Raw genomic sequence first — 57,671 nt, forward strand, 5'->3', positions numbered from 1 at the left:
GAGGACGCGCAGCCCCTCAACCAGCAAGGCATCACCGTCTGCTTCGCGCTCTCCCACCACGAGGGCGAGGACCACACGATCGACCGGCCCGCCGACTACGACTTCTGGCGGGCGTACCGGCCCGCGTTCTGGCCCGGCCCGCTGCTCGGGTTCCAGGCACCCGATCCGCGCACCCTGGAACCCGTCGGACGCACCTTCCGGCCCAATCCCGACATCGACCCGCTGGCCGTCACCGCCGACCAGAGCGCCGACGCGGGCGACAAGGAACTGTGGGGATTCCGCCGCATCCTGGCCCGGGGACTGCACGCACCGGGCGCGTTCGCGTCGGACATCACCCTGGTGAACTGGCCGCTCAACGACTACTGGCTGAAGCCCTACATCGGCCAGGAGACCGAAGCCCTCGAAGGGGCACGGCAGTTGTCGCTGTCGCTGCTGTACTGGCTGCAGACCGAGGCACCCCGCCCCGACGGCGGCACCGGCTTTCCCGGTCTGCGGCCGCGCCCCGACGTCACCGGCACCACCGACGGCCTCGCCAAGGCCGCGTACGTGCGTGAGTCGCGGCGCATCAAGGCCGTCACCACCATCACCGAACACGACGTCGCCATCGACCTGGTCGGCCCGCGCGGGGGCACCCGCTACCGCGACTCCGTGGGCGTCGGCGGCTACCGCATCGACCTGCACCCCTCCACCGGCGGCGACTCCTACATCGACATCGGCTCCGTCCCCTTCGAGATCCCGCTCGGCGCGCTCCTGCCGCGCCGCATGCGCAACCTGCTGCCGGCCGGGAAGAACATCGGCACCACCCACATCACCAACGGCTGCTACCGGCTGCACCCGGTGGAGTGGAACGTCGGCGAGGTCGCCGGCGCCCTGGCCGGCTACTGCCTCGCCGAGAACGTCGAGCCGCAGCAAGTGCACTCCGAGGAGAAGCGGTTGGAGGACTTCGGCCGGCTGCTCGACCGCGCGGGCGTGCAACGTCACTGGCCCGACGTCAGGGGCTACTGAACCACCCCCGCGCGGCGCGGAGTCGGGCGGGGCAGCACCACCTGCCCCGCCCCGCCGCCCGCGTGGACCGACCCAGCACAAGGAGGTGCCCGGACATGACCACCCACCGCATCCGCGTCGGCATCGACGTGGGCGGAACCTTCACGGACGCCGTGGCCGTCGACGCCACGACGCTCCGACTCGTGGGCCAGGTGAAGGTGCCCACGAGCCACCACCACGAGGACGGCGTCGCCCACGGCATCGTCGAAGCGCTCGACCGGCTGCTACGACAGACCGGCCACGCACCCGCCGACGTCACCTTCCTCGCCCACGGCACGACCCAGGCTACCAACGCCCTGCTGGAGGGCGACGTCGCCACCGTGGGCCTGCTCGGCATCGGCACGGGACCGGCGGCCTTCCTCACCCGCCGCCTCGCCTCCCTCGCCAAGCTCGAACTCACCCCCGGCAAACGGCTTCCCCTGCTGTACGCGCACGTGCCCGACCCCGACGACGAACGCGCCGTACCGGCGGCGGTCCAGCAGTTGAAGGACGCCGGCGCACAAGCGCTCGTGGCCAGCGAGCCGTTCGGCGTCGACCGACCCGAAGGCGAGCAGGCCGTCGCCGCGGCCGGCCGCGCCGCCGGGCTGCCGACGACGGCCGCGCACGACATCACCTCCCTGTACGGGCTGCGCAAGCGCACCCGCACCGCCGTCGTCAACGCCGCGATCCTGCCGCGCATGCTGGCCACCGCCGATCTCGTCGACTCCTCCATCACCAAGGCGGGCGTCACCGCGCCGCTGATGGTGATGCGCTGCGACGGGGGAGTGATGTCGCTCGACGAGATGCGCCGCCGCCCCCTGCTGACCGTGCTGTCGGGGCCGGCCGCGGGCGTCGCGGGCGCCCTGATGCAAGAACGCGTCAGCGAGGGCGTCTTCTTGGAGACCGGCGGCACCTCGACCGACATCAGCGTCGTCCGCCGCGGCAAGGTCGCCGTACGGCACGCCACCATCCTCGGCCGCACCTCCTACCTCAACGCCCTGGACGTGCGCACCGTAGGCATCGGAGGCGGCTCCATGGTCCGCCTCGCAGGCGGCCGGATCACCGGTGTCGGCCCGCGCAGCGCCCATATCGCCGGCCTGCCGTACGCCTGCTTCGCCGCACCCGACGACCTGCGGGACGCCACGCTGGCCACGGTGCGCCCGATGCCCGGCGACGCCGCCGACCACGCGGTGCTCGACGCCGCGGGCGGACGGTTCGCGATCACCATGACCTGCGCCGCCAACGCCCTGGGACGGGTACCGGAAGGCGACTTCGCCCACGCCGACCCCGAGACGGCGCGCGCCGCCCTCGCCCCGCTCGCCGCCGCGCTCGGCACCGACGTGGCCACCGCCGCCACCCGGATCCTGGACGCGGGCACCGCCCAGGTGAAGACCGTGGTGGACACCCTGATGCGCGAGTACCGACTGGACGCCGACGTCGCCGTCCTGGTCGGCGGCGGGGGCGGCGCGGCCTCCGTCACCCCGCACCTGGCCGCGGTCACCGGCATGCGCGGCCGGATCGCCGCGCACAGCGAGGTCATCAGCCCGATCGGCGTCGCCCTCGCCCTGGTCCGCGAACAGGTGGAGCGGATCGTGCCCGGGGCGACCCAGGAACAGATCCTCGCCGTACGCGCGGAAGCCGAGCAGGCCGTCATCGCCCAGGGCGCCGCCGCCGACGGCGTGGAGGTCGAGGTCACCGTGGACGCGCAGACCCATGCCGTGCGCGCCGTCGCCACCGGAGCCACCGAACTGCGCACCCAGGACCGCGCCCACCGGGCCGACGAGAGCGAACGGCTGCGCCTGGCCGCGGCCAGCCTCAAGACCGACCCCTCCCGCGTCCAGGTCCTCGCCGGCACGCCCGCGCACACCGTCTACGGCGCCGACACCCCCCGCCGCTTCCGCCCCGACCGGCATCCGGTACGGATCGTGGACGCCGACGGCGTCGTACGCCATCACGCCGCCGACGCCACGGTGGCCGCCACCACCGTCGGACAGGCACCCGAGGTCCTGGCCCGCCTGGTCGCCGAGTCCACCTCCTACGGCGACGGCGGAGTGCGCGCCCCCGCCGTCCGCCTGCTGCTGGGCTCGCGCATCGCCGACCTCTCCGGCGTGCTGGACCCGCAGCCGCTGCTCGCCCTCGCCCGCAGCGAACTGCGCTCCAGGGCCGCCGACGAACCCGTCGTCGCCGTCCTGGAGGCACGGACATGACCGCCCCCGCGGCAGGCCCGGACCTCGCGCGGACCGACGACATCGAGTGGGCCGTACGACTGCTGGCCGCCACCCCCACCCACGAGGGCCGCGACCCGCTGCTGCTGCGCCGATGGGCCCTGGCCGCCGACGCGTTCGGCGCCGCTCTCGCCCCCGTCGCCTCGACCGCCCGCGTCGTAGAACGCGACGGCGGGCTCGCGCAAGGGCTGCTCGCCCGCTACCGCTCACGACCGCCGACGGTCGAGCTGTACACCGACACCCTCGCCCTCGCGGAGCGCGTCGTCGACGCACACGGCTGGCGCGCCTGGTACCCACCGGGCTCGGTGCGGGCCGCCGCCCTCGCCCACGAGGCCGTGCACGCCCACCTCCACCACGGCCCGGCACGGGCCGCCCTCACCCGCACCCTCGGCCACACCGCGCTGCGGCTCGGCCGCTGGCGACTGCCCGGCCATGTCGCCGGCGCCGAGGAGGTCGCCGCGCACGCCTACGCCCGCACCGTGTGCGGCCTCGGCCGCAGCCCCCTGCTTCTGACCGCCGCGCTGGCCGCCGTGACCGGCGACGACCGTGCCCGCCCCGCAAGAAGAGAGAACTGACCCATGGGTGTCGTCATCCTCGTCGTCATGGCGGCCGGTGTCGCCGCGATGCTCACCCGCAGAATTCCCACGGCCTTCGCCCTGGTGATCCTCGCCGTGGCCATCGCCTTCCTGGCCGGCGCGCCGCTCACCGGCGAGCACAGCGTCCTGGACACGGTGCTCCAGGAGGGCGCACCGGCCCTGGCCGCGACCATGGTCGCGATCATCCTCGGCTCCTGGCTAGGCCGGCTCCTGGACGAGACCGGCATCGCCGGCACCCTCGTCCGCAAGATCGTGGAGTTCGGCGGCGACCGGCCCACCGTCGTCGCCCTCGGCGTCCTCGCCGTCTCCGCGCTCGTCGGCACCGTGACGGGCTCGGCGCCCGCGGCCATGCTCGCCGGCATCATCGGCATCCCCGCCATGATCGCCGTGGGCGTGCCCAAGGTGACGGCCGCGGGCACCGTGCTGATGGGCATCGCCGTCGGCGCCCCCTTCGAACTGCCCGTGTGGCAGTTCTTCTCCACCGCGCTGAACCTGCCGATCCCCACCGTGCGCGGCTTCATGGTGAAACTGTTCCCCTTCGCACTGGCCGCCGCCCTCGCCTATGTGGTGATCGAAACCCGTCGCCGCGGCACCGAGCACGCCTGGTCCCTGAAGTCGGTGCCGGCGCGCCCCCGTTCACGCCGGGAACAGCTCGGCGACGCACCCTGGTACGCGCTGCTCGCCCCTCTGGTGCCGCTGGTCCTCGCCCTCGGCCTGGAGGTGGCCATCGTCCCCTCACTGCTGGCGGGCGTCGGCTACGCCCTGGTGACCACGACGAAACCGCGGGAGATGAACAAGCGGCTGCTGCGCACCCTGTACGGCGGCTTCGAGGTGGCCGCGCCGCCGATCACCCTGTTCGTCGCCATCGGCATCCTGCTCGCCGCCGTCAAACTCCCCGGTGCCGTCGACGCACTGCAACCCCTGGTCAAGGCGGTCAGCCCGGACAACCCGGTGCTGTTCGTGCTCGTCTTCACCCTGCTGGTGCCGCTGTGCCTGTACCGCGGACCGCTCAACGTCTTCGGTCTCGGCGCGGGCATCGCCGGCGTCCTCATCGCCACCGGCATCTACCCGGCCGCCGCCGTGCTCGGCATGGCCACCAGCTACAACCAGGTCTTCGGCGTCGCCGATCCGACCAGCACCCAGACCGTGTGGAGCGCCCAGTACGCAGGCGTCACCCCGCAACAGGTCATGCTCCGCACCCTGCCCTACGTATGGGCGGTCGCCCTCGGCGGTCTGTGCGTCACCGCCGCGCTGTACCTGTGACCCGATCCCTTCCGCACCCGATGGAGCCGACATGCACGAGCCGCACCTCGACCGCCGTCTCTTCCTGAAGGGCACCGCCGCCACGGGCGCCGCCCTGGCCCTGGGCACCGCCGCCGCACCCGCGGCGACGGCGGCGCCGGCGGGCTTCCCCGACTACACCTATGTGCGCACCCTGCTGACGCCGTCGAGGCTCGCCTACAACCCCACCGGCGAGATCATCTTCCCCACCGTGCGCGGCGTCTACGACAAGCTGGCCACGCGGCTGGGCCGCTACTACCTCTACTACGCACCGCACGACGCCCCGGGCGGCATCTGCCTCGCCTACGGTGACTCCCTCGAAGGGCCGTTCACCGAGTACCCGGGCAACCCGATCGTCTCCCGCCAGTGGCAGCCGCACTACTCCGTCAGCCATGTCTCCTCACCCCATGTGCTGTGGAACGCCGACGCGAAGGAACTGTGGCTGTACTTCCACGGCGAGAACACCACCACCCGCCTCGCCCGCTCGACCGACGGCATCCACTTCACCTACGACAAGGTGGTCCTGACGACGTCGATGCTGCCCGCGGGCACCACGGAGACGTCGTACGCCCGTGTCTTCCGCCATGACCTGCCCTCGCGGGGCGCCCGCTACGTCATGGTCTTCATGCTCAACAACACCACCAACCACCGTGACATCCACTGGGGTTGGTCCGCCGACGGACGCAACTGGACCTTCGACCAGAAGCCGCTCATCCGGCACGGCGACGTCGGCGCGGTCAACGTCGGCGGCCCGCACCTGCTGCACCGCAACGACTCCACCTATGTCGTCTACAACAAGGACAAGGAGAGCGGCGGCGACATCATGATCACCGAGGTCGGCAACGACTTCACCCTCCGCAACCACCTCGGCGTCTTCTACAACTCCCGTTCCTCGGCCCCGGAGAACGGCCGCGCCGCCGCGCCCAGCTTCGGCACGGACCACGGGGTCCCCTACATGATCTACGAGGCGGGCGAACGCCTCGCCGGCTCCATCGCGGTGGCCCGCGGCTGACCAACCGGCCGGCCCGACGGCGGCGGCCCGCCAAGGGCCGCCGCCGGACGGAGGCTGCCGTCGTCATGTGGCGGGCGCACGGCGGGGCGCATACTCTCCTGCCCATGCACGAGTTGCAGTTGCTCCGCGCGGATCACGCCCCCGCGCTCCTTGCCTTCGAGCGGGAGAACCGGGCCTACTTCGCGGCATCCATCCCCGACCGGGGCGAGGACTACTTCGCCCGGTTCGACGAGCGGCACCGTGACCTGCTGGCCGAACAGGACGCCGGGGTCTGCCATTTCCATGTGCTGGTGGGCACTGCGGGCGAGGTGCTGGGCCGGGTCAACCTGGTGGACGTGGCGGACGGCGCCGCCGACCTCGGGTACCGGATCGCGGAGCGCGCCGCGGGCCGGGGGCTGGCCACCTCGGCGGTACGGGAGGTGTGCGGCCTCGCCGCCGGCAGATACGGACTGACCACCCTGCGAGCCGCCACCACCTACGACAACGCGGCGTCCCGAGCGGTGCTGGCCCGTACGGGATTCACGGTCACCGGCGAAACGCAGCTCTCGGGTCGCCCCGGCCTCACCTTCCGGCGCCACCTCCACAACTCCCCACCCACGCCTCACGACCTTTGACGCCGGCCACGTACCCGCGAGAACACGCCTTCCCCCTCGAACCCCAGGACGGTGCGGAGATACGTCTGCGTGGTGTCAACGAGTGCGGACATGCCGCGCGTCAGGCGGGGGTTTCAGCGGTGGCGGTCAGGACCGCGCGGCCGAGGATGTGGCCGGCCATGGTGAAGCCGAGGACGGCCGGGGTGGCGTCGGCCGCCACGCCGATGGACTCGACGTCGAGGGCGTGCACCACGACGAAGTACCGGTGCGGGCCGTGCCCGGCCGGCGGTGCGGCGCCGATGTAGCGGGCCGCGCGGGCGTCGTTGGGCAGTTGGAAGGCGCCCTCCGGCAGCCCCGAGCCGGTGTCGTCGCCTGCGCCCTCGGGCAGTTCGGTGACGGTGGCGGGGATGTCGGCGACCGCCCAGTGCCAGAACCCGGACCCGGTGGGTGCGTCGGGGTCGTACACGGTGACGGCATAGCTCTTGGTGCCTTCGGGGGCGCCGCTCCAGGACAGCTGCGGGGAGACGTCCTTGCCGCCCGGCACGCCGAAGATGCCGGAGAACTGCTCCGGCGACCAGGCGGCGCCGTCGGCGACGGTGGTGCTGGTGACGGTGAAGGAGGCCGCCTCGGGGAGGCGGGCGAAGGGGTCGTTGGCGCGCATGGCGTCGTTCCTTTCAAGCAGTGGGGTGGCGGTGGTCTTCGACCGCCACTGGATCGACGATAACACTAATAATCGATTTTCAAGGGAATCGTCTATGCTGGGCGCATGACCCAGACCGACCACACCCCGGCCCCGAAGGGGAAGCAGATGCTCTCCGAGCAGGTCTACGCGCACCTGCGCGACGCGATCATGCGCGGGGACTACGCCCCCGGTGACGCCCTCAAACCGCAGGACCTCGCCACGGAACAGGGCGTGAGCCTGGCCGTCGTACGCGAGGCGCTGGTCCGGGTGGTCGGCGAAGGGCTCGCCGACCGGCTGCCCAACCGCGGCTTCGCCGTACCGGCCTTCTCCGACCGCCGCTGGCAGGAGATCGCGGAGGCCCGCCGGACCATCGAACCGGTCGTGCTGCGCATGTCCGTCGAGCGCGGCGACGTCGACTGGGAGGCCCGCGTACGAGCCGCACACCACCGTCTGGCGCGCACCCCGGCGTATCTGCCGGGCGAGGGCGAGCACTACAGCGGCGCGTGGGCCGAGGCCCACCGGCTCTTCCACCGCACTCTGCTGGAGGGCTGCGGCAACCCCGTTCTGCTGGAGACCTTCGACCGGATGTGGACGGCGAGCGAGCTGGCCCGCCGCTGGTCGGCGCTCCGCGCCCCCGACCGCGACGGCACCGGTGAGCACCGCCGACTGGAGGAGGCGGCGCTGGCACGCGACGCCGACACCGCGGCGGAGGTGCTGACCCGGCACCTCACCCAGACCGCGGCCGTGCTGACCGACCGTTGAGCACCACCATGTAACTGGCCTTCTTTATAGGGTCCGCGCACATGCCGTGCCCCGCGTCCTTTGCCTAACGTGTGCGCTGCTCGGGGCCGGCCCGGCGGCAGCGTGAACACGGCGAACACGGCGAACACGGCGAACAAGGGGGTCCGGAACATGGCGCACGGACGAGGTCGTATCGGGCGATGGCGGCTGCTGTTCGCCCTGCTGCTGGCGGTGGTGGCCGCGGTACCGGCCGCCGCCGGAACCGCGGCCGCCGCCGCGCCGCCGCCGTACCTCACCCTTGAGGCGAGCTACGGGTCAGGCGTCGTCAAGGGCGGCTGGGAGAGCGTGGAGCGCTATCTCGACACCACCACCGGATTCCGCGCCGAGGGTTACCCGCCGGACGGCCGCGGTGACCAGGACGGCCGGCGCGTCACCTACTTCGGCGGCGTCTCCCGTCCCTACTCCGGCCGCTTCCTGCTCTACTCGGCGCCCGGCTGGAACACCGGCACCCGCAGCACGCCGGTCCTCCTCGTGCACGGCGCGAACGACACCGCGGACCGTGCCTGGGCCGACCCGGGCGAGGCGGGCGGGTACGGCTGCGGCGCCCTCTCCTGCCCGTCCACCGGGCTGATGCAGTACCTGTCCCAGCGCGGCCACCGCGTCTTCGCCGTCGGCTTCGCGCACAAGCAGGGCGACAACCTGACGCAGGCGCAGATCGTCGGCGACGCGATCGCCGTCATCAAGGCGAAGCTGGGCGTCGACAAGGTCGACCTCGTCGGCTGGAGCAAGGGCGAGATGTCGACCCGCGCTTATGTGTCGTCGGTGAAGCCGAGCTGGGGCCGCGGCTACGCCGGTGACGTACGCAAACTGATCACCGTAGGCGGTCCGAACGGCGGCTACGACTACCCGTACGCCCACGGCTGGGCGCACGACTTCTCCATCTGGCCCGAATGCGGCGGAAAGGTCAACGCCCCCTCCCCGCACTCCCACATGACGTGCTACGGCCTGTACACGGCGCACCCCGAATTCTCCATGACGCCCTCCGGCGGCTACGACAACTACCCCGGCCAGCGTCAGATGCTGGCTCGCTGGGACGGGGTTTACGGAGTGGACGGCGCCGCGCAGGACTGGTACACGACGTACTACGGCGGCCAGGGCTTCTACACGGCGGGCAGCGGAATCCAGGCCGCCATCGACGCCGGCTCACTGATCAAGCCGCTGCAGAACGCCGGCGTACCCGCCTCGGTCACGACCTACCTGCTGGCCGGCGGTTCCCCGGACGTCCTCGGCATCTTCAACGAGAACCGCGGCCCCAGCGACGGTGTCGTCTTCATCGCCAGCGCGCTAGACACCACGGGCATCCCCACGGTCGGCGGCACCGCCACCGTCGCCGGCGCCAACCACCTCGAACTGGGGTGGAACACCTCGGCCGCCGCCCAGATCGCCACCTGGCTGTCGTGACAAGGACGACGGACCAAGGAGCCCGAGCAGACCAAGGACCGCACATGACCACGAGCAGCATCCGCTCCCGCCGCGTACCCACCGAGCGGCTGACCGTCCGGATCGAGGAGATCCGGGACGAGGGGGAACCGGTCGTCTTCGTCCACGGCAACGTCTCCTCCGCCGCGTTCTGGCGCCCCGCCCTCGCCCGGCTCCCGGACCGCTACCGGCCCATCGCGCCGGACCTGCGCGGCTTCGGCGGCACCGACCCGCTGCCCATCGACGCGACACGCGGACTGCGCGACCACACCGACGACCTCGCCGCGCTGCTGACGGCCCTCGGGATCGACCGGGCGCACCTGGTGGGCTGGTCGATGGGCGGGGGCGTGGTGCTGCAGTATCTGCGCGACCACCCGGCCGCGGTGCGCTCGGTGACCCTGGTCAACCCGGTCTCCCCGTACGGCTTCGGCGGCACCCACGGGAAGGACGGAATCCTCAACTCCGAGGACGGTGCGGGCTCCGGCGCGGGCACGGCCAACCCCGAGTTCGTGGCGCGGCTCGCCAAGGGCGACCGCGGCGAGGAATCCCCGCTCTCACCCCGCTCGGTCCTGGCGAACTGCTATGTGCACCCGCCGTGGCGTCCCGAGCACGAGGAGGAGTACGTCACGTCCATGCTCACCACGCGGACCGGCGAGGACCACTATCCAGGCGACAGCACCGCGTCCCCCTGCTGGCCGGGTGTCGCACCGGGCACCCGCGGGGTGCTCAACTCCCTTTCGCCGCTTCGTTTCCGCCTCGACGACCTCCATGTGATCGAGCCCAAGCCGCCGGTGCTGTGGATCCGCGGCGAGAAGGACGTGATCGTCTCGGACACCTCGATGTTCGACCTGGCACACCTGGGCTCGATCGGCGCGGTGCCGGGCTGGGACGGGACCCCCGCCCAGCCGATGGTGACACAGACGCGCCACGTCCTGGACCGCTACGCGGCCGAGGGCGGCACGGTGCGCGAGGTCGCCGTGCCCGGCGCGGGGCACGCCGTGCATCTGGAACGGCCCGACGAGTTCGGCGCCGCGCTGCTGGACGTGCTCTCCGCATGACGGTGCGCGCGGCCTGTCCCTGCGGCGGCGGACCCACCCGGCGGTGGTGACGCCGCCGCGGCGGACGCGACACCTACTTGCTGTGCACGATCTGGATCAGATTGCCGCAGGTGTCGTCGAAGACCGCGGTGGTGACCGTGCCCGTTTCCAGCGGCTCCTGGGTGAAGCGCACCCCGAGTCCGCGCAGCCGGTCGAACTCCGCCCGTACGTCGTCCACGGCGAAGGAGGTGGCCGGGATGCCGTCCTGGACGAGAGCCGTCCGGTACGGCCGTACCGCGGGATGGCCGGAGGGCTCAAGCAGCAGTTCGGTCCCGGTGGGATCTTCCGGCGAGACCACGGTCAGCCACCGGTCCTCACCGAGCGGCACATCGTGCTTCTTCGCAAAGCCCAGCACGTCGGTATAGAAACGCAGGGCCGTCTCCTGGTCGTCGACGAAGACACTGGACAGGTGGATCTTCATGGGCTGCTCTCCGGTGTGTCGGGCCTGAGCCATCGGGTCACGATGCGCTCCAGCGGCTCGGTGTTCAGGTCGTGGAACTTGTAGCGGCCCTGGCGCCGCGACATGACCAGACCCGCGGATTCCAGTACGGCAAGATGCTGACTGATCGCTTGGCGGGACAGTCCCAAGCCGTGCTTGGCCGTCAGCCGATCGCATATCTCGAAGAGGGTCTGGCCGTCCCGTTCCATCAGTTCATCGAGGATGCGCCGACGGGTGGGGTCGGCCAGCGCCTTGAAGACATCGTCCGCCACGACCACGAGCATAGGCAAGTGGTGACTTGCCTATCAAGACCGCCGCCCGGAGACGGTTCATGCCACGGCCGTCGGCCGGCGCACGACGACACGGTGCGGATTAGCGTGCGGCTCATCGGCTCCGGGCGCGGCCTGCGTCGCTGACCGCGGGTTTCTGCGGCGTCGCCGCCGCGGTGCCGGAGCGGGCGAACCGGCCGCGGACGAGGCCGATCAGCGAGGGGCCGCCGCGCAGACACCACAGGGCGATGACGGGATCGCAGATCGCGCAGCCCAGGGAGGACGTGTGGGCGAACGGCACGATCGGGTTGCCCTTGAGGTGGTGCAGCACGTCCCAGGCGGTGTGCATCAGCCAGGCGATGCCGATGAACGTCCAGGACTCAAGACCGCGGTAGGCGACATACGTGGCGACGGCGGTGAACAGGAACTCGCAGCCGCCGAAGCCGCCACCGCTCAGATACGCGGCGCCCGCTCCCGCCACCATGATCGCGTTGAAGCGGCGTCGGTGCGGTTCACGGATCAGCGACATCAGCAGCGCGTACAGGAGGCCGATCAGGATCGGCATGACGTAGATCATGACTGGGTGGCCTCTTCCGGGTCCGTACGGGTGGCGCCGGAGCGGTCGAGCAGCCGCAGGGCGAGCAGACCGCCGACGCCGGGGATGACGGCGACGGCCTTGGCTGTGGTCGTGGCCCGGCTCAGGCGCCAGGTGGCGATCACGACGAACAGGTAGGCGCAGCCGTGGGTGGGGCCCATCAGGGAGGAGACGGGTTCGAGGTGGGCGGTGGCGATGTTGGCCAGCATGACGACCAGTGAGATCAGTTCTGTGTGTGCCGCGATGCGCAGGGGCCGCAGGTGCACGGTCATACTCCCGTGGTGGAGGCGGGCGTCAGGATCGGCGGTCCGCCGCGGGCGGGGCCGTGCGCCGCTCACCGCTGACCTTGGAGGCCGGAAGGCGCCCGGCCCTCGAGGTCCCCTTCATGGTGTCGCCGTCGACCGTCACGTCGAAGGCGAGGTTCAGCCTCAGGGGCCTGGTGATGGCCTGATGCCACGTCAGCCGGCTGCCGGCCAGGGCGACATCGCCGAGGGGGACCTCCTCGCCCTCCCCGCGGGCGACGCCGGTCAGCACGCCGGCCTCCCGCCAGAGATCGACCACGGCCTTGATCCTGCCGATGGGAGTGGAGATGGACAGGTCCCAGACGCCTTCGACGGACATGGTGCTGTTCTTCCTTACGGTGGGTGTGAACGAAGAGGGGAGCGGCGCTCTGTGCCGCGCCGGGTGTGCGTATGTGTGAGGTCAGAAACCGACGGGGGCCGGGCCCTGGTCGCGCCATACCGTGCCGCGGCGCTCGTAGGCGAACAACTCCTCCACGGCGTGCGCGATACGAGGCCCCAGCTCGCGCTCCAGCAGGTACAGCCCCAGGTCGAGCCCGGAGGTCACGCCGGCACCGGTCACGAGGTCGCCGTCGTCGACGACGCGTGCCCGCACCATGTGGGCGCCGGTGGCGTCGAGCATGTCCAGGCCCATGTGGTGCGTCGTGGCACGGCGTTCCTCCAGCAGGCCCGCCATGGCCAGGACGAGCGAGCCGCCGCACACGGTGGCGACCGTCACCTCGGGGTTGTCCATGGCCGCCTTCAGCAGTGCGGGCAGCTCGGTGTTCAGGGTGCGGGCCAGCAGGACCGGGATGAACTCGTCCTCGCGCCACTCCGCGTCGCCCGCGTCACGGTCGGGGACCTCATCGGGCTCCCCGACGCGGCCCGCCGCACCGGGGACCACGATCAGGCCCGGGCGCGAGGGGTCCAGGGCGGCGGTGGCGCGCAGGGTCAGGCCCCCGGTGCCGCTGACCACCTCGCGGGCGCCCTGCGCAGAGACCAGTTCCACGCTGAGCGCGCCCGCGGAGGCGATGCCGCCGGCGGACAGCACTTCGAAGGGAGCGACGACGTCGAGCGGATCGAAGCCGTCGAACAGGACGATCTGGGCGTGCATGGGGAGTTCCTTCGGACGAGGACGAACCGGCCCGCTGCCGGAGACGCCTTTCGAACGTATGCGGTCGCCCTCGGGCACCCCAGTGGCACGAGTGACACTCTTCAACGGGATACTGCCAAGCCCCACCACACCCCTCCGACCCGGCAATGCGGCCCACGGGGGCCTTGTCCTGTCACTCCGGCCCGCGGATAGACTTCACACGTGCGCTGATCTCCCCGCGGCGGCCAAGTACCGCCGCACACGGTGCCGGTGGTCCCACCCGCGGGGGCCGCCCGGCTGATGTGCCCGCCATCAACCCACCGGAGAGCCCGCCTTGACTGCGCACCAGCCCCTCGTCTACGACGCGTTCATTGAGCGCGCCGCCACCGATCCGGCCGTCGTCGGCCTCGTCCTGAAGGGCTCCTGGGCCCACGACGGCATGACCACCGAACACTCCGACCACGACCTGTACGTCGTCCTCGCCGACGGCGCCGCGACGGAACTCACCCGCTTCGCCGGGCACCGTTCCCCGGAACTCGACCTCGTCGTCGTCTCCCTCGACGAGTTCCGCGCGGCCGGCATGCCGGGCTTCGAACGGTACGCCCTCGCTCGGGCCCGGATCGTGCTCGACCGGCTCGACGGCGGCATCGCACACATCCTGGCCGACAAGGCACGGCTCACCACCGATGAGGCGTCCCGCACCGCACGCGCATGGCTCGACGCCTACGCCAACTCCCTCTACCGCTCGGTCAAGAACGACCGCGACGGCCATCCGCTCGCGGCCCGGCTCGACGCCGCCGACAGCATCCGGTACCTGCTGGAACTGCTGTTCGCCCTCGACCGCCGCCCCCGCCCCTACAACAAGTACCTGGAGTGGGAACTCGCCCGATTCCCACTGCCCGGCTGGGACACCGGCATGCTGCTGGCCGCGGTGGAACACATCGCGGCAACCGGCGACGTGCCCACGCAGCGACGGCTCTTCGCCCAGGTCGAACCGACAGCCCGACAAGCCGGCCACGGAACGGTACTGGACGCATGGGACAAGGACCTCAACCTGATGCGACCGCAGTAGCCCTCCACCTTCGCGCCAGAACCGCCCCGAAATCAGCCGGGTTCGATGGTCGGGCGGCGGCGGGGTGGGGGAGGGGTCAGGTGGTGTGGTGGTAGGTGGTTATCAGGCCTGCTGCGAGGACGGGGTCCACTACTGGGACGCCGAGGTGGTGTTCCAGGCGGGGGCGGATGCCTACGGACGTCAGGCCCGTGCAGGCCAGCAGGAGGGTGTCCGCGCCCTGCGCGACCAGGTCGGCCGCCGCCGCTTCGGCGGCTTCGGTGCCCTCCGGGGTTCGCAGTTCCGTGGTGCTGTGCACGCCCTGTGGGCGGATCGAGGCCGTCAAACGGGTGCCGAGCAGGGCGGCCACGGCCGGCGGAGTCTCGTCCCGGATGCCCAGGACACCGATCCGGCTGCCCAGGGACAGGGCCACGGCGGCCGCGGCCGAACCCGCGCCGATCACGGGAACGCGTACGGCGGCACGGGTTTCGGCCAGGGCCGGATCGGCCGCACAGCTGATGATGACGGTGTCCACGCCGTCCTCCTCCAACTCCCGGGCGAGGCGGACGATCTTCGGCTCGGCGCGGCGGTGCGTGGCGTCGTCGTGGATGCCGTGCGGCTGGTCGGGGATGCACCGGGACACCGTGTGCAGGCCGTAGCGCTCGTGGAGCAGACGACCGTGGTCCTCGACCACGGCGGGGTCTTCGCTGGTGAGGACGCGGATGATGCCGACGGTGGGAACGGACACGGGAGACCTCGCTTTCGCGTGGGGGAGTTCAGGGGTGGGCGGCCACGACCTCGGCCGCGGCGCGGACGGCCAGCGACCGGGCGAGCAGTACGGGCCGGCCGGCGGCCCGCGCCGCGGTGCGCCGCATCTGCTCCGTGTAGCCGATGCAGTCCAGCACCAGCCACGCCGCGCCGCCGTCGGCCAGTTTCCGGGCCGCCTCCGCGATCTGCCGGTGGGCCTCCTCGGCCGGGGCATACGGGTCGGCGCCGGCGGCCGTGACGGGTCCGGGGAGCAGTTCGCTCCAGCGCCGGGTGACGTCCGCGACCTGGTCCGGATGCGGGCACACGAGGCCGACCGGGGCCTCTCCCACGATCGCGGCCACCGCGCGCTGCACCAGTGGCTCGGCGAAGAGCACCGGTCGGGAGCCGTGGATGGCGGGGAACCGCCCGGTGCACAGCAGCAGGGTCGCCACCGCGCCCTGCGCCTCCGCGCGGGCCACGGCCCGTTGCATCCGGAGGATCAGGGCGCGGTGGCCCAGCAGCACCGAACCGCCGTCGCGCAGCCGGGAGACGAGCGGGGCCTCGCCGGGCTCGGGAGCCACCTCCCGGCGGGTGGCGGCCTCGCTGCCACCGGTGAAGTCGTCCTCGTCCAGGGCGCCGTGCTCGACGAGGCGTACGCCGGGTAGCAGCGGCTCGGCGTCGGGCCGCAGGTCCGAACGGGGGGCCTGGCCGATGGTGACCAGGCCGAGGGCGGGCAGGCCCGCGGACGGGGGGCCGGCCGGTGCGGCGGGGGCCGGGGGCTGGTTCGGGAACACGGTCACTCCAGCAGTTCGGGGCGCACGGGTGTCGGATGAGGGGCGCCCGAGCGCGGGGCGTTCGGGCGCGGTGGGTGTGGTGGTGGGCGGCATCGGTGACGCCGGGCCGGGCGTCACCGACCCGGCGCCGGCAGCCGCACGGGGTCAGAGCGCCTTCGTGAGCTTGCTGATGTCGTTGAGCGAGCTGCCCGCGATGAGCCCGGCGCCCACCAGCGACATGTCGTTGTCGGACTGCTCGTCCCGGCGGCGTCGCTCCTCGGCCGTGCGCACACCCCGGCGGCGCCACCGGGTGTAGCCGTAGCGGACGGCGAGGGCGCCCAGCACCATCCAGCCCGCGTTGGCGGTCGCCACCAGCAGACCCGTGGCGAGCAGGACACCGAGCTGGCGGGAGGAGCCGCCGATGAACTGGATCAGGGCGCCGGGGATGGCCCACAGCAGCAGGGTGGTCATGGTGTGCGGGTCCAGTCCGGACGTGATGGTGGTGACGTACACCTTGGAGACCGGGGGCACCTTGCCGTCGGTGAAGAAGGTGTGCCAGGCCAGGGCCACCACGCCGAGCGCGACGGCGAAGCCCATCACCTGCGCGATGTACTGCTCGCGGCGCCCGGACATCTCGTAGGGCTGCCACGGCACGGCGTCCCGGCGCAGCAGCCAGCCCGCCTTGAAGTCGTAGCCGAGGTCGGCGAAGGCAGGGCCGGTGGAGGCGGTGTAGCCGACGAGAAGGGCCAGCGGCACCGTCGGGATGCCGAGGAAGAGCCCCACGATCAGCACGATGAGGGTCACCGCGAAGGCCGGGAACCAGCCCGAGTGCATCGCGGCGAGTCCGACGATCAGCTGATGCACCAGCGCGGCGGCCCCGGCCAGCAGCATCCAGCCGATCAGCCCAGGCACACTCATCCGGCCGATCAGACCGCCGGTGAGGGCGACCACCACCGCTCCCGCGGTGAACAGGACCACGCCCTCCAGCAGGCCGCGCCGCAGCCGGGTCGCGCCGACCGTACGCTCGGGGGTGCCGTCGTCCTCCGCCCGCGCCGCCCCGGCCTTCCGTCCGCCGCCCCCGCGGCCGCGCATCAGCATCCCGGCCTGGCCCAGGGCGACGAGCCCCGCGCCGATCATCAGGCCGTGCGGGACGAAGGCGCCCGTCAGGTCGACATCCAGCAGGGTCGGCGCGTACTGCGCCACCAGCAGACCGATGCCGAACATCAGCAGCGCCCAGACGTTGCCCAGGAAGGCGACCCCGGCCGCGCTGGTCGGGATCTTCATCAGCGCGCCGAGCAGACCGACCACGGCACTGGCCCCCAGGACCACGGCCTTCTTGCCACCGCTGTCACCGGCCTTGATCGTCTCGGCCGCCGCGATGCCGGCGGGCCAGGCGTTGGTCGCCGGGAGCAGTGTGGAGTCGAAGACCCGGTACAGGACCCAGCTGTCGACCGCCAGGCCGATGGCGGCGCCGCCCAGCATCGGCCACACCAGGTCGGTGCGGCCCAGCGCGAAGGGCACGGCGATCGGCGTCATCAGCGAGTTGGCCGCGGCGAAGGTGGAGCCGGACACGGCCGACTGCACGAGGTTCTGGCGGTGCAGCGACCGCATCCTGACAAGGACACCGGCCGGGATGCGCCCGACGAGCATCGCGACCAGGGCGCCGATCACGGCGGTGTTCGGGGACACACCGAGCGAGGTGATCAGGACGACGCCGATCAGCGCGCCGAGCACGGACAGCAGCACGATGAGGATCGCGGTGACCGGTTCCAGCGCACGGGGGTGCCGTGCGGCGGCCGGTGCGGTCGTCGCAGCGGCGGTCGACGGGTCGGGTGGACCGGTGGCGGGCGTACGGTGCACGGAGACTCCTGGGGCCAGTTCTCGGGGCGGCGGGAGAGCGGGGACGGACGCCTCGGCTGCCGCAGGGGAGGGGGACGGACGGGGAAGGACCAACAGAGGACCGAAGAGGACCAAACAACAAGGGGAGGGGCGGTGGATCAGGCGGGCCGGCCCTGCAGGCGCGCCATGGGCCCGTACAGCTCGACCAGACGGTCGAACTCCGCGGGGTCGAAGAAGCGGGCTCCGCCCCGGCCGAACTCCTTGGCCGTCTCCAGGGCGAACCGCGCGGCGGCCGCGATGTCGGTCTCGTGACTGGCCCCCGTGGCGCACCCGGCGACCGCCGTACCCGCGGTGATGGCCAGCCCGACCACCGGGGCGCCGGTGGCGACGGCGGGTTGGAGCAGGGAGTTGATGTGGTGGACGCCGTTGCCGTACGGGGTGATGTCCTGGGTGGTCACGGGGATGACCCGGGCGGGCTCCCCGGTCACCGTCTCCAGGACCGACAGCAGATCCTCGCTGACCCGCAGCACCCAGCCCTGCCGGATGGTCGGGGAGAGGGCGATGCCACGGTGGTTGAGCAGCCGGTTCCCCTTGGTCGTGTCGATGGAGACGATCGCGTCCATCTCCTCGCGGACCTCCTCGCGGTTGCACAGCGCGATGTCCACCGGTGAGTCCATGAACGGTACCGGGTCGTGCGGGCGGGTCGGGGCCCAGCCGCAGACATGGGTGGAGAACATCACATCGCCGTCGAGCACATCACCGCGCGCGTGCATGTCGAGGAGCTTCGCGGCGGCCGCCAGCGCGGCGACGGCTCCGTCGGCGTCCGAGACCAGGCCGATCCGCTCCGGCCGGGCGCCCACTCCGCCGAGACGCCCCAGGATGCCCAGGGTCGGGGCGGTGCCGCCGGACAGCCGCCCGGACCGGCCGGGGACCGTCACGCTGACGAAGTCGGTGCTGCCCTTGTCGCCCGCGACGGTCCGCACCTCGATGGTGGGCCGGGGCGCTACGGCGTCGGCGTCGGCCGGTACGGCGGCCAGGACCCGCCGGAGGTGGTCGGCGAGCAGGTCGCCGCTGGTCTGCGGACGGTCGAGGAGTTCGATGACGTCGATCACGTGCTTGAGCAAGGGAGCGCCTCTCGGGGTGCCGGGCCGGGGCCGGGGGAACGGCGAACACAGCCGGCCGGATGGAACGGGTCGTGCGGATACGGGCCGGCCGCGCGGGACCCTCGGGTGAGCCGGGTCCGCACGGCCGCGGCGCCCTGTGCCGCGGGCCTCGCCGCGGGCGAGGTCCGGTGTCCTGCGCGCGGGCGGCCTCGGGCCGCCGACGGTGAGGGTGGCCGTCGGTCCTGCCCCAGAACGCGGGCGCCGGGTCGGGCGTCGCGGTACCGGTGGAGTTCCGGCGGTCACAGAGTTCTGCGGAAAGTCGCTGAGCGCAATCATTTCCCGATATCAGAGAAGCGTTACCCTGCGTCTCATGAACGAACATGTTCCGGCAACCTCGGCGGAGACCGCGCGCCCTCCGTTGCAGACCGCGGACCGGCTGCTCAGTGTGCTGCAGTCCTTCGACCGGGAGCATCCCGAGTGGGGTGTCTCCGACATCGCCAAGGAGTTCGGCCTGGACAAGTCGGTGGCCCAGCGGCTGCTGGCCGCCCTCGCCTACCGGGGATTCCTCGTCTCGGACCCGCGCTCCCGCCGCTACCGGCTCGGACCCGCGGTCTGGCACCTGGCCCATGGCTGGGAACGGGACGGCGGGCTGGCCCGGCTGGTGGGGCCGCCGCTGCAGGCGCTGGCCGCCGACACGGGAGTGTCCACCTTGTTCGCGGTGCCCGACGGCATCCACATGCGGTGCGTGGCCTCCGCGGAGGGCGCCGAAGGTCCTCTGCGGGTGGACGGCCTGGCCGGGGAGCTGTACCCCGCGCACGCCGGAGCCACCTCCCGCGCCTACTTCGGCATGCTGACCCCCAGGGACCGGGCCGCGCTGCTCTACACACGCCCGATGGCCCGCTTCAGCGAGCGGACCGTCGTCGAACCGGCCGCCCTGGAAGAGCGGTTCGCCGAAGTACGCCGCGACGGACACGCGTACTCGGAGGGGGAGTACGATCCTGACACCGCCGCGCTCGCCGTCCCGGTCGCGGTGGGCCGTCGCGCCGTCGGTACCCTCAGCCTCGTCGCTTCCACCGACGCACTGCGCTCCCGCCGTGCGGAACTCGTCGGCCCGCTGCTGCGCGGCGCCGTCGAACTGGGCAGGCTGCTCACCCCCCGCCGCCCCAGCCCGGCCGCCGGAGGCCGCTGACCGCCTCACCGGCGGTTCGACGTGCTGCCCGCGCCGCGCCCGGACCCGGCCGCACCACCACCCCCTCCCTCGGAAGGAACCACCGTGAAGCTGCTGCTCCTGTCCAACTCGACCGCCCCCGGCCGCGGTTACCTCGAGCATGCGCTGGACGAGATCCTCGACGTCCTCGGCACGGCCCGCCGGCTGGTCTTCGTGCCGTACGCGCTCGCGGACCACGACACCTACACCGCCAAGGTGGCCGCCGCCCTGGAACCCCGCGGGATCGAGGTGACGGGTGTGCACACCGCCGCGGACCCGGCGGCCGCCGTGCGCGGGGCCGAGGCCGTGTTCGTCGGCGGCGGAAACAGCTTCCGGCTGCTGACGGCACTGCACACGCGCGGCCTTGTGCCGGCGATCCGGGACCGGGTGGCGCAAGGGGCGGTGTATCTGGGCTCAAGCGCCGGGACGAACATGGCCTGCCCGACCGTGCGCACCACCAACGACATGCCGATCGTCCAGCCCCCGACCTTCGAGGCGCTGGGCCTGCTGCCCTTCCAGATCAACCCGCACTACCTGGACGCCTCGCCGGACTCGACACACATGGGCGAGACCCGTGCGGAGCGGCTGGAGCAGTTCCTGGAGGAGAACGACGTCCCCGTGGTCGGTCTGCGCGAGGGCACCTGGCTGCGCCGTGAGGACGACCGGCTCACCCTGGGTGGCACCTCGGCCGGCGCCGTCCTCTTCCGCCGCGGCGAAGACCCCGAGGAGCTGGCGGCGGGCCGCGACCTCAGCCGGCTGCTCACCCTCCCCGCCCGCTTCGACCGACGCTGACCGCTACGGGGGCACGGACCGCCGACAGGGGCGCGGGGAACCGCGCACAAACCACAACACCGCCGCAGACGGGCGCCGGCCGGGCAGAGAACCGGTCGAAGCGTCCGCCTGCGGTCGCGTGCGTGCGGCGAACAACGCGCCGGTTCCGGTCCATTGACACTCCGGAAGCCGCTCACTTACTGTCTACCAGGAATTCGAACGGCATTCGAAATATCGAACAGTCCGAAGAGTCGCCTTCCGTACGGCCCGCACGGGCGCGGCCCGCGCCGCGCCGGCACTGCTCGTCGCACCCACGCACGCACCCGCACCGCACGTATCTCCGGAATGTCATGGTCGCCTCCCCGGCCGGGACACCGGCGGACCGCCTCGCGCCAGTCCGCGGCGCCTGCGGCCGGAGCATCGTGGCTTCCGCTGTTGCCGAGGAGATGGTCATGTCCGAACTCCCGCGCCGCGATGCTCTGCGGCTGACCGCACTCGCCACCGCCATCCCGGCGTTCCAGGCCATGTTCCCGGCGGTGGCCGGGGCGGCGACACCCCCGAAAGCCACGACGGCGGCCGCACATTCCGCGGCCGGCGCGGCACGGGGCCCGCGCCTCCCCACGCCCTCCTCCTGGATCGTCAAGCCGTTCGACAACACACGCGTGACGCTCGCCCCGAGCCTGTTCACCGACAACCGCGACCGGGTGCTGAACTTCCTGCGGGCCTACTCGGCCGACCGCATGCTCGCCGTCTTCCGCACCAACGCGGGACTCGACACCCACGGCGCCCAGCCACCCGGCGGCTGGGAGACCGCGGACGGCAACCTCAGGGGCCACTTCGCCGGGCACTTCCTCAGCGCGCTCAGCCTCGCGTACGCCGGAACCGGCGAGCGGGTCTACAAGGACAAGGCCGACTACATGGTGGGCGCGCTCGGCGCGTGCCAGGACGCGCTCGCCGCACTGGTCGGCACGGACGACCCCGCGGCGCCCAGCCACGCCGGCTACCTGGCCGCGTACCCCGAGACGCAGTACGTCCTGCTGGAGCAGTACGCCACGTACCCGAGGATCTGGGCGCCCTGGTACACCTGCCACATGATCATGCGCGGCCTGCTCGACGCCTACCAGCACACGGGCAACGAGCAGGCGTTGCGGATCGTCCTGGGCATGGGCGACTGGGCCCACAGCAGGCTCGGCCACCTGCCCAGGACACAGCTGGACCGGATGTGGAAGATCTACATCGCGGGCGAGTACAACGCGATGCCGGTGGTCATGGCCGACCTGTACGCCCTCACCGGCGACGAGAAGTACCTGACGACCGCGAAGTGTTTCGACAACACCTACCTCTTCGAGGCCGCCGTGGCCGACGAGGACACCCTCGACGGGGAACACGCCAACCAGCACATCCCGCAGTACCAGGGGTACTTGGAGATCTACGAACAGACCGGCGAGCGGCAGTACCTCGCCGCGGCCAGGAACTTCTGGGACATGGTGGTGCCGCACCGCACCTACGTCGACGGCGGCATGGCCGGCTCGGGCGAGATCTTCGGCGCGCGGGACGTCATCGCCGCGACCATCCAGCAGGACAACGCCGAGACCTGCTGCGTCTACAACATGCTCAAACTGAGCCGGAGCCTGTTCTTCCACACCGCCGACCCGAAATACATGCAGTACTACGAGCGGACCCTGTACGGGCAGATCCTCGGCTCACGGCGCAACACATCGAGCGACACCAACCCGTTGCTCACCTACTTCGTGCCGGTGAATCCGGGCGCCCACCGGTCGTACGGCAACATCGGCACCTGTTGCGGCGGCACCGGACTCGAAACCCACGCCAAGTTCCAGGACTCCGTCTACTTCAGCTCCACGGACGGCTCGGCCCTCTATGTGAACCTCTATCTGCCGTCCGTCCTCGACTGGCCGGAGCGTGGGCTGACCCTCACCCAGTCCACCGACTATCCGACCGACCCGGCCGGTACCAGCACCCTGACCATCACGGGGAACGCACAACTCGACCTCAGGCTGCGCGTTCCGTACTGGGCCGAGCGCGGTTTCACCGTCCACGTCAACGGGGTCAGGCAGCGGGTGGCCGCCACGCCCGGCACCTATGTGTCCCTGAACCGGCGCTGGCGGACGGGCGACCGGGTGGACATCGCCGCGCCGTTCACCCTGCGCATCGAACGCGCCCTGGACGACCCGGCCACCCAGGCGGTCGCGTACGGTCCGGTGCCCCTCGTGATCCGGAGTTCCGCGACGGAGTACCAGAAGCTGACCCTGTACCGGGACTACCCGCTCAGCCGTGACCTGAGCCGGGTGATCCGCCCGACGGGGGAGCCGATGACCTTCACCGTCGGCGGCCTGACCCTGGCCCCCTTCTACATCAACACCACCGACGGCTATCACATGTACGTCAAGCGCGCCGAACCCGAGATCGTCTTCGGCGCCACCGGCACCGGCATCGAGAACCGCGCCGATGCCACCGGGCTGACGTTTCTCGACCAGGTCTGGGACCGGGGCCCGTTCCGCACCAGAGGCGGCCTGGTGCGGGCGGTCGCCGAGGTCGCCGAAGACCGCACGGCCACAGGTGACTTGACACCGCGTCAGCGCCAGATACTGATCGAGGCGGCTGCCCGAGCCCAACTCCCTTCCTGAGCCCCTGATTCCGGGCGGACGCTTCCCGGCGATCCGGCCGCCCGGCACGCACCGCTCACATACCCGGGACGGCGAGATGCGTTTCTTCCGGGTTCCGCCGGCGTCGTGTGCGGCGCCGGCGGAGCGGCCTCGGCGAGGCGTGAGGTGTCAGGCGTGAGGTGTCGGGTGTCAAGCGCCCGGCGTCAGGTGCCGGAGTTCGGCCGCAGGGCTCGTGCGAGCCAGGCCGTGCGGGTCCGGCGGGCCGTGGCCGAGACGGCTGCCTGGGGGTACAGCGCGTCGAAGCCGTGGAAGCCGCCCGCCCACACGTGGAGTTCGGCCTGACCGCCGGCCGCCCAGATACGGGTGGCGTAGTCGGTGACCTCGTCGCGGAAGACCTCGGCGGAGCCGGTGTCGAGGTAGGTGGTCGGCAGGCCGGAGAGGTCGTCGGCCAGGGCGGGCGAGACATACGCGGACACCTCGTCGTCGCTGAGGTCGCCGAGGACGGCGCCCCATCCGAACGCGTTCATCTCACGGGTCCACACGCCGGGCCCGCCGGAGTACTGGCGGCTGGAGGTGGTGGTGTTGCGGTGGTCGAGCATGGGGCAGACGAGCACCTGCGCGGCGATCGCCGGGGCGCCGAGGTCGCGGGCCAGCAGGGTGACGCCCGCGGCGAGCCCGCCGCCCGCGCTGGCGCCCGCGACGACGATCCGGGCGGGGTCGACGCCCAACTCGGCGGCGTGTTCGGCGATCCAGAGCAGCCCCTGGTAGCAGTCCTCGACCAGGGTGGTGCCGGTGACCTCGGGCGCGAGCCGGTAGTCGACGGAGACCACGACCGCGCCGAACTCGTCCAGCCACTCCAGGGGGATGTCGATCTGGGAGAAGCGGTCGCCCATGACCATCCCGCCGCCGTGCATCCAGTAGACGCAAGGGCCCGCGGTGGTACGGTCCTTGTCCGCCGGGCTGAAGACCGACAGGGGCAGGGGAGTGCCGTCCTTGGCGGGCACGAAGACCTCGCGCCGGTCGACCCGCCGGTGGGCGAGCAGGGTGTCGACGGGCGTGGGCGGGAGCCCGCGCAGTTGGGCGAGCACGTCCGGGCTGAGCTCGGACATGAGGGGCATGTCGGCCAGCAGCTCGTGCAGTTCGGGGTCGAGGGCGGGTCGCGGCGTGGTCATGGTGGCTGCCTTTCGCGGGGTGGTGCCGTGGGGCGGGGAAGGGGCCGCCTCGCCGGGGGCGAGGCGGCAGGGCGATGGGCGCGTTCGACGCGTCAGAAGGCGGCCTTGCCGCGGACCGGGACGTAGTCGGTGTACTCGGACTCCTTGGCCAGCAGCGGCTCGATCCGCGCCACGATGGCCTGGGCGGCCTCGCCGGCGAAGACCCGGTGGTGGTCCTCCTCGCTGGTCCAGCCCTCGGTGACGTGGACGACGTCCGGGTCGGAGGCCGAGCGCGAGACGAGGTAGACGAGGCAGTGTTCGCTCGCGCCGGGGCTGCCGTCGTCCAGACCGGTCAGTAGCAGGTCGACGAGCTGGTCGCCCATGGTCGGCCTGGCGGTCAGTCTGGCGTTGAAACCGTATGTGACGGTCATGGAATCCTTCTTCCCTGTGCTGGAGTGCGGTGATTCCATTGAATCGGCTTGACCTGCACAAACGTTAGAACGATGCTCGCTTGTACTTGCACGATCCTCGCGGTCACGGGAGCCGTGGCCTGGACCGGTGGTGCAATGGACGCATGAGCCTCGACGAGTTCCGCACCCTGCTGACCCGGCATGCCCGGCCAGACTGGACCACCGCCATCGACGGCGTCCTCATCTCCCGGGTCGACCGCCCCGATCCGCCGGCACCTTCCATGTCCGGGACGGTCCTGGCGGTCATCGCCCAGGGCGCCAAACGTCTCGCCCTGGGCGACCGGGTCTACGAGTACGGGCCCGGGCAGTACCTGGTCGCATCCGTCGACCTGCCCGTGACCGGACAGTTCACCCGGGCCGACGCCAAGGAGCCGGCGCTGGGATTCGGTCTCACGCTGGAACCGTCCGCCGTCGCCGAACTGCTGCTGCAGGCCGGTCCCGGCGACACCCCCCGGGCCGGCGGGGGCACACCCTCGGGGATCGCCGTCAGCGACGCCTCGCCCGCCCTGCTCGACGCGGTGGTCCGGCTGCTGCGCCTGCTCGACGAGCCCCGCGACCGCGCCGTACTCGCCCCCCTCGTCAAACGCGAGATCCTGTGGCGGCTGATCACCGGCGAGCAGGGTGCGACGGTGCGTCAGCTCGGCCTCGCCGACAGCAGCCTCAGCCATGTCTCCCGGGCCGTGCGCTGGATCCGCGAGCACTACGCGCAGCCCTTCCGGGTCGAGGACGTGGCGCGGCAGTCCGGTATGAGCGTCTCCGCCTTCTACCGCAACTTCCAGGCGGTGACTGCGATGAGCCCCATCCAGTTCCAGAAGCAGATCAGGCTCCAGGAGGCCCGGCTGCTGCTCGCCACCCACCCGGGCGATGTCACCGGGGTCGGCCATCGCGTCGGGTACGACAACCCGTCACAGTTCAGCCGCGAGTACCGCCGCCAGTTCGGCGCACCCCCGAGCCGGGACGCCGCCCGGCTGCGTCAGGCCGTACGCACCCCCGCGGGTGTGCTGCCCTGAACGACGGCTGGCTGACGCCACGATGCGCACACCGCGTACGGGCGTTCTGCCCGACTCGGACCGGACCGCGTCGTCGCGCTCGACGTGACCGATCCCGAGAGCATCGCCTCCGCCTTCGAGGCGGCGGGGCCCGTGGACGTCCTGGTCAACAACGCCGGCGTGCCGTCGATCGGTGTGTTCGAGGGCACCGCCATATGCCGCTCTCGGTCGTCTACAAGGCCGGCAAGATGGCCGTCGAGGGGTTCGCCGCTTCGCTCGCGCGCGAACTCGCGCTCTTCGGCGGGCGGGCCAAGACGGTCCAAGGACAGCGACGTCGCCAAGGCGGTGTGGCGAGCCGCGCACGACACGACCGGGCAGTTGCGGTTCCCGGCTGGCCGGCCGCGACGCGGTCTGGGTCGCCGAGGCGAAGTGTCCGACCGGCATCGGCCGCCCTCGTGGTGTTCATGTAGGTGAAGCGGAAAGCCGTGCTCCGAAACCGCCCAAAGCCTTGCCGCTGCACGGGCGTCTCCCTACACTCCCGGACGGCAAGCGCTTTCTGAATGCCTGGCGGCAAGGTAACGCCCAGTGCAACCAGTTCAGTTATCAGAACGATGACCATCAATCTGAACTATGACGAAAGGGCAGGGCGAGGATGAGACGAGCACGAGCGGCGCGGCTGTACGCGGCGCTGGCGACGACCGGCCTGGTGGCGGCCTGTGTGACCGGCGTGGTGGTGTCGATGCCCGAGGCGGCGGCCGCCACCGGGGGCGCCTCCGGCTACGCAAGCCAGAACGGCGGCACCACCGGCGGAGCGGGCGGGCAGACGGTAAGGGCCACCACGGGGACCGCGATCCATCAAGCCCTGTGCAGCCGCGCCAGCAGCAGCACGCCCCTCATCATCGAGGTCGAGGGCACCATCAACCACGGCAACACCAGCAAGGTCTCCGGCGGCAGTTGCAACACCGCCGCGGACAAGATCGAGCTCAAGGAGATCAGCAATGTCACCCTCGTCGGGGTCGGCAACGGTGCCGTCTTCGATCAACTCGGCATCCATGTCCGGGACTCCAGCAACATCATCATCCAGAACGTGACCGTACGGAACGTCAAGAAGTCGGGCTCGCCCACGTCCAACGGCGGTGACGCCATCGGCATGGAGAGCAACGTCCGCAACGTCTGGGTGGACCACACCACCCTGGAGGCATCGGGCGGGGAGTCGGAGGGCTTCGACGGCCTCTTCGACCTGAAGGACAACACCCAGTACGTGACCCTGTCCTACAGCATCCTGCGCAACTCCGGGCGCGGTGGCCTCGTCGGATCCAGCGAGAGCGACACCTCGAACGGGTACATCACCTACCACCACAACCGGTACGAGAACATCGACTCCCGTACGCCGCTGCTGCGCGGTGGCATCGCCCACATCTACGACAACCACTACGTCAGCCTCAACGAATCCGGCATCAACTCCCGCGCCGGTGCCCGGGCCAAGGTGGACAACAACTACTTCGAGGACTCCAAGGACGTCCTCGGCACCTTCTACACCGACGCGGCCGGCTACTGGCAGGTCAGCGGCAACATCTACGACAACGTCAGATGGTCGAGCCCCGGCAGCGAGAACCACCCGGCCGGCCCCGACCCCCAGTCCAACACCACCGTCAGCATCCCCTACGCCTACAGCCTCGACCCGGCCAGTTGCGTGCCGAGCGTCGTGAGCGTCACGGCCGGAGCCAACAAGGGGCTCAAGGTCTCCGACGGCAGTTGCTCCCCGCAGACCCCCTCGCCGACGCCGACCGGTCCCACGCCCACACCGACCGGCCCGACGCCGAGCCAGCCGAGCGGTACCAACCTCAGCCTCGGGGCGGGCTCGGACGGGTCGAGCAAGGCCACCGGCACGAGTTACGGCAACGTCCTGGACGGCGACCCGAGCACCTACTGGTCGCCGGCCGGCTCGACCGGCTCCGTCTCGGTCAAGTGGGGCTCCGCCACCTCGGTGTCCTCGATCAACATCCGTGAGACGGCGGGCAGCGCGGGCAGCATCGGCTCCTGGCGGGTCGTCAACCACGACACCGGAGCCGTCCTCACCTCCGGCAGCGGCGCGGGCGTCATCAGCCTCGCCCAGACCTCACTGCGCAAGATCACCTTCGAGATCACCGGTGCGACGGGCACCCCGCAGATCGCCGAGTTCGAAACCTACGCCTGATACACCACGGCAGGGCCCCCGCCGCCCGGCGGGACCGGCCACCCCGGTCCCGCCGGACAGCAGGGGCCCGATGGTGCCGCAGGCCGGGCTCACCGGTCTGCGGGGGGCAGAGCGTGGTCCGGTTCCGGCTTGGTGACGACCGTGGTCACTCCCCGGCCGCGCAGCTCCTCAAGGATGCGCGGGTCGGCGGTGTCGTCCGTGACCAGGGTCCAGCCCTCCGGGAGTGCGGTCCACGCGTGGAAGGGGCGCCGGCCCAGCTTGGCGGCGTGCGCGAGGACGTACACCTGGTCGGCCCGGCGGGCCATCAGCTCCTTGAGCCGGGTCTGGCGCAGATCGGCCTCGCAGATGCCGTGCCGCGGTGAGATGCCGTCCGTGCCGAGGAAGACACGGTCGAACGTCATGCGTTCCAGGGCCGCTTCGGTGAGCGGTCCGACGAAGCCCTGGCTGAGCGGGCGCAGGGTGCCGCCGAGGCATTCGACATGGATCGTCTCCACGTCGGAGAGCGCCTGAAGGGTGGTCAGCCCGGTCGTGGCGACCGTGATGTCCTTTGCGGTGCGCAGTTCATGGGCGAGCGCCCCTACCGTCGAGCCGGCGTCCAGCAGCAGCGTCTCGCCCGGCCGTACCTGCCCCGCCGCCCAGCGCGCGATGGCCTGCTTGGCCTCGAACGCCTCGCCCGTCCGCTGCCGCAGCGATGCCTCGGGGTGCGCGGACAGCGCCATCGCACCGCCGTAGGTGCGGGCGAGCCGCCCGTCCGTGGTGAGCTTCGCCAGGTCACGGCGGATGGTGGACGCCGTCACGCCGAACAGCTGGGAGAGTTCGTCGACGCTTGCCAGACCGGTGGTGGTGGCGAGCCGGACGATCCGGTCGCGCCGGTCCTTGGAGCCGATCGCAGACATGTGTCCTCTGTCCTGTGGTGTCCAGTGGTGCCTGGAGCTGCCTGTGCTCGGGGCGCTTCGAGGTGCCGCGGGCGCGCACGGCCCGTGGTCAACGGGCGGCCGGAGCGGTCGACATCTCGGCGGCCTGGCGCAGGGCCTCGACCATGCTACCGGCCTCGGCCCGCCCGGTCCCCGCGATGTCGAAGGCGGTGCCGTGGTCGACGGAGGTGCGGATCACCGGCAGTCCGACGGTGAGATTGACGCCGGCCTCGATGCCCAGCACCTTCACCGGGCCGTGCCCCTGGTCGTGGTACATGGCCACGATCAGGTCGTAGTCGCCGCGCGAGGCGAGGAAGAACGCGGTGTCGGCGGGGAGCGGGCCACGCGCGTCGATGCCGTCGGCGCGCAGCACCTCGAGAGCCGGGACGATCTTGGTCTCCTCCTCGCCGTGGCCGAACAGGCCGTTCTCACCGGCGTGCGGGTTGATGCCGCACACGCCGATGACCGGTGCGGCGACGCCGGCCCGCACCATCGCCTCGTGGCCGCGGCGCACGGTGCGCTCCACGAGCCCGGGCTCGATGCGGTGGACGGCGTCGATCAGCCCGATGTGGGTGGTCACGTGGATGACCTTCACCTTGGGCGTGGACAGCATCATCGAAACCTCCTCGACGCCCGTGAAATGGGCGAGGAGTTCGGTGTGACCGGGGTAGAGGTGACCCGCCGCGTGCAGGGCCTCCTTGTTGAGCGGCGCCGTGCAGATGCCCTGCACCTCGCCGCGCAGCGCCAGATCGGCGGCGACGCGCACGTAGTGGTAGGCGGCGTCGCCCGCCACGGCGGACAGCTTGCCCCAGGGCAGATCGGCCGGGAGCAGACCGAGGTCGACGACGTTGACGCGGCCGGGCGTGAACTCGGCCTGCGCCGGGTGCTGGACGGGCACCACCGTGCACTCGACGCCCAGGATGCGGGCCGCCTCGCGCAGTCGTGCGGCGTCGCCGACGACCACGGGGCGGCACACGCGCAGGGTGTCGGGGTGGAGCAGCGCCGGGACGACGACCTCGGGTCCGATGCCGGCTCCGTCGCCCATGGTCACCGCGATGACCGGGAGCGCACGGCCGGTGGTGCCGGTCTGCTCGGTGAGGGGGGTGGCGGCGGGTGCTGCGTTCACGGGGTTTCTCCTAGGGGGGTGGAGGGCGGGAGCGGTGGATGGGGTGGACGGGCAGGGGCGTAGCGCGCGGGCGATGCGCAGCAGGGAGTCGGGTTCGCCGAAGCTGCCGGGCCGGGTGACGACGCGTCGGCCGTCGGGGGTGCGGGAGTGCACGGCGCCGTGATGGATCTGCCCGACGGGGCACAGCAGGGTGACGCCGAGCGCGTCGAGGACGCGGCGCGCGGTCTCGCCTCCGGTGAGCACGAGATCGCTGTCGTGCGCGATTTCGGCGACCGCCCGGGCGAGCCCGGCGACCAGCCGGCGGCCCTGGCCGGGGGCGACGGTGCCGTCGTCGGCGATGCTCACGACGGTGACGGAACCCGGTGCGAGGCCCGCGGGGAGCCACGCCGTCCCATCGACCGGAGCGAGACCGGCCTGCGTGGCACGCCCCAGGTGTGCCACGGGCAGGGCCACATGATGGGCGCCCGCGGCCACGAGTTGCGCGATCTGCGCAATCGCTCCGGGTTCGACGGTGCCGACGACGACCAGCAGCGGCCTGATCCCCGTAGACCCGGGGCCTGTTGACGGCAGCGTAGCGGGGTCCGCCGGGTGTCCCGCGCGGTGCCGTGGCCGGGCGCCGCCTGCGCGGAGCCCGCGCCCGAGAGCAGCGGCGAGGCCGCCCGCGCCCAACAGTCGTACGGACGGCCCGAGTTCGAGTGCCGCTTGGGCTATCGCGTCGAGATCCGCGTCCGTTTCCGCGTCGCACACCGGATGCAGACCGCTCGCGATCAGCTCGCGCAGCCGCACGGGCAGCGCACCGCGTACCACATCGAGGGGCACCGGCGCGGTCGGCACGTCCCCGAGCGCGGCGGCGACGGACCGGGGCGCGGCCCGTGACTCCGCCCGCCACGCCTGTGTCGCGTGCAGCGGCACACCGCGCAGGTGGACCACGCCGTCTTGCACGGTGCGCCCGGCCACCGGAAGCGCGGGTGCGATCACCACCCCCGCGGCGCCGTCCGCGTACGCGGCGGTCTCGGCGGAGAGGTTGCCCCGCAGCAGCGAGTCGGCCTTCTTGAACAGCACGCGGCCGTCGGCCGCCGACACCGCGGCCCGTACGGCCCGCGCCGCCGCGTTCGCCGGCAGGTGCCTGGTGTCCAGGTCGAGCACCGTCGCCGCACCCGGGGCGGACGCCGCCGCGGCGCCGGGGCGCAGCAGGATCCGGCCGCTCAGGCTCAGGGCCACCGCGGTCTCGGCGGCGCCGGACAGGTCGTCCGCGAGGGCGAGCACACGGCGCGCCGGACTGGGGCGGCGCAGGGCCTGGCCGCCGCGGCTGGTGAGGGACACGGATACCTCCTCGGGCCGGCCCGGACGGGCGGCCTCGGGCACCGATGATGACATGGCGTGCGCGATCTGCGCGAGACCTCTTGCGCGAACTACGCAATCGTGCCACCTTTTCCGGCGCGACACCTGTTCGTCACCACCGGCCCGGTTCCCCGACCGGACCCGGTACGACAGCCGGACCTCCGTGAACCGGTCCGGGCGAGAACAGCCAGAGCCGGTCGCCACCCGGAACGCGAGAAGGTCGACGATGACCCCAACTCCTCACAGCGCACCCTCCGAAAGCCCCCCGCGCGGGCCCCTCAGCCGCCGCACCCTGCTGCGCTACGGCGCCCTCGGCGGGGCCGGCATCGCCCTCGGCCCGCTGGCCGCGTGCGCGGGACCCACCGGAGCCCCCGGCCCCGGAACCCTCACCCTCGGCCTGAACCGCTCCCTGGTCAGCCTGGACAACAAGCTCAACCAGTTCGACGCGGCGGTCACCGTGCAACGCGCGGTGCGCCAGGCCCTCACCCGCATCGGCCCGCGCATGCGGCCGCAACTTGTCCTCGCCGACCGCTTCGAGATGACCGAACCGACCGCCTGGACGGTCCGGCTGCGCGAGGGCGTCCGCTACTCGGACGGCAGCCCGGTCACCGTCGAGGACGTCGCCACGGCCCTGCGCATGTACGGCCAGGTCACCGGTTCCTTCCTGCTGGGCCTCTTCCCCGAGCTGCCCACAGTCGAGCCGACCGGCGAGCGCACCTTCCGGCTGCGCACCCAGCACCCGGTGCCCGTCCTCGACCGGCTGATGGCGAACATCCACATCACCCCGGCCGCCGCCAACCGCCCAGAGGAACTGCAGAGCGGCCTCGGCTCGGGCCCCTACCGGGTGCTGAAGGCGAACAGCGGGGCCGGTGAGTACACCCTGGCCCGCAACACCAGGTACTGGGGGCCGCGCCCGCGCGTCGACACCGTCCGCGTGCGGTTCGTGCCCGAGGAGTCCAGCCGGGTCATCGCCCTGCGCAGCGGCGAACTGGACGTCGTCGACACCCTCACCCCCGACTCCGCCGACCAGCTCACCGGCCTGCCCGGCGTCACCGTGCAGGAGACCGCGGGCGTACGCATGTGCCAGCTCTTCTACAACTTCCGCAAGCCCAAGGGGCATCCGCTCGCCGACGCCCGGGTACGGCAGGCCCTCACCCATGCGATCGACGGCGAGGCACTGGTCCGGGACGTGCTGACCGACTCGGCCGAAGAGGCCAGGGGAGTCGTTCCGCTCGCCCTCGAAGGCGCGGTGCCCACCGGCGAGTACACCTACGACCCGCGCAAGGCGAAGGCGCTCCTCGCCTCCCTCGGCGCGGCCGACCTGCGGATCAAAATCATCTGGGAATCGGGGGAGTTCGCCGCCGACACCTCCGTCATGGAGGCCGTCATCGACATGCTACGGGCCGTCGGCGTACGCGCCTCCCTCCAGCAGTTCGAGCCCGGCGGCGACATCCTGAAATGGCGTCAGGGCCGGGCCGGCGACTGGGACGTCATCGGCAACGGCTACGGCAGCCCCACCGGACAGGCCCTCACCGTGCTCCAGGGCATGTACGGCGGCACGGCCCAGAAGGACCGCACCGGCGACGCCTTCATGGGATATGTCGTCCCCCGGGTCGAACGCGCCCTGTCGGCCGCCGCGATGGAGGTCGACGCCACCCGGCGCTCCGCACAACTGGCCGCCGTACAGCGCGCCATCTGGCAGACCTGGCCGAGCCTTTGGGCGTTCGCGCCCAAGACCCTGCTCGCCCGCCGCGACCGCGTCCACGACCTGCGGCTGCTGACCATCAACTCCTACGACCTGTCCGCCGTACGGCTGGAGGGCTGAGCCGTGCCGACCTATCTCGCCCGCCGCATCGGCCAGAGCCTGCTGACCGTCTTCCTCACCCTGACCACCGTCTTCCTGCTGGTCCGCCTCGCCCCCGGAGACCCGGCCTCCGCCTATGCCGCGCCCAACGCGACCAGCGCCGATCTGGACGCCATCCGCGCCAAGTTCGGCCTCGACGAACCCCTCGTCAACCAGTACGGGATCTTCCTGCGCGACCTGTTCACCGGGAACCTCGGCACCAGCTATTCCTTCCACGCGCCCGCCTTCGACGTGGTGATGGCCCGGATGCCGTACACGATCACCCTCGCCGTCTCGGCCATCGCCGTGACCGCGCTGGTCGCGGTGCCGCTCGGCGTCTGGATGGCCCGCCGTGCCGACACCAAACGCGAACTGGGCGCCAACGTGCTGACCATCGCCGGCCAGTCGATGCCGGACTTCTGGACCGGCGTGATGCTGCTGACCGTGTTCGCCGTGCTGCTGCCGGTGCTGCCCGCCTCCGGGTTCACCTCCTGGAGCGGCCTCGTACTGCCGACCGTCACCGTGGCCGTGCTCCAACTCGCCCTCGTCTCCCGGCTCGTACGCCGCGAGATGACCACCGCGCTCGCCGCCCCGTACACCACGGTGGCCCGCTCCCGCGGTGTCGCCGAACGGGCTCTGGCCTGGCGCTACGGCCTGCGGAACTCCGCCGTGCCCCTGCTCACCGCCCTCGGCACCCGCTTCGCGGCCCTCCTCAACGGCGTCGTCGTGGTCGAGGTCGTCTTCGGCTGGCCTGGCGTCGGCTCACTCGTCGTACGCGCCCTCGCCACCCGCGACTACCCGCTCATCCAGGCCACCGTCCTGGTCACCGCGACCCTCGCGATCCTCGTCCAACTCCTCGTCGACCTCGCCTACCCGCTGCTCGACCCGCGGGTGCGTCTCGGAAAGGCGGCCTGAGCCATGACCACCACGGTCGTCCCCGCCGAGCGGCCCAGCGCCGTCACCGCCCGCGACCTGGCCCGCGCCACCGCGACGCGGCAGCGGCGCAGCGCCCGCGTCAAACTGTGGGCCGGTGCCGTGTGCACGGCACTCGTCGTGCTGCCCGTGGCCCTCGCGGGACTGCTGCCGCTGCCCGGCGCCGACGAACAGGACCTGTCCCGGCGCAGGCTGCCACCGCTGAGCGAGGGCCATCTCTTCGGCACCGACCAACTCGGCCGCGACCTGCTCTCCCGCATCCTGCACGGCGGCCAGGTGTCGCTGTCCGTCGGTGTCCTCGCCGTCCTGGTCTCCGGAGTCATCGGCATCGTCGCGGGTTCGGCGGCCGGGTTCTTCGGCGGCTGGATCGACTCGCTCGTCTCCCGCTTCCTGGAAGCCCAGCTCGCGCTGCCGCTGCTGATGATGCTGCTCCTCGTGGTCGCCCTGTTCGGGCCCTCGGTCACCGTCATCACCTGCGTGATCGCCGTCGCCCAGTGGCCGGAGGTGGCCCGGCTGACCCGCTCGCTGGTGCTGGTGGAACGGGAGAAACCCTACGTCGCCGCCGCCCGGGTGCTCGGACTGCGCGGCTGGGCCGTGCTCGTGCGCCACGTCATCCCCAACGTGGTCCGCCCGGCCAGCCTGGTCATCCTGCTCCTGCTGGCACAGGCCGTGCTGCTGGAGAGCGCGCTGAGTTTCCTCGGCGCCGGGCCGCAGCGGCCGTTCGCCACCTGGGGGCGGATCATCTCCGACGGCCAGGCCTACCTCACCACCTCCTGGTGGCTGGTCACCCTGCCGGGCCTGGTCATCGCCCTGCTGGTGGTCGGGGTCAACCTGCTGGGCGACGGGCTGCGGGACCGCACCCGCCGCCGGAAGGGAGCCTGAACCATGACCGAGCACAGCACACCGCTGCTCGACGTCACCGATCTGCAGGTCGAACTCATCACCGCACACGGCGTCGTACGCGCCGTCGACGGGGTGAGCTTCACCGTCCACCGGGGCGAGACCGTCACCCTCATCGGGGAGTCCGGCTCCGGCAAGTCCACCACCGCCATGGGCGTCCTGCGCCTGCTGCCGGACGGGCTCGCCGTGCTGTCGGGCAGTGTGCGCATCGCCGGCCGGGACGTCCTCGCCGACCCGGGCGCCGCGCACGCCGTACGCGGCCGCACGGTATCCCTGATCCCGCAGGACCCCATGACCGCGCTCAGCCCGGTGCACACCATCGGCCGCCAACTCGGCGACGCGCTCCGGCTGCGCCACCCCCGACTGTCCCGGGCCGAGGCCCGCGACCGGGGCGTGGAACTCCTCGCCCAGGTGCACATCACCAAGCCTCAGACCCGCTGGCGGGCCTATCCGCACCAGTTCTCCGGCGGCATGCTCCAGCGCATCCTCATCGCCATCGCGCTGGCCGGCGAACCCGAACTCCTGGTCGCCGACGAGCCGACCTCCGCCCTCGACGCCACCGTCCAGGCCAGCATCCTCGACCTGCTCATGGAACTCCAGGAACGCACGGGCATCGGCATGCTGATGATCACCCACGACCTGGGGGTGGCACGGCTCGTCTCCGACCGCATCCACGTCATGAAGGACGGCCGGTTCGTCGAGTCAGGACCCGCCGAGCAGATCGTCGCGCGGCCCGCCGCACCGTACACCCGTGAACTCCTCGCCGCCGTCCCCCGGCTGGGCGCCTGGGACGAGGGCGAGCCCGTCATACAGGGAGCAGCCACATGAGCGACCACCCGCGTCCGGCCGCCGCCCGGACCTCCCGCGGCCCGGACGGGCCGGCCCCGGCCCCCGGTCACCCGCTGCTGTCCGTCGAGGACCTGGTGGTCGAGTACCCGACCGCGGACGGACCGTTCCGCGCCGTCGACGGGGTGAACCTCCAACTGGAGCGCGGCGGCTGCCTCGCCGTCGTCGGGGAGTCCGGCTGCGGCAAGTCGACCCTGGCACGCGCGCTGGTACGGCTGCTCAGGCCCCGCTCGGGCCGCATCGTCCTGGACGGCACGGACATCGCGAGCCTGCCCGAGCGGCGCCTGCGTCCGCTGCGCCGCCGGGTGCAGATGGTCTTCCAGGACCCCTACGGCTCCCTCGACCCGCACCTCACCGCCCAGCAGATCGTCGCCGAACCGCTGCGCCTGGCCGGCGTCGTCGACCGGACCGAACGGGCACGCCGCGCCGCCGAGCTGATCGACCAGGTCGGGCTGCCCTCCTCCGCCCTCGACCGCCGCCCCGCCGACTTCTCCGGCGGCCAGCGACAGCGCATCGGCATCGCCCGCGCGCTCGCCTCCCGCCCCGACGTCCTCGTCTGCGACGAGGCGACCAGCGCCCTCGACGTCTCCGTGCAGGCACAGGTCCTCACCCTGCTGAAGGAGTTGCAGGCCGAGACCGGGACCGCCTACCTCGTCATCGCGCACAACCTGGGCGTCGTCCGCGAGATCAGCACCGACGTGGTCGTCATGCGGGCCGGGCGGGTCGTGGAGACCGGCCGGACAGCCGCCGTGCTCGCCTCGCCCGCCGAGCCCTACACCCGTGCCCTGCGCCGTGCCGCTCTCGACCCCACCGTCATCCAGGGCGTCAAACCCCGCCGACTGGTCACCCCCGTGGCCGCCGCCCTGTCCGCCGCCACCTCCGCCACCTCCGCCACGGAAGGAATCCCTTCGTGACCTTCGGTATCGACCTGCCGGACATCCCCGTCCCGCTCTCCCGGCTGGTGCTCGGCACCATGACGTTCGGCGACACCGTCGACCGCGAGGGCGCCGCTGCCATGCTCGACGCGGCGCTGGACGCGGGCCTCACCGGCGTCGACACGGCCAACGGCTACGCGGGCGGCGACAGCGAACGCCTGCTCGGCGAACTGCTGCCGGGCCGCCGCGACCGGATCGTGCTGGCCACCAAGGCCGGCATCCCCCACCCCGACCAGGGCGAGCACGCCCCGCTGTCCGCCGCCGGGCTGCGCGCCGCCCTGGAGGGCAGCCTCAAGCGGCTCGGCACCGACCACGTCGACCTCTTCTACCTCCACCAGCCCGACCGCTCGACCCCGCTCGCCGAAACACTCGCCACCGTCGCCGAGTTCGCCGCCGAAGGGAAGATCCGCGCACTCGGCGTCTCCAACTACGCCGCCTGGCAGATCGCCGAACTCGTCCGCACCGCCGACGAGACGGGCGCCCCGCGCCCCGTCGTCGCCCAGCAGCTGCACAACCTCCTCGCACGCCGCATAGAAGAGGAGTACGTGGAGTACGCCGCCGTCAGCGGCCTGCGCACCATGGTCTACAACCCGCTCGGCGGCGGGCTGCTGACGGGCCGTCACCACTTCGGCGAGAACCCCGGGCAGGGCCGGTTCGGCGACTCGCGGCTGGCCGCCATGTACCGGCAGCGGTACTGGGACGAGCGGCTGTTCACCGCCGTCGACCGGCTCACCGCCGTCGCCGACGGCGCGGGCATCCCGCTCACCGAACTCGCCCTGCGCTGGCTCCTGGACCGGTCCTCCACGGACGCGCTGCTGCTCGGCGGTTCGCGCACCGCCCACCTGCTCGCCAACATCGCCGCCGCCCAGGCCGGCCCGCTGCCCGCCGAGGTGAGCGCGGCCTGCGACGAGGTCGGCGCGCGACTGCGCGGCCCGATGCCCGCCTACAACCGCTGACCACCCCGCCCCGACAGGTCCCGGACCCCCGGCCCGCAGCCCGCGATCCCGTCCGCGACCACGCCCGTGACCCCGTCCGGAAGGAGCCCCCTTTCATGACCGCCGCTCCCGGTACGCCCGCCGCCTTCGCCGCCGCGCTGCGCGCCCGCGAACAGCTCGTCGGCTACTGGTCCGTCCTCGACTCCCCGGTCTCCACCGAACGGATCGCCCGCCTCGGCTACGACTACGTCGCCCTCGACGCCCAGCACGGCCTCATCGAGTACTCCGGTGTCCTCGCCTCCCTCACCGCGATCGACACCAAGGGGTCCACGGCGGTCGGCCTGGTGCGCGTCGAGGCCAACGACAGCGCGCCGATCGGCAAGGCCCTCGACGCCGGCGCGGCCGGAGTGATCGTCCCGCTCATCGACACCGCCCAGGACGCGGCCGACGCGGTCGCCGCCGTACGCTACCCGCCGCTCGGCCGCCGCTCGTACGGTCCGATGCGCGCCGGGCTGCGCATCGGACCCGACCCGGCCGACACCCATGAGCAGACCGTGGTCCTCGCGATGATCGAGACCGCCGAAGGACTCGCCAACGTCACCGACATCTGCGCCACCGACGGCCTCGACGGCGTCTACATCGGCCCCTCCGACCTGCGCATCGCCATCGGCGGCGCCACCTCCACGGACCCGGCGGTGACCGCGGAGTTCGAGGCCGCGCTGGTGACGGTGCGGCAGGCGGCGGCAGCGGCGGGCATCGCGGCGGGCATCCACAACGCGGACGGCGCGAGCGCCGCCAAGCGGCTCGCCGAGGGGTTCACCTTCGCGACGGTCTCCAGCGACCTGGTCCATCTGCAGCAGGCGGCGGCGGCACATCTGGCCGCGGCACGCGCGACGGAAGGCACCCGATGACGACCGGCGCACAGCGGGCGGATCCCGGTGCCGCCGACGGTGTGCTGCGCCCCGCCCCCGGGCAGCCCGGCCGGACCGAAGCCCGCCTGGCCGCGCCCGCCGTGCAGAACCACGCCGCCAACCTCACCGTGCTGCCCGGCGGCGAACTGGGCTGCGTCTGGTTCGCGGGCACACTGGAGGGCGTCGCCGACATCTCGGTGTGGTTCTCCCGGCTGGCCGCGGGGGCGGACACCTGGTCCACCCCGGTGCGGCTGTCCGACGACGCCGGACGCTCCGAGCAGAACCCGCTGCTGTTCCCCGCCCCGTCGGGCGAGCTGTGGCTGCTGCACACCGCCCAGCTCGGCGGCCGGCAGGAGACCGCCGAGGTCCGGCTGCGCGTCAGCGACGACGGCGGCGCGACCTGGGGACCCGCGCGCACCCTCTTCGGGCCCGGCGTCTTCGTCCGCCAGCCCGTGGTCGAACTCCCGGAGCGCGGACGGCTGCTGCTGCCCGTCTTCCGCTGCACCACCCCGCCGGGAACGCCCTGGACCGGTGAGCGCGACACCAGCGCCGTGCTGCTCAGCGACGACGGCGGGCGGACCTGGCAGGAGCGGCCGGTGCCGGGCTCCACCGGCCTCGTCCACATGAACGTCCGGCCGCTGCCGGACGGTTCACTGCTCGCCCTCTTCCGCAGCCGGCGCGCCGACGCCGTGCACCGCAGCACGTCGTACGACGGCGGCCTGACCTGGAGCGTGCCCGAGCCGACGGGCCTGCCGAACAACAACTCCTCGATCCAGTACGCCGTGCTGGCCGACGGACGGCCGGCCCTCGTGTACAACCACAGCAGCGCGGCGGACGCCACCGAGCGCCGGGTCTCGCTCTACGACGACATCGACGACACCGACACCACCGACGACGCGGTCGACGCGGACCCGGGCGGGGGCGGGCACGCAGGGCCGTCCGCGGCACCCTCGGGCGACGCCTTCTGGGGCGCCCCCCGTGCCCCGCTCAGCCTCGCCGTGTCCCGGGACGGCGGCCACACCTGGCCGCTGCGCCATGACCTGGAGACCGGCGACGGCCACTGCCTCACCAACAACTCCCGTGACGGACTCAACCGCGAACTGTCCTATCCGAGCCTGGCCCAGACGCCCGACGGCGCCCTGCACATCGCCTACACCCACCACCGCCGCACCATCACACACATCCGGCTGAGCCCCGGCTGGATGGCCGAAGCGTTCCCCACGTGACCTCGACACGACGACAGCCTGCGCAACCCCGGACGGGGTCGCGCAGGCCGTCATCACACAGCCCTCACCGGCTCACCGGGCAAGGGACGCGGTCAGCCGTCCCGCTTCTCGAAGGCCACCTCGTCGACGCCCCACAGGAACAGGCCACCGAGGGGGCACTCGGGGAAGTCGGCCCGCAGCACCCGGACCAGGAACTCCACCATGCCGCAGTCGTAGCGGCTCCACAGCGAGCCGTTGCGCTCGTAGACCACGACCGGCCACTTCGCGGGATCCTCGCCCGAGGCATCCCAGCACAACATGTCGGCGGTGGCGTCGACACCCCAGTTGATCAGCACCGGAGAGGTGCCCTCCAGCTCGGGTGACTTGTCCTCGGTCTCCCAGTCGGCCTCGGCGTTCGCCGTCTCGATCACCATCCCGTCCCGCTCCGCCTCGGACAGCGCGACCTTGGGTTCGGGTCTGTTGATCGACAGGTACTTCTGCACCGCGCCGGCGCCGTAGACCTCCATGAAACGCCGGTAGTCCGGGGGGAACGGCCTGCCCCAGGACGCGGTCATGGCGTCCCAGTCGACCCTTGTACCGCCGTCGGCCGGCGGCGGCATGAGCCGCCGCAGGGCGTCCAGATCGGCCGGCTCACTCATCGGCACCTCGCCTTCGGTTCGTGTCATGGTGTGGCTCCTGTGGGCGCCGGTGCGCCGCTGCTGTCCCATTGCCTGCCCAGATTGTCTCCCGTGCTCAGCTCGTTGGGTATGAACACCTGGAAGTCGATGCCGACCGTGCCGTCGGGATTGACGCCGTACGCCGACATGTCGTACCCGGTCGGCACCGTCCGGCTGCCCTCGTAGCGCGGTGTCACGGTGTACATGACGTCCTGGCCGGACATCACCGCCTGGTACACCAGGTTCTCGTACGCCCGCATGTGCTCCTCGCCCTGTGTGGAGCCGATCTGTTTGGCGTTGGCGCCCCGGGCGCACGGGGAGAGGTTGGCCAGGACACCCTTGCCCGCGAGCTTGTTGCCGATGAGGTGACAGGCGTTGACGTTCTTCTGCGCGTCCAGGCCCTTGCTCGTGGCGAAGTCCTGCGCCCACCCGTATCCGGGCGGGTTCGAGCCCACGCCGGTGCCCTTGTTCTTCTTCAGGTAGTCCTTCGTCAGGCACGCCTCCGCCTCGGTGGCGCGGTTGCCGTTGGCCGCGTCCCTGTCCCCGTACTTGATCCAGCCGTCACCGCAACCGCCCCGGTTCTCGTCCTCGTCGGGGTCGGGCTGCGGCCGTGGGACGCGCCTCGGATCGGGTGCGGGTTCCTCGCTGGTGTCATCCCGCTCCCTGGTGCGTTCGTCGATCCGCTCCCTGACCTGGTCGACGACGTACTCGACGGCGGCGGCGACGGCGATGACCGCGACGGTGACCACCACCGCGGCGACGAGCACCGCGGCGACGACCGGGATCGCGAGGGCGAACCAGTGCCCGTCGATCTCGACGTTGCTGATCGGGTTGCCGCCGGTGAAGGCGTACCGGTTGCCGGTGAACGGGTCACTGCCCAGACCCATGTCGGCCAGGGCCCCGTTGTACATGTCCCGCGTGGTGAAGCGGTTCAGCCCCGGGTCGTAGTCCCGGAAGCCCATGTCGTAGGTGCCGGAGGCGGAGTCCCACCGTTTGGCGTTGTAACGGTAGGGGTTGTACTCCTCCTTGGTGGGATCGGCGGCGTCGGGCTTGTCGATGCCGGTGAACTCCGACTCGTCGTCGCTGCCGTAGGCCGTGTAGCCGTAGGTGGCCTTGGTGTTGCCGCTGTCGTCGGTCAGGGTCTCGACATCGGTGTGGCTGTTGTAGCCGTAGTACGCGTCCTCGGTCGTCCCGTTCTCGTTGTGCTTGACCTGCGACAGGCGCTGGCCCCACGGGCTGTACTGGTACGACTTGGTGAGCTTGCCGGCGACCTCCTCGGTCAGCACCTCCTGGGACAGGCCGAGGTAGCGGTACTCGGTGGTCTTGCCGTCCGCGGTCTTGGACGCGGTGCGGTCGAGCGGGTCGTAGGTGTACTTCGTGGACTTCATCGCGCCGCTCGCGTCCCGCTGCTGGGACTCGACGACATGGTCGAAACCGTCGTAGAGGTTGCGCGAGACGATCTGGCCGTCCTGGGACGTCGACTCCTGGCGGCCCAGCGGGTCATAGGCGAAGGAGGTGACGGAGCCCGCGGTGGTCGACGTCTGCAGCCGGTTGCGGTCGTAGCGGAAGTCCGTGGTGGTCCCGCCGATCGCCTGCTCGACGACGTTGGCGTTGTCGTCGTGGACGTAGGTCTCCGTGGTCGCGCCGTTTCCGGTTTTCACGGACTTGGCGATCCGGTCCACCGGGTCGTAGCCGTACTCGGTGGTGGATTCGAGATACGCCGAGTGGTCGTCGGCGTTCATCTTCTTCGCGATGTCCTTCGCCTTGTTGCCGTTGGCGTCGTAGGCGTAGGTGTGCGAGGCGACCAGGGTGCCGTCGGCCCGCTTCTCCTCGGTGCTCTTGACCGCACCGTCGGCGAAGTAGGTGTGGTCGACCGTGTTGCCGTTGTCCTTGGTCTGCCGCAGCACCTCACCGCGGTCGGTGTAGGTGTAGCCGGTGACCTTGGGATCGGCGTCCGTGGGCGATGTGCCCACCGAGACCGACTTGACCTTCTCCCTCAGGTCGTAGGTGTACTTCGAGTACTGGTCGGGATGGGTGATCGTCTCTGGCTGGTCGTTGGCGTCGTAGGAATAGGTGGTGGTCGTCCGCTCCTGGTCGGCCAGGGTCTCGGTGATCGCCGACACCCTGTTCAGCTCGGTGTAGGAGATCGCGTACTTGTCGGCCCGCGCGCCGGACGACAGGTCGTCGATCAGCGACAGGTTGTCGTTGAGGTCGTAGGAGTAGCGGAACTGGTGCTTCTCCGCGTCGACCTCGCCGGACAGGTCACGGACGAGCTTGACCCCGTCCGCCACGACCGTGCCGTCCGAGCTCTGGAAGAGTTCCAGCTTCGAGGTGTTCCCCTGGGTGAAGTCGTACGAGCCGAGGCTCACCCAGGCGCCCGCGCCGCTGGACTGGTCGACGGCCTTCTCGACGCTCCCGCCCGCATGGGTCAGCTTGTACCTGGCGCTTTTGCTGGCGCCGCTGACCTGCGGGAACTTCACGTAGGCGGTGTACTTCCCGTCCGCCGGGATATTCAGCGTCCAGGTGAACGAGTCCGTCCCGCCGCCGGCCGCGTGGGCCCGGTGGTCATACCCCAGCTGCCCCGTGACGCTGCCGGACGTCCAGGTGCCCGTGGCACTGGTGTGCTGGACGTCGGAGTTGTCGACGAGCGGGACCGCGGTGCCGACCGGCACGCCGTCGTCGGTCTTCTCCTTCAGCTTGCCGTTCGGGTAGTAGCTCCAGCCCATGGTGCGGCTGACGTCCCCGTCGGCCGAGGTGAGCGTGCGCGATGTCTGCAGGCCCAACTCGTTGTAGTCATAGCTGGTCTTGATGTCCCACGGGTCGGTCGAGGTCCTGGCCCACCCGTTGTCGTAGTAGGTCTGCACCGTGTCGTTGCGGACCGTCTGCCCCTGCGACGGCGGCAGCGAGGTCCTGACGACCCGGCCGGCCGCGTCGTAGACGGTCTCGGTGTAGACGTCGGGGTCGTTGTAGCGCGGGTCCGCCGGGTTGTACGGCAGGAACTGCTTGACCGGCCGGTTCAACGCGTCGTACTCGGTACGCGAGGCGAAGTCCTCCTCGTTCGCCGTCTCCGTGCCGCGTGGCGTGACGACCCGGGTCGCGTTGCCGACCTGGTCGTACTCGTACCGCGTGGTGCGGTGCACGGTGCCCGAGCCGGAGCCGTCGTGCGGCACCTGGACCTCGGTCTTCTTGCCCCGCTCGTCGTAGCTGGTCAGCGTGGTGTTGCCAGCGGGGTCCGTGTCGGAGACGACCAGCGCGTCCTTGTCGTAGCCGCGCCGTGTCACCTTGCCCAGCGGGTCGGTGACCGAGGTGACCCGGTGCTCCAGGTCGTAGGTCATCTTCGACGAGAAGTCGTCGGGGTCCGCCGTGCGGTTCTTCTTCGGGTCGACGACCTTGGTGTTGTTGCCCACCGAGTCGTACTCGTAGGAGATCTTCTCGCCGAGGGCGTTGACCACGGAGGTGAGCTGGTAGATCTCGTCGTAGTGCTGGGTGGTGGTGTAGTCGTCCGGGTCGTCGGGCGTGGCCACGCCCTTCGGCTCGGTCGTGGTCTTCAGATGCCCCGTCCTGTCGTAGGTGTAGACGGTCCTGCGCAGCGGTGCGGTCGGTGTGTCCCGCGGTGAGGTGGCCTCGGTGATCTGGTCGGCCGCGTCGTAGACCGCCGTGGACACCGCCCCGTTGGGTGCGACGGCCTTGGTGACGTTGTCGTTCGCGTCATAGTCCGGCGCCGGGGTGGTGATCAGCTCGTTCCTGGCCTGGTCCTTTGGGACCGTTCTGACCAGCGGCCGGCCGTAGGTGTCGTACGTCTGCGTGGTCCTGTGCCCCAGCGGGTCGACGACCTCGGTGACCTTGCCGCGCTCGTCGTGGACGTAGGAGGTGGTCTCCTCCAGCGCGTCGGTGATCTTCGCCGGATACCCGGTGGGACCGAACTCGCTGTTCCTGGTGGCGTGGCCGTTGGCGTCCGTCGCCTTGGCCAGCAGCCCGTACGCGTCGTACTCGTACCGGGTGGTGTAGTCGCCGTCGTCCGGGGTGGAGACGCCCTTCGGGTCGACGACCGTGGTCAGGTTGCCGAAGCCGTCGTATCCGAAGTTCCAGGTGCGGCCCTGCGGGGAGGTCTTGCGGAAGATGTCGGACGAGTAGCCGTCGAGCCGCTTGACGTACTCGTACCGGGTGCTGTTGACCGGGTACTTGCCGGGTGCGCAGTCGCTCCGCGGCGGAACCCCGCCCTGGTTCTGCTCCGCGGTCCGCTTCCACAGCGGGTAGCCGGTGAGCGGGTCGTAGCAGTACGCGGTCGCGGCTCCGTTGGCCTCCTCCATGTACGTGACGTTGTTGTCCGCGTCCCATGCCAGCTCGGTGGTCTGGTCCTTGGCGTTGGTGGACCGCACCGGGCGGCCGAAGTCGTCGGTCACATAGGTCGTGGCGTGGCCCTCGGCGTCGGTGACCTCGGTGGAGGTGTGGTCGGTGTTCGCCGGGTCGGGTGCGTAGGCGAAGCCCGTCGTGCCGCCGAGGCGGTCGGTCAGGGTCTGCGTCCACCAGTGGTACTTCGGGTCGTCGCCCTCACGCGGGTAGTAGTACGCCAGGCCGGTCGCGTGGTCGCGCGGGTCGGTGACCTTGACCAGCTTGACGTTCTTGGTGCCCTGTGTGGCGTCGTACTCGAAGCCGAACACCTTGGGCTGGGACGAGCCCGCGCCGTCGGTGATCCTGGTCAGCAGGCCCTTGTCGGAGTACTCGAAGGTCAGCCGGCGGCCGGAGATCTCCGTCACCGACCTGAGGTGGTCGATGATCTTCGGATTGGAGGAGTCGGCCTTCGTGTAGTAGGCGGCGGTCAGCGACTGCCGGCCCGCCGGGTCCGTGATGTACTTCAGGAACTTGGTGGGCTTGTTGTTGGACTTGCGTTCCTCGTACGTGAACGTCTGGGTGTTGCCGTTCTTGTCGATGCTCGACGTCAGATAGCCGTCGCAGCCGAACAGGAAGCGCGTGCCGTCCGGCTTGGTCAGCGTCCAGGCGTCCGGGACCGGGTCCTTGGCCGGGGTGCAGTCCAGGCCCGGCTTGGCCGAGAGCCGGAAGTGGACGCCCGCGGGGGCCTTCCAGGTGCCGTCGGCCTGTTTGCGGAAGACATGTGTCGTGCCGTCGCCGTCGGGCAGCCGGATCTGTGTCGGGTTCGGGTTGGGGTGGAAGTCCAGCGGCGCGCCGAGCCGGATCGGCCCGGCCGCCTGTACGGACCAGCCCGCACCGGCCACCGTGTCGGAGGTGTCGAGGGAGTTGTAGGCGAGGCGGAAGAACGTGTTGAGCCCGCGGCCCGGGTTGGAGAACGCGTTGTACTGCCAGACGGTGTTGCCGGCCGCGGTGTTGGTCATCAGGGACGAGCCCGCACCGGTGTTGACACCGTTGTAGGAGTAGAACTTCTCCAGGCCCAGCTGGTCGGACGTCGGGGACTCGACGGCGACGTTCTGCCGCAGCCCGGGGATGCCGTCCGCGCCGGAGACCCAGGTGTTCGCCTCGGTGTCCAGGACGTCCCAGACCAGCGCGTAGTCGGTGCGCTTGTTCCCCGAGTCCGCGTTGATCGGGGTCTTCACCTGCGCCTGGAGGGTGACCGAGTCACCCGGCAGCAGGTCGGCGGGCAGGGCCGTGCGGACCTGGTTGCCGCCGTTGGTGACATCGGTGCCGTCCGGCAGCTCCCATCGGTACGCCAGCACATGCCGGCCGGCCTGCCAGGTGTAGGTGGTGGTGTTGGTGAGGGTGAACTCGACCGTGCGGTCGGAGTTCGGGGTCATCCGCGCCGGGGTCTGCGGGGCGTAGTACGTCGAGTCCGTGGTGGAGTCGATGTACGTCACCGCGAGCCTGGGCCGCAGCCTCGGCTCCACGCCCTCGGTGGAGACGAAGATGCTGCGCTCCTGCACACCGGCCTCGTCCGCGAGCTTCACCATGACGCCGTGCCGGCTCGCCGGGTTCTTCACCCAGCCCTGCACCGTCGAGGTCACGTCCCAGGTCCGCGAGACGGGGTCGTTGGTGAAGTTGCCGTTGTCGGCGACCGCGGCGCCGGCGTCGCCGCCCGGCGTGGCCCACGAGGTGGCGGAGTCCGCCTTCTGCCAGGTGGCGGTCGACTCGTCGAAGTCCCGGGTCAGCGGCCGCAGTTCGTACCGGGCCCCGGAACCACCGGGGACGGTGGTGAAGGACCACATCTTCACCTCGGCGTCCACCACCCGGGCCGTGGACGGCACGCCGAGGGCCGGGAATCGGGCCAGGGCACGGCTGGTGCCGTAGGTGCCCGAGTTGTTGCCGACCATCACCCACGGGTGGGCGATGCCGCCGTCCGTGATGGTGTCGTGCGGCTGCGCCGGCTGGTTCGCGGTGAGCGTGGTGTCCTCGGACGCCTCCACCAGCCTGGTGACCCGGCCCGCCTTGGGCAGCCGGACCAACTGGGTGGGCGCCGGGATGATCTGGCCGTCACGTGTCTTGACCGCGACCATGTAGTAGTAGGCGCGGCCCAGGGGGTCCGCGTCGTCCGCGCGGGTCGGCACCGCGGAGGTGTCCGCGTACGACGTGGTCCCCGGGGCCACCGGAGCGACCAGGGTGGACTGCGACGGGGTGAAGTTCTGGAACACCGAGCGGTGCACCTGGTACTCGACGATGTCGTCGCCCAGGTTGCCGGACGGGTCCTGGTAGGCGGACCACTTCAGGTCCGCGCCGGTGGCGTGGATGGTGTCCGGGGCGGCCAGGTCCACGCCCTGCCGGCCGAACGTCAGCACCAGGCGCGGGGCGTTGATGTACTCACCGCCGTAGGCGTACTCGCTGCCCTCGTACCGGGGCCCGCCCTTGGGCCCGTTCGCGGACTCGTCACCGGCCTTGATGACGAAGCCGTTGTTGGGGTGAGTGCCGTTGATCCACTGCTGGACGGTCTTCGTCACCGGGAAGGAGTGCCAGACGTTGGACTGCCCCGACGCCTTGGTGACCACGCCGCCCTTCGTGAAGCGCACCGCGTCGGCGATCACCGCCGTGGAGGTGGACGCGGGCCCGTCACCCAGGACCACCCTGCCCAGGGTGCCCGCCTTGAACGGGTGGCTGCCGAGCGTCTTCCACACACCCGCCGAACCGGCCGACTGGTTCACGGTGTAGGTCTTGCTGCCGCCGTCGTAGGTGACGGTGTACGGCGCGTTGCCGGCGCGGTCCTCGGCGGGCACATAGTGCGCCTCCACCTGGTAGGTGCCGTCCTCGGGGAGGTTCGGCTGCCAGGTGTAGGTGTCGCCGGCGACACTGTCCTTGTTGTACAGGTAGTCCTTGTTGACCGCGTACTGGGTGTACGCGGTGTTCCCGGACGCGGGCCAGGAGCCCTTGGCCGCGGTGGTGCCGGTGTCTCCGTCGTCGACGGTCACGGACGTGCCGGACAGCTCTCCGGTGATGTCCTTGGCGCTGTTCCACGTCGCGCTGGACTCGCTCCACTCGGCGGTGGCGCGGTGCGCCTCCAGTTGCACCTCGTTGTCGCTGGTGGTGTGCGACTGGTCGAAGTACAGCCTGAGGTCGGCGGAATCCAGCTCGGTGCCGGAGGGGATGCCCGTGATGGGGAACCGCAGCAGGGCCCGTGAGCTGCCCGTGCTGGTGTTGCCGACCGAGAGCCGCCAACTGCTGTCGTAGTTCGCCCCCGGATCGTCCGAGGAGATCATCACGTCCTGTGCCTGGGACGCCGTCGGCACGATGGAGATCGTCGGGTCGATCGTGACCGGATACTGCCGGCCGGGGGCGGCCAGCCACTTCGCGTCCGGGGTGACGGTCACCTTCCAGGTTCTGCCGTCACGGTGGAGCCGCTGGTCGACCAAGGTGCTGTAGGCACTGCCGTAAGGGGACTCGGCGTCCTTGCCCGCGTCCGTCATGAAGGCGGGCGGAAGCTCAAGGACGGGGGAGTCGCCGTCGCCGTACAGGCGTATGGAGCCGTCCTTGCCGGCTTTGGGCGCGAGCCCGCCCGTGTCGAGGGTGAACGTGAACGACACCGGCCTTGCGGGTCGTTCGCGCAGGACGATGTTCTCCTTCACCCGGCCGGGACCCACCTCGTACACCAGGTCGGCGTTCTTGCCCTTGACCGCGTCCCGGTAGGTGACGGAGTTGCCCTCGGCCTTCGGCGCCAGTTCGGCGGCGCCCTCCAGACCGAGGGTGACGACCTGGCCCGTGGTGGTCTCGAACCGCACCAGCCGCCGCGGGTCCGAGCCGAAGTAACTGCGGCCCGTGTTACTGGTGTTGGCGAAGGCGTAATCGGCCTTCTCGGCCTTCTCGACGGTCGCGTCGATGGTCTTCCAGCCCTTGCCCGACCGGTAGGCGGTCGGCACGGCCGACACCTCGGCCTGCACCCGCCCGTCGGACATCCGCCAGTAACGGGCGTACGGCGTGCGCCGGGCGGCCAGTTCGGCGACGCGTTGCGCCTTGGGCGCCTTGGCCCCCCGGGGGAGCTTCTCACGGCTCGGAAGGGTCGGTTCACCGCCGGTCTTCGGCTCCTTGGGCCGGTGGCTTCGGCCGTCGGAGAACCAGGACTTGACGGTGTCGGCGATCGACGTGCCGCCGTCCTCACCGGACGCCGGCGCCGCATGCGCGACCTGGGGTAAAGCGGTACTCGCGACCGCGGCTACCACCAGGCAGGACAACACCCTGCCTGTTCTGGATTTCACCATCGGTTCCCTGTCTGTCGTGGCCTGAAGTGCCGTCAAAGGCCCTTTCGACATGCACGGGCGAAGCCAGCACAGGAAAGGGCGCCGACGTTCTAGTCAGGACGGACAGACAGAGTCAAGCGCCGCGACATACAGGGGAATTGGCGCGAGGTGACAGCAAATCAGGTCACATGCTGCAACGACAGGAAGACATCACGACTTGACTTGCGTGATGTCGACGGCCGGGGCTTTCGGATCCCGGGCTGTCCTGAATTCGACGCTCCCGGTATACGCGCCGTGCGCCGGCGCGGAATCGACTACGACCCTCGGTGCCCGCGCCGGGCACACCGGTCCCGCGACCGGGCCGGAACGGGTGGGGTCACAGGAGGGCGTCCAGCGTGATCGGGAGGTCGCGGACGCGCTTTCCGGTCGCGTGGTACACGGCGTTGGCGATCGCCGGCGCGATACCCACCAGGCCGACCTCGCCGACACCCTTGGTGCCGGTCGGGGTGGCGCGATCGGGCTCACCGACGAAGACGACGTCCAGGTCCGGGACATCGGCGTTGACCGCGACCAGGTAGTCGCCGAACGTGCCGTTGGCGATGCGCCCGGTGCGCGGGTCGGTGACCGTGTCCTCGAACAGGGCCATGCCGATGCCGCCGACCGTCCCTCCGATGATCTGGCTGCGCGCCGTCTTCTCGTTGAGGATGCGGCCGCCGTCGATCACGGACACCACCCGCGCGACCCGGATGAGACCGAGATCCGCGTCGACCCGGACCTCCACGAACTTCGCTCCGTACGCGCCGGCGAGGGACATGCCCAGCTCGCCGTCGACCGGCGGTTTGCTGTGTCCGTGCGCGGTCAGCTCCGACAGCCCGTGCCGGGCGAGGATGTCCACGTACGACTCCCCGAGGTCCGCACGTCCCGCGAGGTGGATGCCCCCACCGCCGCACTCCACATCGGCCGGGCGGACACCCCGCAGGGGCGAGGCGGCGTCGCCCGAGGCGAGTTCGGCGAAGGAGCGCACCAGCCGGCGGCACGCGTCGTGCACGGCGTTGCCCAGCGCGCCGGTCAGTCCGGAACCGCCCGCCATCGGCGAGTCGGGCATGTCGGAGTCGCCCAGGTCGAAGCGGACCGTGTCCAGGGGCAGGCCCAGTTCCCCGGCGGCCAGCTGGGCCATCACCGTGTAGGTACCGGTGCCGATGTCGGTCGCCGCGCTGCGTACCAGGGCGCTGCCGTCGCCGCGGACGGTGGCCTGCGCGGCGCAGGGCTGCGCGAAATGGGGGAAGAGCGCGCCGGCCATGCCGTAGCCGACGAGCCAGTCGCCGTCGCGCATGGAGCGCGGCTCGGGGTTCCGCTCGTACCAGCCGAAGCGCCGTGCGCCGACCTCGTAGCACTCGAGGAGCGCCTTGCCCGACCACGGCAGCCCGTTGCGCGGATCGACGTCGGTATGGTTGCGCACCCGCAGCTCCAGCGGGTCCGTGCCCAGCAGACAGGCCAGTTCGTCGAGCGCCGACTCCAGCGCGAAGTTGCCCTGCGCCTCGGCCGGGGCGCGCATCGACGTCGGGACAGCGATGTTGATCCGGGCCTGCCGGTCCCGGGTGGTGACATGGGGGCACCGGTAGGCGAAGGCGGTCGCCGCGGCGAAGGGCTCGTAGTCGCTGTCCTCCATGCTCAGGGAGGACAGGCTGCGGTGGTCGAGGGCGACCAGCTCGCCGTCGCGCCGGGCGCCGATCCGCAGCCACTGCACCCCGCTGGGCCGGTGCCCGACGGAGGTGAACATCTGCGGCCTGGTCAGGACCAGCTTGACCGGACGCTTGAGCACCCGGGCCGCCATGGCGGTCAGGATCACATGCGGCCACGCGCGCAGACCGGCTCCGAAACCCCCGCCCACATGGGGCACCAGGACCCGCACCGAACTCTCGGGGATGCCGAAGGCCATCGCCAGGCTTGCGCGCACCATCGACGGCCACTGGCTGGTGTCGTGCACGGTGAGGGTGTCGCCCTCCCACGCGGCCAGGGTGGCGAACAGCCCGAGCGGGTTGTTGGTGTTGTCCGCCGTGGTGTACGTGGCCCGCAGGGTCACGTCGGCGGACTCCAGCGCCGCGCCGGTGTCGCCACGCGAGGTGTCCGTACCCCACGGGTCGGTGAGCTGTTCGGCCCGCGGGTCCCGGAGGTCCAGCAGCGGCTCGGTGGCCTCGTAGTCGGCCCGTACCAGGCGTGCCGCCGCGCCGGCCTGCTCCGGGGTGTCGGCCACCACGAAGGCGATGTGCTGCCCGTGGTGGCGGATCCGGTCGTCCCGCAGCGGGGCGGGCGGCGACGCCCCGAGCACCGTCACCGGTCCCGTCCCCACCCGTGGCGCGTTCTCGTGGGTGAGGACGCCGATCACTCCGGGGGCACGCTCGGCGGCCTCGGTGTGCATGCGGACGATCCGGCCCGCGGCGACGGTGCTCTGCACCAGGGCGCCGTATGCCTGGCCGGGCACGCTGAAGTCCATCGGGTACGGGGCGGTGCCGGTGACCTTGCGCGGGCCGTCGACCCGGTTGACGCCCGCGCCGACCAGCGGCTTCCTCCTGCTCTCGACGGTGCTCATGCGGTCACTCCCGAAACTGACTGCAACGCGCGCACCAGGGTGCGCCGGGCGAGCGGCACCTTGAACGCCGTGCCCGGGACGGTCCAGGCGTCGCGCAGCGTCGCCTCGGCGGCCTCCCGGAACGTGGCCGTCGTGGCGGGCGCGCCGGTCAGCACGTGTTCGGCCTCGTGGGCCCGCCACGGTTTCGTGCCCACACCCCCGAGGCCGACCCGGGCCGCGGCGACCACTGCGTCCTCCACGACGAGCAGCACCGCGGCCGAGGCGAGGGCGAACTCGTACGACGCGCGGTCGCGGACCTTGAGGTAGCCCGACCGGGCGGACGGCGGCGGCAGCGGGATCTCCACCTCGGTGATCAGCTCGGCGTGCTCCAGGACGTTCTCGCGCTCAGGGCTGTCGTCGGCGGTCAGGTAGAACTCCGTCAGCGGCACGGTGCGGTCCCGTGAGGGGCCCTGGATGTGCACGAGGGCGTCGAGGGCCACCAGGGCGACGGCGAGGTCGGAGGCGTGCAGCGCGATGCACCGCTCGCTCGCGCCGAGCACCGCGTGCATGCGTGCCGCGCCCCGCACCGCGGCGCAGCCGGAACCCGGCGCGCGTTTGTTGCATTCGGTGACGGTGGGGTCGCGGAAGTAGCGGCAGCGTGTGCGCTGCAGCAGATTGCCCCCGATGGTGGCCATGTTCCGCAGCTGCACCGAAGCGCCCCGCAGCAGGGACTCGCGCACCAGGGGCAGCCGTGCGGCGACCGTGACGTCGGCGGCCAGCTCCTCCATGGTGGTCAGGGCCCCCACATGGAGGGCGGCGCCGCGGCGTTCGACGCCGTGCAGCGGGAGGCGGGTGATGTCGATCAGCCGCGGCGGCTCCAGGACCCCGTCCTTCATCAGGTCCAGCTGCGTGGTGCCGCCCGCCAGGCAGGACGCCGCCGGGTCCTGCGCCAGCAACCGCACCGCCTCACGGGTGTCGGTGGCCCGGACGTAGTCAAAGGTCCGCATCCTGGCCTCCTCGGGACGCCGCCTCGCGTATCGCCGCCACGATGTTGGGATAGGCGCCGCACCGGCACAGATTGCCGCTCATGAACTCCCGGATCTCCGCGTCGGAGCCGGCCCGGCCCTCGGCGATCAGCGCCACCGCGGACATGATCTGGCCCGGCGTGCAGAAGCCGCACTGGAACCCGTCGTGCTCCATGAACGCCCGCTGCACCGGATGTGTCCCCTCGGCGCCCGAGACACCCTCGATGGTGGTGACGGCGCGGCCCTCGGCCTGGGCGGCGAGGGTCAGACAGGCCAGCACCCGCCTGCCGTCCAGATGGACGGTGCACGCGCCGCAGGCCCCCTGGTCACAGCCCTTCTTCGTGCCCACGAGGCCCAGCCGGTCACGCAGCGCGTCCAGCAAGGTGACCCGGGTGTCCAGACGCAGGGTGTGCGGGCGGCCGTTCACGGTGAGTGTCACGACCCGCTCGCAGATCACAGGACGCTCGTCCACGTCCCGCCTGCTCGCCATGTCCGTCATCGCGTCCTCCTCCGGACGGGTGAGGGCACGGGACTCACGCCGCTCCCGGGACGGACCCAGCGAAGGCAGGGATACGCCAATGCGGCATTTTGCCCATGTTTGTCCACTATAAGGGGGGTTCATCGTGAAGGCCCCACGCAAGCCGGCCGCCGTGACATGCCCGGAAGGCGGAGGGTGTCTCGCCGCCGCGGAGCGGGTCCCGCCCGGCGGACGGGTCGCCGAGGCCGCGGGACAGCTATGTGACGTGCTTCACAGGTCGCTGCGGGGAACTCCGCGCCGGTGCCGGCCGACTGCTGAAGCGACACGGCTCGATCCGGCAGACGCCGTGCCCTGTGGTCTGGAGACACGGTTGAGCAACGAGCCCCGGCGGTCCTTTCGCGACGTGGGTGCGGCGCGGCGGAGGTTCGTGCCTCCCCCCGCGCTGTGCGGCTTCCTGCTGCTCCTCGCGGTGATGTTCACGGCGTCGTACGCCGTGGGAGCCGCCGCCGGTCCGGTGGCCCCCGGAATGCACGGCACCGCGCCGAGCGGCGGCGCTGGGCAGGACGACGGCGGCGCGGGCGACCCCATGGACACAGGCGACACGGGCGACACGGGTGACATGGGCGGCATGCACGGGGCAGGCCACTGATGGGCGCGCGATCCGTGACCACCCCGGAGGCCGCCGAACAGGCAGGTGGCACGGGCACGTTGCCCGACGCGCCCGTGAAGCGGCGGCCCGCGCACGGTGCAGAGTCCGCAGCCGCCGGACGGGAAACCGACCGGCTGCCGACCACCGTGTTGCTCGCCCTGCCGGTGCTCGTGCTGTCGACCGTGCCCGGCCTGCAGTTCCGCAACTGGCAGTGGCTGTGCTTCGTCCTCGCCGCGCCGGTCGCCGCGTGGAGCGCCTGGCCGTTCCATGTGCGCGCGGTCCGCGGCCTGCGGCGCTCGGCGATCACCGTGGACACGCTCGTCTCCCTCGGCGTGGCCGCCTCCTTCTCCTGGTCGGCGTACGCGCTCTTCCTCGGCGGCGCCGGCGACCCCGGCATACGCACTCCGTTCGGCATCGGACCGTACGCCTCGGCCGGGGTCGCGCACCTCTACCTCCATGTGGCCGTCGGCGTCCCGCTGTTCGTGCTCGCCGGCCGGCACCTGGAGGCGGCGGCCCGGCAAGGGACCGGCGCGCCGCCGTGGTCGCTCGCCGCGCTCCGCGCCGGCAAGGGCTCCGCACGGGACGGCGACGGCCGCGAACGGCCGGTCCCCGGTGAGGACCCGCCCGTGCGGCGCCCGGCCGACCGGGTGGCCGGTGTCCTCGTACCGGTCGCACTGGCCCTGGCCGTCACGACGTCGGGGTTCTGGCTGGGCGCGGGAGCCGATCCGCGGGCGGCGGTCACGGCGTGCGTGGCCCTGCTGGTCGTGGCCTGTCCGATGGCGGTCGGACTCGCGACGCCGACCGCGGTGACGGCCGCGACCGGACGCGGCGCCCGCCTCGGCGTGTCCCTCACCGCTCCACGGACCCTGGAGACGGGCCGGCCCGTCGACGCCGTGGTCCTCGGCACGACGGGGACGCTCACCTCCGGCCGGATGAGCGTCGCGCGCGTCACCGCCCTGCCGGGCGGCCTCGGCCGTGCGGGCGTACTGCGGCTGGCGGGTGCCGTCGAGCAGGACTCGCGGCACCCGCTAGGCGAGGCCATCGCCGGGTACGCCCGGCGGGAGGTGGGCGAGCCGCTTCCCGAGGCGGACGCTCTCAGCGCCCTTCCGGGGCGGGGCGTACGCGGCCGGGTCGACGGACGATGGGTCGAAGTCCGCGCCACGGACGAGGAGTTGCCCGCCGGACTGCCGGCGCGCGAGGCCACGGCCCACACACCCGTGCTGGTGTACGTGGACGAGGCCGCCGAGGCCCTCATCGAGGTCGGCGAGGTCCTGCGGCCGGGCGGCTACCGGGCCGTCGACCGGCTCCGGCGGCTGGGCGTGCGCCCGGTGCTCGCCACGGGCGACCGGGAGGCGGCCGCGCATGCCGTCGCCGAAGCCCTCGGCATCGACGAGGTGCACGCCCGCTGCACCCCCGAGGACAAGGCGGATCTCGTACGGGACCTTCAGCGGGAGGGGCACCGGGTCGCCGTCGTCGCGGACGGCGTGCACGACGTCGCGGCGCTGGCCGCCGCCGACCTCGGCATCGCCCTGGGCGGTGCTGCGGACGCGGCCGTCGAGGCCGCCGACGTCACCCTGGTACGCGGTGACATCGAGGCGCTGGCGGACGCGGTGGCTCTCGTCAGGCGCACGTCGGCCACCGTCCGCGCCAACCTCCTGTGTGCGTTCGGCCAGAGCGCCGTGACCGTACCGCTCGCCATGGTCGGCCTGCTGAATCCCCTGCTCGCCGCCGCGGCCGCCGCGGCCGGCTCGGTGCTGGTGGTCGCCAACAGCCTGCGGTTGCGCGCCTGGTCGCCCTCCCCGGTCCGCAGGCGTACGCGATGAACCCGACGCACGGACAGCGCCGTGGACGGCCGGTCCGGCACCGGCTCGCGAAGGCGCTGCGCGCCGCCCTCGCGCCGGTCGCCGCGTCCAGCCTCGCGCTCGGGGGTCTGACGACGTGGGTCACGGCCGGGAAGGCGGGCAGCCCGGCCCGTCTGTCCGTCACATCGGGGCGGGTCTTCCTGCCGTACGGCGACAGCACACAGAGCGCGGCCTTCTTCGACATCACGAACAGTGGCGGCGCGGACGACCGGCTGGTCGAGGTGACGTCCGCCGCGACCGGGGGAGAGATCGAACTGAGCCGTCATCGCATGGTGGGGAGCACGGCCGCGTCCCGGACAAGCGTGTCCTCGCTCACCGTCCGCGCGGGCGGCAGGCTCTCCATGTCACCCGGGGGCCCGGCCGTGACCATGCGGTCCGGGGCCGGGTGGCGGGCGGGCGACCTCGTGCCGTTCACGCTGCGCTTCGAGCGCAGCGGGGCGATCAGGACCCTCGCGGTGGTGGTCCGCCCGGGCGGACCGGCCTCCTGACCACGTCGGCCGCGGGCCAGGGTGTGAACGGTGCCGAGCCGGCCGGCGTCGGCGGGCCGTGACCGGGGGCCGCCGCTGACCGTGTCCCGCGTGCTTGCCCGCCCGCCCGCCCGCGCGAACGGCACCGCACGGCGGCTGACGCGTGTGTAGCACGGGACACAGTGACTCGGACGAGGAAACGGGGGGATCCTCAGACGTGCCCCGACCCGCTACGCGGCGTCCGGCGCGAGGCCCGCGGTGACGAGCGCGTATTTTTCCTCTGACGTATCTACCAATAGAACGTGGCATGTGACATGGTACTGCCATGCAGAGCGCAGACGTCGTCATCGTGGGGGCCGGTATCGTCGGCGCCGCCGTGGCCCGGCGGCTGGCCCTGGGCGGGTTCCGGGTCACCGTGCTGGATCGTGGCGCCACCGCCGGAGGGACGTCGTCCAGCGGCGAGGGCAACATCCTCGTCTCCGACAAGGGCCCCGGTGCCGAACTCGACCTCGCGGTGCTCTCCGGCCGCCGCTGGAGCGGACTCGCCGCCGAGCTCTCCGCTGAGCTGGGCCCCGGGTTCCCCGATCTTGAGTTCGAGGCCAAGGGCGGCCTGGTGGTGGCGACGACCGCGACGGGCGCGGACGCCCTGGTCGCCTTCGCGTCCGCGCAACGCGGCGCGGGTGTCGACGCCCGCCCGGTGAGCGCCGCCGAGGCCGCCGAACTGGAGCCCGACCTCACACCGCACGTCGCCGCGGCCGTCCTGTATCCCGAAGACGCCCAGGTGCAGCCGGCCGTCGCGACCGAGGCCCTGCTCGCGTCGGCTCGCCGGCACGGCGCACAGGTGCGCCAGGGCGTCACCGTCGTCGGCGGCATCGTCTCCAAAGGACGGATCGTCGGCGTGCAGACCACCGCCGGGACCTTCGCCGCCGAGCACATGGTCGTGGCCGCCGGACCCTGGTCGGGCGAGGTCGCCGGGAGCCTCGGCGTCCGGCTTCCGGTGCTGCCCAGACGGGGCACCGTGCTGGTCACCGCGAGGATGCCGCGCCGCATCCGGCACAAGGTGTACGACGCCGACTACGTCGGTGCCGTCGAGTCGGGGT

At 71.8% G+C, this 57,671-nt stretch carries 47 protein-coding genes (2 of these 47 cut by a window edge); 27 read left to right on the forward strand and 20 right to left on the reverse strand.

Translation table 11 applies throughout. The features are described 5' to 3' along the window. The 6 genes from ACIRFL_RS05255 to ACIRFL_RS05280 form a co-directional block, all read left to right on the forward strand. A protein-coding gene (locus ACIRFL_RS05255; protein ID WP_404024051.1) for an FAD-dependent oxidoreductase crosses the window boundary here: on the forward strand, positions 1-1,005 show its 3' portion. 594 nt of this gene lie to the left of the window's left edge; only the last 1,005 of its 1,599 coding nucleotides appear in the window; the start codon falls outside the window, past its left edge; it ends in the stop codon at positions 1,003-1,005. 95 nt (positions 1,006-1,100) lie between these two features. After that, the gene (locus ACIRFL_RS05260) at positions 1,101-3,230 is read left to right on the forward strand and encodes a hydantoinase/oxoprolinase family protein (RefSeq protein ID WP_404024053.1); all 2,130 of its coding nucleotides are present in this window, start codon (positions 1,101-1,103) and stop codon (positions 3,228-3,230) included. Then, positions 3,227-3,823: a hypothetical protein gene (locus tag ACIRFL_RS05265; protein WP_404024054.1), complete on the forward strand. Its 597-nt coding sequence runs from the start codon at positions 3,227-3,229 to the stop codon at positions 3,821-3,823. Before ACIRFL_RS05260 ends, ACIRFL_RS05265 begins: the two co-directional genes overlap by 4 nt. A gap of 3 nt (positions 3,824-3,826) precedes the next feature. After that, positions 3,827-5,107, forward strand: a complete 1,281-nt coding sequence (locus ACIRFL_RS05270; RefSeq protein ID WP_404024057.1) for a transporter — start codon at positions 3,827-3,829, stop codon at positions 5,105-5,107. A 31-nt stretch (positions 5,108-5,138) separates the two neighbouring features. Further along, positions 5,139-6,137, forward strand: coding sequence for a hypothetical protein (locus tag ACIRFL_RS05275; protein ID WP_404024060.1), 999 nt, complete (start codon positions 5,139-5,141; stop codon positions 6,135-6,137). A 104-nt stretch (positions 6,138-6,241) separates the two neighbouring features. Continuing rightward, the gene (locus ACIRFL_RS05280; RefSeq protein ID WP_404024062.1) at positions 6,242-6,751 is read left to right on the forward strand and encodes a GNAT family N-acetyltransferase; all 510 of its coding nucleotides are present in this window, start codon (positions 6,242-6,244) and stop codon (positions 6,749-6,751) included. A 100-nt stretch (positions 6,752-6,851) separates the two neighbouring features. Here the strand turns inward: ACIRFL_RS05280 and ACIRFL_RS05285 are convergent, their stop codons facing one another. Continuing rightward, complete coding sequence (locus ACIRFL_RS05285; protein WP_404024063.1) at positions 6,852-7,391, reverse strand: YbhB/YbcL family Raf kinase inhibitor-like protein; 540 nt, start codon at positions 7,389-7,391, stop codon at positions 6,852-6,854. 105 nt (positions 7,392-7,496) lie between these two features. Between ACIRFL_RS05285 and ACIRFL_RS05290 the strand changes: the two genes are divergently transcribed. From ACIRFL_RS05290 to ACIRFL_RS05300, 3 genes are all read left to right on the forward strand, one after another. Next, entirely contained in the window at positions 7,497-8,174 is a 678-nt protein-coding gene (locus ACIRFL_RS05290) for a GntR family transcriptional regulator (RefSeq protein ID WP_404024066.1), read from the forward strand. Positions 8,175-8,324: 150 nt separating this feature from the next. Beyond that, positions 8,325-9,614, forward strand: coding sequence for an esterase/lipase family protein (locus tag ACIRFL_RS05295; RefSeq protein ID WP_404024068.1), 1,290 nt, complete (start codon positions 8,325-8,327; stop codon positions 9,612-9,614). A gap of 44 nt (positions 9,615-9,658) precedes the next feature. Then, complete coding sequence (locus ACIRFL_RS05300) at positions 9,659-10,690, forward strand: alpha/beta fold hydrolase (RefSeq protein ID WP_404024070.1); 1,032 nt, start codon at positions 9,659-9,661, stop codon at positions 10,688-10,690. Between the two features lie 73 nt (positions 10,691-10,763). Here ACIRFL_RS05300 and ACIRFL_RS05305 read toward each other — a convergent pair whose 3' ends face one another. The 6 genes from ACIRFL_RS05305 to ACIRFL_RS05330 form a co-directional block, all read right to left on the reverse strand. After that, on the reverse strand, positions 10,764-11,150 hold the full coding sequence (locus ACIRFL_RS05305; RefSeq protein WP_404024426.1) for a VOC family protein: 387 nt from the start codon (positions 11,148-11,150) through the stop codon (positions 10,764-10,766). Continuing rightward, on the reverse strand, positions 11,147-11,440 hold the full coding sequence (locus tag ACIRFL_RS05310; protein WP_404024072.1) for an ArsR/SmtB family transcription factor: 294 nt from the start codon (positions 11,438-11,440) through the stop codon (positions 11,147-11,149). Before ACIRFL_RS05310 ends, ACIRFL_RS05305 begins: the two co-directional genes overlap by 4 nt. 112 nt (positions 11,441-11,552) lie before the next feature. Further along, on the reverse strand, positions 11,553-12,014 hold the full coding sequence (locus ACIRFL_RS05315) for a DUF6010 family protein (RefSeq protein WP_404024073.1): 462 nt from the start codon (positions 12,012-12,014) through the stop codon (positions 11,553-11,555). Then, a complete protein-coding gene (locus ACIRFL_RS05320; protein WP_404024075.1) occupies positions 12,011-12,304 on the reverse strand; it encodes a DUF3817 domain-containing protein in 294 nt (97 codons plus the stop codon). The genes ACIRFL_RS05315 and ACIRFL_RS05320 overlap by 4 nt, the downstream gene beginning before the upstream one ends. Before the next feature lie 22 nt (positions 12,305-12,326). Beyond that, positions 12,327-12,653, reverse strand: coding sequence for a hypothetical protein (locus tag ACIRFL_RS05325; RefSeq protein WP_404024076.1), 327 nt, complete (start codon positions 12,651-12,653; stop codon positions 12,327-12,329). A gap of 81 nt (positions 12,654-12,734) precedes the next feature. Further along, positions 12,735-13,424, reverse strand: coding sequence for a DJ-1/PfpI family protein (locus ACIRFL_RS05330; protein WP_404024079.1), 690 nt, complete (start codon positions 13,422-13,424; stop codon positions 12,735-12,737). A 313-nt stretch (positions 13,425-13,737) separates the two neighbouring features. Here ACIRFL_RS05330 and ACIRFL_RS05335 point away from each other — a divergent pair, with 313 nt between their 5' ends. Next, positions 13,738-14,475, forward strand: a complete 738-nt coding sequence (locus ACIRFL_RS05335) for a hypothetical protein (RefSeq protein WP_404024080.1) — start codon at positions 13,738-13,740, stop codon at positions 14,473-14,475. Positions 14,476-14,551: 76 nt separating this feature from the next. On the opposite strand, the gene ACIRFL_RS05340 is transcribed toward ACIRFL_RS05335, so the two are convergent. The 4 genes from ACIRFL_RS05340 to ACIRFL_RS05355 all read right to left on the reverse strand — a co-directional run bounded on the left by ACIRFL_RS05340 (position 14,552) and on the right by ACIRFL_RS05355 (position 18,934). Further along, entirely contained in the window at positions 14,552-15,199 is a 648-nt protein-coding gene (locus ACIRFL_RS05340) for an aspartate/glutamate racemase family protein (RefSeq protein ID WP_404024083.1), read from the reverse strand. Positions 15,200-15,227: 28 nt separating this feature from the next. Further along, positions 15,228-15,992, reverse strand: a complete 765-nt coding sequence (locus ACIRFL_RS05345) for an AroM family protein (RefSeq protein ID WP_404024085.1) — start codon at positions 15,990-15,992, stop codon at positions 15,228-15,230. A 144-nt stretch (positions 15,993-16,136) separates the two neighbouring features. Then, positions 16,137-17,831, reverse strand: coding sequence for an OPT family oligopeptide transporter (locus ACIRFL_RS05350; RefSeq protein WP_404024088.1), 1,695 nt, complete (start codon positions 17,829-17,831; stop codon positions 16,137-16,139). A 137-nt stretch (positions 17,832-17,968) separates the two neighbouring features. Then, positions 17,969-18,934 carry a DUF1177 domain-containing protein gene (locus ACIRFL_RS05355; RefSeq protein ID WP_404024090.1) on the reverse strand — a complete coding sequence of 322 codons (966 nt, stop codon included), beginning with the start codon at positions 18,932-18,934 and terminating at the stop codon, positions 17,969-17,971. A gap of 349 nt (positions 18,935-19,283) precedes the next feature. Here ACIRFL_RS05355 and ACIRFL_RS05360 point away from each other — a divergent pair, with 349 nt between their 5' ends. From ACIRFL_RS05360 to ACIRFL_RS05370, 3 genes are all read left to right on the forward strand, one after another. Continuing rightward, on the forward strand, positions 19,284-20,102 hold the full coding sequence (locus tag ACIRFL_RS05360; RefSeq protein ID WP_404024092.1) for an IclR family transcriptional regulator: 819 nt from the start codon (positions 19,284-19,286) through the stop codon (positions 20,100-20,102). A gap of 84 nt (positions 20,103-20,186) precedes the next feature. Continuing rightward, the gene (gene pepE / locus ACIRFL_RS05365; protein ID WP_404024094.1) at positions 20,187-20,912 is read left to right on the forward strand and encodes a dipeptidase PepE; all 726 of its coding nucleotides are present in this window, start codon (positions 20,187-20,189) and stop codon (positions 20,910-20,912) included. A 431-nt stretch (positions 20,913-21,343) separates the two neighbouring features. Next, entirely contained in the window at positions 21,344-23,539 is a 2,196-nt protein-coding gene (locus ACIRFL_RS05370) for a beta-L-arabinofuranosidase domain-containing protein (protein ID WP_404024096.1), read from the forward strand. 182 nt (positions 23,540-23,721) lie between these two features. On the opposite strand, the gene ACIRFL_RS05375 is transcribed toward ACIRFL_RS05370, so the two are convergent. Together ACIRFL_RS05375 and ACIRFL_RS05380 are read right to left on the reverse strand one after the other, a co-directional pair. Further along, positions 23,722-24,690, reverse strand: coding sequence for an alpha/beta hydrolase (locus ACIRFL_RS05375; RefSeq protein WP_404024098.1), 969 nt, complete (start codon positions 24,688-24,690; stop codon positions 23,722-23,724). Between the two features lie 92 nt (positions 24,691-24,782). Further along, on the reverse strand, positions 24,783-25,100 hold the full coding sequence (locus ACIRFL_RS05380) for a putative quinol monooxygenase (RefSeq protein ID WP_404024100.1): 318 nt from the start codon (positions 25,098-25,100) through the stop codon (positions 24,783-24,785). 143 nt (positions 25,101-25,243) lie between these two features. Here ACIRFL_RS05380 and ACIRFL_RS05385 point away from each other — a divergent pair, with 143 nt between their 5' ends. Further along, positions 25,244-26,149: an AraC family transcriptional regulator N-terminal domain-containing protein gene (locus tag ACIRFL_RS05385; RefSeq protein ID WP_404024103.1), complete on the forward strand. Its 906-nt coding sequence runs from the start codon at positions 25,244-25,246 to the stop codon at positions 26,147-26,149. A 631-nt stretch (positions 26,150-26,780) separates the two neighbouring features. Further along, positions 26,781-28,325 carry a pectate lyase gene (locus ACIRFL_RS05390; RefSeq protein WP_404024104.1) on the forward strand — a complete coding sequence of 515 codons (1,545 nt, stop codon included), beginning with the start codon at positions 26,781-26,783 and terminating at the stop codon, positions 28,323-28,325. Positions 28,326-28,414: 89 nt separating this feature from the next. Here ACIRFL_RS05390 and ACIRFL_RS05395 read toward each other — a convergent pair whose 3' ends face one another. Next, positions 28,415-29,221: a DeoR/GlpR family DNA-binding transcription regulator gene (locus ACIRFL_RS05395; protein ID WP_404024105.1), complete on the reverse strand. Its 807-nt coding sequence runs from the start codon at positions 29,219-29,221 to the stop codon at positions 28,415-28,417. 88 nt (positions 29,222-29,309) lie between these two features. Next, positions 29,310-31,688: a 4-hydroxythreonine-4-phosphate dehydrogenase PdxA gene (pdxA, locus tag ACIRFL_RS05400; RefSeq protein WP_404024107.1), complete on the reverse strand. Its 2,379-nt coding sequence runs from the start codon at positions 31,686-31,688 to the stop codon at positions 29,310-29,312. Positions 31,689-31,932: 244 nt separating this feature from the next. On the opposite strand from pdxA, the gene ACIRFL_RS05405 reads away from it, so the two are divergent. The 8 genes from ACIRFL_RS05405 (at position 31,933) to ACIRFL_RS05440 (ending at position 40,235) form a co-directional block, all read left to right on the forward strand. Next, complete coding sequence (locus ACIRFL_RS05405; protein ID WP_404024110.1) at positions 31,933-33,531, forward strand: ABC transporter substrate-binding protein; 1,599 nt, start codon at positions 31,933-31,935, stop codon at positions 33,529-33,531. A 3-nt stretch (positions 33,532-33,534) separates the two neighbouring features. Further along, positions 33,535-34,464: an ABC transporter permease gene (locus ACIRFL_RS05410; RefSeq protein WP_404024112.1), complete on the forward strand. Its 930-nt coding sequence runs from the start codon at positions 33,535-33,537 to the stop codon at positions 34,462-34,464. A gap of 3 nt (positions 34,465-34,467) precedes the next feature. After that, positions 34,468-35,364 carry an ABC transporter permease gene (locus ACIRFL_RS05415; RefSeq protein WP_404024115.1) on the forward strand — a complete coding sequence of 299 codons (897 nt, stop codon included), beginning with the start codon at positions 34,468-34,470 and terminating at the stop codon, positions 35,362-35,364. Between the two features lie 3 nt (positions 35,365-35,367). Then, positions 35,368-36,210, forward strand: a complete 843-nt coding sequence (locus ACIRFL_RS05420) for an ABC transporter ATP-binding protein (protein WP_404024118.1) — start codon at positions 35,368-35,370, stop codon at positions 36,208-36,210. Next, positions 36,207-37,142 (forward strand): ATP-binding cassette domain-containing protein, encoded by a 936-nt coding sequence (locus tag ACIRFL_RS05425; protein WP_404024119.1) that lies wholly within the window; start codon positions 36,207-36,209, stop codon positions 37,140-37,142. The genes ACIRFL_RS05420 and ACIRFL_RS05425 overlap by 4 nt, the downstream gene beginning before the upstream one ends. Further along, complete coding sequence (locus tag ACIRFL_RS05430; RefSeq protein WP_404024122.1) at positions 37,139-38,119, forward strand: aldo/keto reductase; 981 nt, start codon at positions 37,139-37,141, stop codon at positions 38,117-38,119. The genes ACIRFL_RS05425 and ACIRFL_RS05430 overlap by 4 nt, the downstream gene beginning before the upstream one ends. Before the next feature lie 95 nt (positions 38,120-38,214). Beyond that, positions 38,215-39,009, forward strand: coding sequence for an HpcH/HpaI aldolase/citrate lyase family protein (locus tag ACIRFL_RS05435; protein WP_404024124.1), 795 nt, complete (start codon positions 38,215-38,217; stop codon positions 39,007-39,009). Beyond that, positions 39,006-40,235 (forward strand): exo-alpha-sialidase, encoded by a 1,230-nt coding sequence (locus ACIRFL_RS05440; RefSeq protein WP_404024126.1) that lies wholly within the window; start codon positions 39,006-39,008, stop codon positions 40,233-40,235. The genes ACIRFL_RS05435 and ACIRFL_RS05440 overlap by 4 nt, the downstream gene beginning before the upstream one ends. A 92-nt stretch (positions 40,236-40,327) precedes the next feature. On the opposite strand, the gene ACIRFL_RS05445 is transcribed toward ACIRFL_RS05440, so the two are convergent. The 5 genes from ACIRFL_RS05445 to ACIRFL_RS05465 all read right to left on the reverse strand — a co-directional run bounded on the left by ACIRFL_RS05445 (position 40,328) and on the right by ACIRFL_RS05465 (position 53,614). Further along, positions 40,328-40,900 carry an SMI1/KNR4 family protein gene (locus tag ACIRFL_RS05445; RefSeq protein WP_404024128.1) on the reverse strand — a complete coding sequence of 191 codons (573 nt, stop codon included), beginning with the start codon at positions 40,898-40,900 and terminating at the stop codon, positions 40,328-40,330. Continuing rightward, complete coding sequence (locus tag ACIRFL_RS05450; protein WP_404024131.1) at positions 40,897-49,503, reverse strand: DNRLRE domain-containing protein; 8,607 nt, start codon at positions 49,501-49,503, stop codon at positions 40,897-40,899. Before ACIRFL_RS05450 ends, ACIRFL_RS05445 begins: the two co-directional genes overlap by 4 nt. Positions 49,504-49,897: 394 nt before the next feature. Then, positions 49,898-52,111, reverse strand: a complete 2,214-nt coding sequence (locus ACIRFL_RS05455; protein ID WP_404024133.1) for a xanthine dehydrogenase family protein molybdopterin-binding subunit — start codon at positions 52,109-52,111, stop codon at positions 49,898-49,900. Beyond that, positions 52,108-53,097, reverse strand: a complete 990-nt coding sequence (locus ACIRFL_RS05460) for an FAD binding domain-containing protein (RefSeq protein ID WP_404024135.1) — start codon at positions 53,095-53,097, stop codon at positions 52,108-52,110. The genes ACIRFL_RS05455 and ACIRFL_RS05460 overlap by 4 nt, the downstream gene beginning before the upstream one ends. Then, the gene (locus ACIRFL_RS05465; protein WP_404024137.1) at positions 53,084-53,614 is read right to left on the reverse strand and encodes a (2Fe-2S)-binding protein; all 531 of its coding nucleotides are present in this window, start codon (positions 53,612-53,614) and stop codon (positions 53,084-53,086) included. Before ACIRFL_RS05465 ends, ACIRFL_RS05460 begins: the two co-directional genes overlap by 14 nt. A gap of 406 nt (positions 53,615-54,020) precedes the next feature. Between ACIRFL_RS05465 and ACIRFL_RS05470 the strand changes: the two genes are divergently transcribed. The 4 genes from ACIRFL_RS05470 to ACIRFL_RS05485 form a co-directional block, all read left to right on the forward strand. Further along, positions 54,021-54,242 (forward strand): hypothetical protein, encoded by a 222-nt coding sequence (locus tag ACIRFL_RS05470; protein ID WP_404024138.1) that lies wholly within the window; start codon positions 54,021-54,023, stop codon positions 54,240-54,242. Continuing rightward, positions 54,242-56,065 (forward strand): HAD-IC family P-type ATPase, encoded by a 1,824-nt coding sequence (locus ACIRFL_RS05475; RefSeq protein ID WP_404024141.1) that lies wholly within the window; start codon positions 54,242-54,244, stop codon positions 56,063-56,065. The genes ACIRFL_RS05470 and ACIRFL_RS05475 overlap by 1 nt, the downstream gene beginning before the upstream one ends. After that, positions 56,062-56,592 (forward strand): copper chaperone PCu(A)C, encoded by a 531-nt coding sequence (locus ACIRFL_RS05480; RefSeq protein ID WP_404024143.1) that lies wholly within the window; start codon positions 56,062-56,064, stop codon positions 56,590-56,592. Before ACIRFL_RS05475 ends, ACIRFL_RS05480 begins: the two co-directional genes overlap by 4 nt. Positions 56,593-56,896: 304 nt before the next feature. Next, on the forward strand, positions 56,897-57,671 hold the 5' portion of the coding sequence (locus ACIRFL_RS05485) for an NAD(P)/FAD-dependent oxidoreductase (protein WP_404024145.1). It continues 404 nt past the right edge of the window; the window shows 775 of its 1,179 coding nt (coding positions 1-775); it begins with the start codon at positions 56,897-56,899; the stop codon falls past the right edge of the window.

The sequence above is a fragment of the Streptomyces sp. NPDC102462 genome, assembly GCF_044765425.1.
Taxonomy (GTDB): domain Bacteria; phylum Actinomycetota; class Actinomycetes; order Streptomycetales; family Streptomycetaceae; genus Streptomyces.

What these genes read in the sequence shown, in the direction of transcription:
- ACIRFL_RS05380 (WP_404024100.1), bottom strand. Translation starts at nt 25,100, where the DNA reads ATGACCGTCACATACGGTTTCAACGCCAGACTGACCGCCAGGCCGACC.
- ACIRFL_RS05275 (WP_404024060.1), top strand. Translation starts at nt 5,139, where the DNA reads ATGCACGAGCCGCACCTCGACCGCCGTCTCTTCCTGAAGGGCACCGCC.
- ACIRFL_RS05280 (WP_404024062.1), top strand. Translation starts at nt 6,242, where the DNA reads ATGCACGAGTTGCAGTTGCTCCGCGCGGATCACGCCCCCGCGCTCCTT.
- ACIRFL_RS05465 (WP_404024137.1), bottom strand. Translation starts at nt 53,614, where the DNA reads ATGACGGACATGGCGAGCAGGCGGGACGTGGACGAGCGTCCTGTGATC.
- ACIRFL_RS05370 (WP_404024096.1), top strand. Translation starts at nt 21,344, where the DNA reads ATGTCCGAACTCCCGCGCCGCGATGCTCTGCGGCTGACCGCACTCGCC.
- ACIRFL_RS05375 (WP_404024098.1), bottom strand. Translation starts at nt 24,690, where the DNA reads ATGACCACGCCGCGACCCGCCCTCGACCCCGAACTGCACGAGCTGCTG.
- ACIRFL_RS05305 (WP_404024426.1), bottom strand. Translation starts at nt 11,150, where the DNA reads ATGAAGATCCACCTGTCCAGTGTCTTCGTCGACGACCAGGAGACGGCC.
- ACIRFL_RS05420 (WP_404024118.1), top strand. Translation starts at nt 35,368, where the DNA reads ATGACCGAGCACAGCACACCGCTGCTCGACGTCACCGATCTGCAGGTC.
- ACIRFL_RS05360 (WP_404024092.1), top strand. Translation starts at nt 19,284, where the DNA reads ATGAACGAACATGTTCCGGCAACCTCGGCGGAGACCGCGCGCCCTCCG.
- ACIRFL_RS05330 (WP_404024079.1), bottom strand. Translation starts at nt 13,424, where the DNA reads ATGCACGCCCAGATCGTCCTGTTCGACGGCTTCGATCCGCTCGACGTC.
- ACIRFL_RS05300 (WP_404024070.1), top strand. Translation starts at nt 9,659, where the DNA reads ATGACCACGAGCAGCATCCGCTCCCGCCGCGTACCCACCGAGCGGCTG.
- ACIRFL_RS05460 (WP_404024135.1), bottom strand. Translation starts at nt 53,097, where the DNA reads ATGCGGACCTTTGACTACGTCCGGGCCACCGACACCCGTGAGGCGGTG.
- ACIRFL_RS05440 (WP_404024126.1), top strand. Translation starts at nt 39,006, where the DNA reads ATGACGACCGGCGCACAGCGGGCGGATCCCGGTGCCGCCGACGGTGTG.
- ACIRFL_RS05445 (WP_404024128.1), bottom strand. Translation starts at nt 40,900, where the DNA reads ATGACACGAACCGAAGGCGAGGTGCCGATGAGTGAGCCGGCCGATCTG.
- ACIRFL_RS05260 (WP_404024053.1), top strand. Translation starts at nt 1,101, where the DNA reads ATGACCACCCACCGCATCCGCGTCGGCATCGACGTGGGCGGAACCTTC.
- ACIRFL_RS05265 (WP_404024054.1), top strand. Translation starts at nt 3,227, where the DNA reads ATGACCGCCCCCGCGGCAGGCCCGGACCTCGCGCGGACCGACGACATC.
- ACIRFL_RS05290 (WP_404024066.1), top strand. Translation starts at nt 7,497, where the DNA reads ATGACCCAGACCGACCACACCCCGGCCCCGAAGGGGAAGCAGATGCTC.
- ACIRFL_RS05455 (WP_404024133.1), bottom strand. Translation starts at nt 52,111, where the DNA reads ATGAGCACCGTCGAGAGCAGGAGGAAGCCGCTGGTCGGCGCGGGCGTC.
- ACIRFL_RS05270 (WP_404024057.1), top strand. Translation starts at nt 3,827, where the DNA reads ATGGGTGTCGTCATCCTCGTCGTCATGGCGGCCGGTGTCGCCGCGATG.
- ACIRFL_RS05320 (WP_404024075.1), bottom strand. Translation starts at nt 12,304, where the DNA reads ATGACCGTGCACCTGCGGCCCCTGCGCATCGCGGCACACACAGAACTG.
- ACIRFL_RS05285 (WP_404024063.1), bottom strand. Translation starts at nt 7,391, where the DNA reads ATGCGCGCCAACGACCCCTTCGCCCGCCTCCCCGAGGCGGCCTCCTTC.
- ACIRFL_RS05295 (WP_404024068.1), top strand. Translation starts at nt 8,325, where the DNA reads ATGGCGCACGGACGAGGTCGTATCGGGCGATGGCGGCTGCTGTTCGCC.
- ACIRFL_RS05415 (WP_404024115.1), top strand. Translation starts at nt 34,468, where the DNA reads ATGACCACCACGGTCGTCCCCGCCGAGCGGCCCAGCGCCGTCACCGCC.
- ACIRFL_RS05435 (WP_404024124.1), top strand. Translation starts at nt 38,215, where the DNA reads ATGACCGCCGCTCCCGGTACGCCCGCCGCCTTCGCCGCCGCGCTGCGC.
- ACIRFL_RS05425 (WP_404024119.1), top strand. Translation starts at nt 36,207, where the DNA reads ATGAGCGACCACCCGCGTCCGGCCGCCGCCCGGACCTCCCGCGGCCCG.
- ACIRFL_RS05480 (WP_404024143.1), top strand. Translation starts at nt 56,062, where the DNA reads ATGAACCCGACGCACGGACAGCGCCGTGGACGGCCGGTCCGGCACCGG.
- ACIRFL_RS05315 (WP_404024073.1), bottom strand. Translation starts at nt 12,014, where the DNA reads ATGATCTACGTCATGCCGATCCTGATCGGCCTCCTGTACGCGCTGCTG.
- ACIRFL_RS05475 (WP_404024141.1), top strand. Translation starts at nt 54,242, where the DNA reads ATGGGCGCGCGATCCGTGACCACCCCGGAGGCCGCCGAACAGGCAGGT.
- ACIRFL_RS05385 (WP_404024103.1), top strand. Translation starts at nt 25,244, where the DNA reads ATGAGCCTCGACGAGTTCCGCACCCTGCTGACCCGGCATGCCCGGCCA.
- ACIRFL_RS05390 (WP_404024104.1), top strand. Translation starts at nt 26,781, where the DNA reads ATGAGACGAGCACGAGCGGCGCGGCTGTACGCGGCGCTGGCGACGACC.
- ACIRFL_RS05395 (WP_404024105.1), bottom strand. Translation starts at nt 29,221, where the DNA reads ATGTCTGCGATCGGCTCCAAGGACCGGCGCGACCGGATCGTCCGGCTC.
- ACIRFL_RS05405 (WP_404024110.1), top strand. Translation starts at nt 31,933, where the DNA reads ATGACCCCAACTCCTCACAGCGCACCCTCCGAAAGCCCCCCGCGCGGG.
- ACIRFL_RS05325 (WP_404024076.1), bottom strand. Translation starts at nt 12,653, where the DNA reads ATGTCCGTCGAAGGCGTCTGGGACCTGTCCATCTCCACTCCCATCGGC.